The organism is Streptomyces sp. NPDC054783, assembly GCF_053611725.1.
Map to the genome: position 1 here is coordinate 56,658 of NZ_JBSHAY010000010.1, position 55,327 is coordinate 111,984.

The following is a 55,327-nucleotide window of genomic DNA, read 5'->3' on the forward strand; positions in this document are numbered from 1 at the left end:
AGCAGCGTGACCACCGCCGCCACGGCCGGCACCCGCAGTCCCCTCACCTTCCCGCTCACTTCACTGCGCCTTCCGTCAACTCACCTCGGGGGTGGGGGGCCTCGGCGACGACAGCGCCCGGTAGGCCCTCAGCCGTCGGCCCCCCGGCCGCGGTACGGCTTGGCCGCCTGCGCACGGCGATCACCGCGACCGTCCCCACCAGCAGCGCGCCGCTCGTCCCCGCCACCGTCGGCCACGGCACGAACCGGGCCGACGTGGTCGCCGTGTCGTGGGCTCCGCCCGGGGCCGTGACCGTCAGCCGTACGTCGACCGCGTCCAGCGCGGGCCGGTCGGGCCAGGGCTCGGTGAACTGCACGCGGGCGCCGGGGCGCAGGTGGACGGGGAGGGGGCGCGGCGCACGGTCCAGGACCCGGCCGACAACGCCGTCCGCGCGCACCGCGAGCCTCGGAACCAGGACGGTCGTACCGCGGTTGACCAGCTCGTACGTGATGCGGTCGGCGTGCACGGCGAGGTGCTCGACGGTCAGCGCGGCGAGCGCCGGGCCACCGACGCGCAGCCGGACCGGGACGGTCGCCGTACGCCCCCGCGTGTCCCGCGCGACGACGGCACCGGAGCGGTCGCCGGGCGCGGTCCCGGGCGGCACGGTCACCGTGAAGGGCACCTCGGCGCGGGTGCGGGCCGGGACGCGTATCCCGTTCTCGGCCCTCTGCGCGAAGACGGTGCGCAGTCCGGTTCCGGACAGCCGTACGACGACCGGTGCCCGCCCGGGATTGGTGACGGACACCGTGTCCTGCAGGACCGTCCCCGGGGGGCCCTCGGCGTAGAAGGACGGGCGGCCGCCGCCCGCGGGCGCGATGGACCACTGCGCGGATGCGGCGAAGGCTCCGGTTGCGGCGCCCACCACAGCGCCCCATGCGGCGCACAGGCACAGGGCCGCAGGCAGTACGGCGCGAGCCGGAAGCGATGCGTGGGTCCGGGGCGGGCACCGATGGCGGGTCAGGGCGCGGGCGGCGGACGGCATGGGCGGCTCCGGCGGTTGGCCTGGGTTGCGGCGGTGGCTCGGCTTCGGCGGTCGGTCTGGGTTTCAGCGGTCGTCGGTCCGGCTCAGCGCCGTGCGGCCTGGCGGCGGGTCAGCCAGAGCGTGCCGGCCGCGCCGGCGAGGAGCACCGTGCCGCCGAGGGTGCCGAGGGCGACCGCGCTGTCCTCGGGGCCGGTCTGCGGGAGCTGTCCGCCGGCGGGCGAGGAACCGCCGGAGGAGGCCGACGACGAGCCGCCGGCCGCGGTCACGTCCAGCGTGAGCCCCGGCTTCGGGCTGTTGGTCGGCGTGCAGGTCGTCGTCGTACCGAGCGCCTTGATGATCAGCGTGCCCGGCGTGAAGGTGACCTTGCCGGTCTTCTTCGGCGTGTAGGTGCCGCTCAAGTCGCTGATCTTGATGGGGGTGTTGGCGGGGATCGCGGCCGCGTTGGCGGGCCCGCTGACCGGCAGCGTGCCGCTGTCGGCGCCGCCCAGCACGATGCTCGCGCTCGGGGTCATCGCGCCCTTGCCCAGCTCGACGGGGCTGGAGGAGACACCCTTCTGCCAGGACATGGTGATCTTGTAGCCGCTGCCGCTCTTGACGCCCGTCATGTCGATGGGCGAGACGGCGCTCTTGACGCCGATCGGGGTCTGACAGCGGTAGTTCACGTCGACCACGTCGGCATGGGCGGCCGGCGCGGACAGCAGCACCACCGAGCCGGCCAGGGCCGCGGCGGACGCGAGCGCGGCGGTTCGTTTCGGGTACGACACGGTCGGTCCACCCCATTCGTTCCGGATTCATTCGGGCGAGAAGTTCCTGACGGCGTATCAGATTCGGCCGTCAAGGTACGCCCGGCGTCGCGAGGAGGGAAGACGCATCACACGCCGGAGTTTTGGCGATCCGGCGTGTGTCACGCGTGGCTGGAGTGGAGGGTGGGCCCGGGGGCCCGGGATGCACTACGGCCTGCGCAGCACCTCCGGCAGGCCCCAGCGCCGCAGCACCTCGGGCACGGCGACCGTGCCGTCGGCCCGCTGGTGCTGTTCCAGGAGGGCCGGCACCAGACGGCTGGTGGCCAGGCCCGAGGCGTTGAGGGTGTGGACGTACGCCGTCCGGCCGCCCCCGGCCGGACGGTACCGGATGCCGCCGCGCCGGGCCTGGTAGTCGCGGGCGTTCGACACCGAGCTGACCTCGGCGTAGGCGCCGAGGCTGGGCAGCCACACCTCGACGTCGTACGTCCCGGCCTGCGCGGCGCTGGTGTCCCCGGCAGCGAGCCGGGTGACCCGGTAGTGCAGGCCGAGGCCGGCCACCAGCTCCTCCGCCCGGCCGAGGAGTTCTCGCTGGGCCGCGTCCGAGTCGGCGGGCCGGGTGAGCTGGAACATCTCGACCTTGTTGAACTGGTGGCCGCGCAGGGTGCCCCGCTCGGCGGTGCGGTAGGCGCCGGCCTCCTTGCGGTAACAGGGCGTGCAGGCGACGTACTTGAGCGGCAGGTCGCGCTCGTCAAGGGTCTCGCCGTGGTGCAGGGCGGCGAGCGCGGTCTCGGCGGTGGGCAGCAGGAAGCGCTCGGGACGGCCGTCGGCCCCGCGGTCCGTGACGAAGACGTCGTCGGCGAACTTCGGGAACTGGCCCGCGGTGTAGCCGGCCTCCCAGGTGAGCAGGTGGGGCGGCAGCACGAAGGTGTAGCCCGCCCGGCGGTGGCTGTCCAGGAAGTAGCTGAGCAGAGCCCACTCCAGCGCGGCACCCTCGCCCCGGTAGACCCAGTTCCCGCTGCCGGCGAGCGCGGCGCCGCGCCGGTGGTCGACCAGTCCGAGTTCCTCGGTGAGCCGCACGTGGTCGCGGGGCGGGAAACCGAACTCCGGGCGGGTGCCCTCGGTGCGGACGACCTCGTTGTGTTCCTTGCCGCCCGCGGGCACGTCCGGGTCGGGGAGGTTCGGCAGGCCGTCGAGGAACGCGCGGTGCTCGGCGTCCAGCCGGCCGTGCGCGACGGTGGCCTCCGCGACCCGGTCGGCCAGTTCCGCGCCCGTGTCGAGGAGTTCGTCCGCCGGTGTGCCGGCCCGGCGGCGGGCCGCGATGTCCGCCGAGACGCGGCGCCGTTCGCCGCGCAGCCGCTCCAGGGCCGTACGGGCCTCGCGCAGCCGTTCGTCGAGGGCGAGGAAGGCGTCGAGGTCCACGTCCAGGCCGCGTTTGGCGAGGCCTTCGCGGACGCGTCGGGGGTGCTGTCGGATGAGGGTGACGTCAAGCATGGTGCTGCCCAACTGGTCGGCGGGGCGACACGGTCCGCCCCGGGTCGGTTCCCTCGGGGCGTGGGCGAGAGGGTGCTCGCGGTGCCACCACGCCTTCGCCGTCGCACGACGGCCTCTTCGGGCCCGATGACGGGGGCCGGCCGGCGGGGCATGGGGGCCGTCGTGGCGCGGCGGTCCGTTCCTCCCCGCACTCGGGAGGGGATTCACACCGGGGTGCGAGGCCGCCTTCACAGCGGGTGGCGGCTCTCTCGGCTCGCTGAGCCCGGGCTACTCGTCTCCGTCAGCGCGTTGCGCCCAGGGTAGGAAGGGCCGTACCCACAAGAAAGCGAATTTCCGCGCGGGTGCCGCCGAAGCGGAACGCTCACGCCGGAGCGCTCACACGGGAGCACTCACGCCGGAGCACTCACGCGGGGGCGCCCAGCTCCGCCCACACCGTCTTGCCCGGGCGGCCCGCGGTGCGGACGACGCCCCAGTCCAGGCAGAGCCGCTGCACGATGAACATGCCGTGGCCGCCGGGGCGGCCGGCGCGGTGGGGGGTGCGAGGGGCGGGCTGGCCGGTGCCGCGGTCGGAGACCTCGATCCGGATCACCTTGTTGTCGCAGGCCAGGAGCAGCTCGTCGGGGCCCTCGGCGTGCAGGCAGGCGTTGGTGACCAGTTCGGAGACGACGAGCAGCACGTCCTCGGCCGCGGCCCGCTGGTCGGCGCCGGCGGCGGGCAGCCAGCCCCATGCGTACAGCGCCTGGCGGGCGAAGTCGCGGGCGAGCGGGACGACCCCGCTCTCGCCCGCGAGGCCGATTCTGCGGACGTGCGGCCCGCCGGTGCTCTGAGTGCCGCCGGCGGGCCCGGGCGGCACGGACGGCGCGGCTGCCCCCGTGGGCGCGCCTGCCGTCGGCGCACCCCCCTCGGACGCCCCGGAAGCGCCGCTGGGCTCCGGGCCGCGGTCGCCCGGCGAGTAAGGCCGGGTGGTGCTCATCAGCGCTTCACCTCACCGATTCACCAGTTCATGATTCAAAGGGCCGGCACTGCTGCGTGCCGGCCGGTCCGTACGTCGTCCGCCCGCTGCGCGCAGGCCGTCCGGCCGATGTCCGCGCGGGGTGTCCCGCTCGCCCGTCCGTCGCACGTACGTCCCGTCCAGTCGTTTCGCCGGTGCCGGGGCGGTCCGGGACCAGCGTTCGTCAGGGTGTGCCCCGCCTTCTCCTGCCCTCTCCTGCCCGGCCGATCCGGCACAACACCCCTGATTTCGGCGTGCCGGGCGCGGACGCCCGGGGCCGGCGGCATGCGGGAGGGCGGGGACGGCGGACTCAGTCGGCGCCGTCGGCCAGGGCCGCCTCCACGGAGTCGTGCACGGTGAAGACCGCCTCGGCCCCGGTGATCTCGAACACACGGGCGACCACCGGCTGCATCCCCGCCAGATGGACCCCGCCACCGGCGGCCTCCGCCTTCAGCCGGGCGCCGAGCAGGACGTTCAGCCCCGTGGAGTCACAGAACTCCAGGCGGGTGCAGTCCACGACGAGGCGCGAAAAGCCCTTGGCCAGGAGGTCGTCGAGGGGCTCACGCAGCAGATCGGCGGTGTGGTGATCGAGCTCACCCGCCGGTGTCACAACGGCGCTGGAGCCCTCTTCCCGCACCTCCACCAGAAGCCGGCCCGACTGTGCACTGCCGACCGTCCCGTGGTCCATGCCGTCTCTCTCCCGAGGTCGTGGACGCTGACTGCTCTCGAACATTACGCCCTTCATGCGCACTCCGGCACCCGAAGAACCTCACGGAACCGGACATATCACAACAGAACGCACTTGCGATCGCCTCGGTCGAGCAGGTAGGGCTAGTAAGTACACCTACCCCTACACGCCGGCTTCGGAGGCGCCGCACACCGCAGTGCACGCAGGCATCGGCAGCCATATGCCGAGAACGATGGAGGACACCATGTCACCCCGGCTCGACGCATCGCATACCCCGGTCGCGACGTCGACACCCCCACCGGAACAACTGGATCATCCCATCGACGCCCTCGACCCCTTCGAGGGACTCCCGGAGATCCCCCCGTACGACGAGATCGGCCCGGTCGATGCGCGGGCCCTGTCCAAGACCCTCTTCGAGCGCCTTCAGTCGCTGGAGGAGGGGACGCACGAGTACTCGTACGTCCGCAACACCCTCGTCGAGCTCAACCTCGCGCTCGTCAAGTTCGCCGCCTCCCGCTTCCGCTCCCGCAGCGAGCCGATGGAGGACATCATCCAGGTCGGCACCATCGGCCTGATCAAGGCGATCGACCGCTTCGAACTCGCCCGCGGGGTGGAATTCCCCACCTTCGCGATGCCGACGATCATCGGCGAGATCAAGCGTTTCTTCCGTGACACCTCGTGGTCCGTGCGTGTTCCGCGCAGACTGCAGGAGCTGCGCCTGGACCTGGCCAAGGCCGGGGACGAGCTGGCCCAGCGTCTGGACCGGGCCCCGACCGTCCAGGAGCTGGCCGAGAAACTCGGCATCTCCAACGACGAGGTCGTGGAGGGCATGGCCGCCTCGAACGCCTACACCGCCTCCTCGCTGGACGCCCAGCCCGAGGAGGACGAGACCGAGGGCGCGCTCGCGGACCGCATCGGGTACGAGGACCACGGGCTGGAGGGCATCGAGTACGTGGAGTCCCTCAAGCCTCTGATCGCCGAACTGCCGCAACGGGACCGGAAGATCCTCGCCCTGCGGTTCGTGGCGAACATGACCCAGTCGGAGATCGGCGAGGAACTCGGCATCTCCCAGATGCACGTGTCCCGGCTGCTGTCCCGCACGCTGGTACGGCTGCGCAAGGGTCTGACGATCGAGGAGTGACCTCCGCGTCCGCTGCGGTGACGCCTTGACGGCGGCCCGGCCACCGGTGCCGGGCCGCCGCGGCGTCCTCATCACCGGACCCACCCCTCCGGTTGACGCGGGTATCCACGAATCCGCCCGCCATACCGGATTCTTGGCACCCCTTCGGACCAACTGCCCCCGTGGTCCCAACCGTTATGCGGTTACCGGCGGAAACCTCTTTCCCCGGCCGTCCCCCTCGACCACTATGGCCCCCCGAACTGGCTACTGGCCGGTATGTCAGGCCCGGGGCCGCAACGGCGCGGTGCACGGTGGTACGAGGAGGCTGGACACATGGCTCAGGGGGACGGGGCCGGGACGGGCGGAACCGAGGCGGGCGGCACCGGGACGGCCGGGGAGTACGAGGACGCGCCGGACGCCCGGCTGACCGAGCTGCTCCGCTCCCCCACGGCGACGGCGTACCCCGCCCTGCAGGAACTGCGCCGCCGGCACCACCCGGCGGTCCTGGCCTACGCCCGGCTGTGCGCGGCGGGCGAGTCCGCCGCCCGCCGGCTGGCGACCGAGGTCCTCACCACGGCGGCCCGCGAGACGGCCCGGGGCGTCGACCCGGCCGTCCCGATGCGCCACCGGCTGCTGCTGCTCACCGCACGGCTGGCGGCCGGCTGGGCGGGCGACGAGCGCTCCGCCGGCGTCGACCCCGGACTGCTGCTCGTCCTGAACGCCTCCGGCCTGCCCGAGGGCCCCACCCCGGCCCTGCTCCCGGCGTTCCGCTCGCTGCCCTCCCGTACCCAGGGCCTGATCTGGTACGGCGTGCTGGAGGCGGAGCCGCAGGGCCGCACCGCCGCCTTCCTCGGCCTGAGCGGCGTCGACGTGGCCTACGGCACCCCGCAGGCCCTCAAGGCCCTGGCCCAGGCCTGCCTCCGCGACCGTCTCGCCGCCTCCGACGACCCGCGCTGCGCCGACTTCCGCCGGCTGATCGAGGAGGCGGTACGGCCGGACGGCCCGCGCCGCAGCCCCGACCTGGACGCCCACATGGCCCGCTGCCCGCACTGCACGGCCGCGTTCGAGGACCTGCGGTCCTTGCGGGACGCGCCCCGGCAGGCCCTGGCGGAGGGCCTGCTGCCGTGGAGCGGAACGGCGTACATACGGGCCGGGGAGCCCCCGGCCGCCCCCGGCGCTCCTGCCGTACGTCCGTCCTGGCCGCCCCGGCGGCGCCTCCTGCTGATCTCGGCGGCCCTGGGCGTGGCCCTGACCCCGCTGCTGGTGTTCGTCCTCACCCCGGCCCACACCGACGAGCAGCAGCCGACGGCGGCGACGCCCACGCCTCCCCCCGTGACGGTGACGGCCACGGTCTCCGTCACCCCGTCCCCGTCCCCCTCCCCCACGAGTTCCCCCTCACCCGCGTCCTCTTCCCCCACACCCAGTCCGTCGCGCCCGGCCACACACCCGCCGCGCACCCGGAAGCCCACTCCCACGCCGACACCCTCGTTCGCGCCGCCGGGCACCTCCTTCGCCCAGGTGGTGAACCTGGCGACGGGCCGCTGCCTGGACATCCGCGACGGCGATCTGTCGCAGGGCAACGACGTCATCACGGCCCCCTGCTCCTCCGTCGACACCCAGCGCTGGAGGTTCGACACCTACCTGGGCGTACTGCGCTCCGGCGCCGACGACACCTTCTGCCTGGACAGCCGGGGCTCGACCGACCGCGGCCTGGGCATCTGGACCTGCGACTCGGTCTACGGCGGCAACGGCGACAACCTCCGCTTCACCGTCGACCCCGACGGCACGATCCGCCCGAACATCGCCATCGAGACGGCGGTGACCCCGGACGGCAGATACGACGTGTCCCTCCAGCCCCTGGACGGCAACGGGGAGCAGCGGTGGCGGGCGGGGGCGCGGTGACACGTTCCCCGGGGAAGCGTTGTGCCAGGCGCTGCCTGGAAACGCCAGGTGGCCGAGGCGCTCGGCGCACGGCTCCACCTGTTCGACCGGCGCGCGGAGTTCGCCGACCGCTTCGTCGCCCCGGCCGTCGCCGCGCAGGCAGCGCGTGTCGGTGACTGCTGCTCAGACGACCCGCACGCCGCCGCGCCACACCCCGCTGACCAGCGGCACCCCCGGCCGGTATGCCAGGTGGACGTGGCTGGGGGCGTCCAGGAAGGTCAGGTCGGCTCGGGTGCCGGGGATGAGGCGGCCGATGTCGGTGCGGCGCAGGGCCGCCGCGCCGCCCGCCGTGGCAGCCCAGACCGCCTCGTCCGGGGTCATCCGCATGTCGCGGACGGCCAGGGCGATGCAGAAGGGGACCGAGGAGGTGAAGGACGAGCCCGGGTTGCAGTCCGTGGACAGGGCCACCGTCACGCCCGCGTCCAGCAGGCGGCGGGCGTCCGGCCACTCGGCGCGGGTGGAGAACTCGGCGCCGGGCAGCAGCGTGGCCACCGTGTTGCCGCCGGCCAGGGCGTCGACGTCCGCGTCCGTGAGGTGGGTGCAGTGGTCGGCGCTCGCCGCGTCGAGTTCGACGGCCAGCTGGACGCCGGGGCCGTAGGAGAGCTGGTTGGCGTGGACGCGCGGGTGGAGGCCCTTGGCCTTGCCCGCGGTGAGGATCGCGCGGGCCTGGTCGCCGTCGAAGGCGCCCTTCTCGCAGAACACGTCGATCCAGCGGGCGTGCGGCGCGCAGGCGTCCAGCATCTCGCCGGTGACCAGGGCGACATAGGCCGCCGGGTCCTCTGCGTAGTCGGGCGGGACGATGTGCGCGCCCAGGTACGTCACCTCGTCGGTGTGCCGCGCCGCGATGCGCAGCGCGCGGGACTCGTCCTCGACGGTCAGGCCGTAGCCCGACTTGGTCTCGAACGTCGTCGTGCCCTGGCGGAGGGCCTCGTCGAGGTAACGGGTGAGGTTGGCCTCCAGTTCCGCGTCGCTCGCCGCCCGGGTGGCCGCGACCGTGGTGCGGATGCCGCCGGCCGTGTAGGAGCGGCCGGACATGCGGGCGTTGAACTCCTGCGTGCGGTCTCCGGCGAAGACCAGGTGCGAGTGGGAGTCCACGAAGCCCGGCAGCACCGCCCGGCCGCCCGCGTCGACCCGGTTGTCAGCGGCGGGTGCTTTGCTGGATTCACCGGTCCACGCGATGCGGTCGCCTTCGATGACGACGGCCGCGTCCTGGATCAGGCCGAGGGGGGAGCCTCCCCCACTCTCGAATGTGCTCGAGCGGGGGGACCCCCATCCGAGGGAGGGGTCGTTGGTGACCAGCGTGGCGATGTTGGTGATGACGGTGCTGCTGCTCATGGTGTCCTCGTGGGTGGTGGTCAGGAGCGAAGGGCTTCGACTGCCCGCGCGAGGGCCTGTGGCACGTCGGGTACGAGCGTGTGCACCCCGTCCCGTACGACATGCCGTCCGCCGACGACCGTATGCCGTACGTCCGCTGCCGTCGCGGCGAATACGGCCGTCTCGGCGCCCAGCCTGGGCAGCGGGCCCGCTGTCCTGACCGAGTCCAGGGCGATCGTCGTGAAGTCGGCGAGGGCGCCGGGTTCGAGGGTGCCGGCCTGGTCCCAGCCGAGGGCGGTGTGGCCGTCGGCGGTGGCGGCCCGCAGCAGGGCGAGCGCCGTCCAGTGCCCCCGGGTGCGGGAGCGCAGCCGCTCGTTCAGCTCCATCGCGCGCGCCTCTTCGAGCAGGTCGATGACGGCGTGGCTGTCGGAGCCGAGGGAGAGCGGGGAACCGGCCCGCTGCAGGGCGACGGCCGGGCCGATGCCGTCGGCCAGGTCCCGCTCGGTCGTCGGGCACATGCAGGTGCCGGTGCCGGAGCGGCCGAGCAGGGCGATGTCCTCGTCGGTGAGGTGGGTGTTGTGCACGCCGGTGGTGCGCGGCCCGAGCACGCCGTGGTCGGCGAGCAGCCGGGTGGGCGTGCAGCCGTGCGCGGCGAGGCAGGCGTCGTTCTCGGCGGTCTGCTCCGACAGGTGCACGTGCAGCGGGGCCCGCCGCTGCTCGGCCCACCCCGCCACGGTCGCCAACTGCCCGGCCGGCACGGCCCGTACGGAGTGAATCGCCGCCCCGATCCGCGCGTGCTCCCGCTCCTTGAGAACTGCACAGCGTTCGGCCCAGGCCTCCGCGCTGCCGTCGGAGAACCGCAGCTGGTGGGTGCCCGGCGGCGCGCCGAAGCCGGAGGACAGGTAGCAGGTGTCGAGGAGGGTGATCCGGATGCCGGCCTCGGCGGCGGCGTCGACCAGCGCCTCACCCATGGCGTTGGGGTCGGCGTAGGGGGTGCCGCCGGGCGCGTGGTGCACGTAGTGGAACTCGCCGACGCAGGTGATGCCGGCCAGGGCCATCTCGGCGTACACCGCGCGCGCCAGCGCGTGGTAGGTGTCCGGGGTCAGGTGGTCGGCGACGGAGTACATCACCTCGCGCCAGGTCCAGAAGGTGCCGGAGCCGACGTGGACGGTGCCGCGCAGCGCCCGGTGGAAGGCGTGGCTGTGGGCGTTGGCGAGCCCCGGCAGCGTGAGCCCGCGCAGCACCTCGGCGCCGGGCGGCGGAGCGGGCGTCCCGGTGCGGACGGCGCTGATCCGGCCGTCCTCGGTGTCGAGGGCCACGCCCGGCTCGACGTTCGTGCCGAGCCAGGCGTGCTCCAACCAGTAGGTCCGCTTCGTCACCTGCAGACCAGCCCTTCCAGTACGTCGGCGAGCGCGCGTACCCCGGCCATGCAGTCGTCCTCGGCGGCGAACTCGGCCGGGGAGTGCGAGACACCAGTGGGGTTGCGCACGAACAGCATGGCGGTCGGAATGCTGCCGGAGAGGATTCCGGCGTCGTGTCCGGCCCCGGTCCCGAGGACGGGCACCTTCAGGCCGGTGTCCTTGCCCAGGATGCGGGCGAGTTCGTCGCGCAGGGCGTGGTCGAACTCGACGACCGGGGTGAAGGACTCCCGGACGACGTCCAGGTCGATGCCGCGGGCGTCCGCGTACTTCCGGGCCGCCTGCTCGATCCCGCCGACCACCGTGTCCAGGGTGTCCTGGTCGGCGGCGCGGGAGTCGAGCCAGCCACGCACGAGGGAGGGGATCGCGTTGACCCCGTTGGGCTCCACGGCGATCTTGCCGAAGGTGGCGACGGCACCGGCGAGTTCGGCCTCGCGGCGGGCGGCGAGCACGGTCTCGGCGTAGGACAGCATCGGGTCGCGGCGGTCGACCAGCCGGGTGGTGCCGGCGTGGTTGGCCTCGCCGCGGAAGTCGAACCTCCAGCGGCCGTGCGGCCAGATGGCGCTGGCGATGCCGACCCGGTCGCCGGACAGGTCCAGCGCACGCCCTTGTTCGACGTGCAGCTCGACGAAGGCGCCGATCCGGGCCAGCCGCTCCGGGTCGGCCCCGATGCCCTCGGGGTCGTACCCGGCGGCTGCCATGGCCTGCGGGAGGCTGACCCCGTCGGCGTCGGTGAGCCGGTGGGCCTGCTCCACGGTCAGCTGCCCGGCGGTGAGCCGCGACCCGACACAGGCGAGCCCGAACCGGGCCCCTTCCTCGTCCCCGAAGTTGACGATGGCCAGGGGCTTCGCGAACCGCACGTTCCTGCTCCGCAGCTCGTCGAGGGCCGCGAAGGAGGACACCACGCCGAGAGGGCCGTCGAAGGCACCACCGTCGGGCACGGAGTCCAGGTGGGACCCGGTGACGACGGCGTCCCCTGCAGCGGGGTCGCCGAGCCAGGCCCACTGGTTGCCGTTCCGGTCCACCTCGTACGTCAGCCCGCGCGTCTCGGCCTGCTCCTTGAACCAGGCCCGGCAGTCGACATCGGCACCGGTCCAGGCGTAACGCCGGTATCCGCCGGAGTCGGCGTGCCGGCCGATGGGGAGCAACTCGCGCCACATCTCATGAAAGGAACGCGAAGCGGCAGGCCGTCCAGGCTGTGGGCAGTCGTTCCGCGGGGCGGAACGGGTGCCTGCGTCCTGCGTCACGCGTCGTCACCCTCGCGCATGGGAACGCGCACGCCCCGCTCCTGCGCAACGGACTCCGCGATGTCGTAGCCCGCGTCCACGTGCCGGATGACACCCATGCCCGGGTCGTTCGTCAGCACCCGGCGAATCTTCTCGCCGCCCAGCTTCGTACCGTCGGCCACGGTCACCTGCCCGGCGTGAATGGACCGGCCCATGCCCACGCCGCCACCGTGGTGGATGGAAACCCACGACGCACCGGAGGCCACGTTCACCATGGCGTTCAGCAGCGGCCAGTCGGCGATCGCGTCCGACCCGTCGAGCATGGCCTCGGTCTCGCGGTACGGCGAGGCCACCGACCCGCAGTCCAGGTGGTCGCGGCCGATCGCCAGCGGGGCCGCCAGCTCACCGGAGGCGACCATGTCGTTGAAGCGCTCGCCGGCCTTGTCGCGCTCGCCGTAGCCGAGCCAGCAGATGCGCGCGGGCAGACCCTGGAAGTGGACGCGCTCGCCGGCCATCTTCATCCAGCGGGCCAGGGACTCGTTCTCCGGGAACAGCTCCAGGATCGCCTTGTCGGTCTTGGCGATGTCGGCGGGGTCGCCGGACAGGGCGGCCCAGCGGAAGGGGCCCTTGCCCTCGCAGAACAGCGGACGGATGTAGGCGGGGACGAAGCCGGGGAAGGCGAACGCCCGGTCGTAGCCCGCGAGTTGGGCCTCGCCGCGGATGGAGTTGCCGTAGTCGAAGACCTCGGCGCCGGCGTCCATGAAGCCGACCATGGCCTCGACGTGCTTCGCCATGGACTCGCGGGCCCGGGTGGTGAAGCCCGCCGGGTCCTTCGCCGCCTCGGACGCCATGTCCTCGAAGGCCACGCCGACCGGCAGGTAGGACAGCGGGTCGTGGGCGGAGGTCTGGTCGGTGACGATGTCGATGGGAGCGTTCATCGCGAGCAGCTGCGGGACCAGGTCGGCCGCGTTGCCGAGGACGCCGATGGACAGCGGGCGGCGGGCGTCGCGGGCCTCCACCGCCAGCTGGAGGGCGTGGTCCAGGCTGTCGGCCTTCACGTCGAGGTACCGGTGCTCGATGCGGCGCTCGATGGCGCGCGGGTCGCAGTCGATGCAGATGGCGACGCCGTCGTTCATCGTCACGGCGAGCGGCTGGGCGCCGCCCATGCCGCCGAGGCCGGCGGTCAGGGTGATGGTCCCGGCGAGGGTGCCGTTGAACTTCTTCGCGGCGACGGCGGCGAAGGTCTCGTAGGTGCCCTGGAGGATGCCCTGGGTACCGATGTAGATCCAGGAGCCGGCGGTCATCTGGCCGTACATGGTCAGGCCGAGGGCCTCCAGGCGGCGGAACTCCTCCCAGTTGGCCCAGTCGCCGACGAGGTTGGAGTTGGCGATGAGGACGCGCGGGGCCCACTCGTGGGTCTGCATCACGCCGACGGGGCGGCCGGACTGGACCAGCATGGTCTCGTCCTGCTTGAGGGTCTGCAGGGTGCGGACCATGGCGTCGAAGGAGCGCCAGTCACGGGCGGCCTTGCCGGTGCCGCCGTAGACGACGAGCTTGTCGGGGTGCTCCGCGACCTCCGGGTCGAGATTGTTCTGCAGCATGCGCAGGGCGGCTTCCTGCTGCCATCCCAGGGCGCTCAGTTCCGTGCCGCGCGGTGCTCGTACGGGGCGGGGTCCCGACATCGTCTGCCTCCTCCTGTAGCCATGTCTATTCACATCCTGTCGTTCTGAATAGAACTAGTCAATACATCGGGGCGGCCCCGTCCGCGCGCCGTCGGTGTTTGGCTGGATGTACGCGAGACGGACACGAGGGGACCACGAGGGGAGAGGCCGTGGACCGGGACCTCGAAAGGGAGGCGCGGGAGCGCGCCGCGCGGCGGGACGAGGCGGTGCGGGCCGCCGTGGAGCAGGGGCTGCTGGGGCCGGACGCGGCCGTGGCCGGGCTGCTGGACGTGACCGGGATCCGTCAGTCCGCGGCGGCCCTGCGGGCGGCGTTCGACGCGGTCGTGCCGCCCGGTACACCGGTGCTGCACGCGTTCGCGGTGAAGGCGACCCCGCTGGTGCCCGTACTGCGGCTGCTGCGCGAGGCGGGCATCGGCGCGGAGGTGGCGAGCCCGGGCGAGCTGGCCCTGGCACGGGCGGCCGGGGTGCCGGCGGCCCGGACCGTGCTGGACTCGCCCGCCAAGACCCCGGCGGAGCTGCGTGAGGCACTGGCCCTGGGCATCGCGGTGAACGCCGACAACCCGCAGGAGCTGGACCGCCTGGACGCCCTGGTGCGCTCCGCCGCGACCGGGTCCCCGCTCGGCATCCGGGTGAACCCGCAGGTCGGCGGCGGCACGATCGGGGCCACCTCGACGGCGACGGCGACCTCCAAGTTCGGGGTGGCGCTGCGCGACGAGGGGGCGCGCGAGTGGGTCGTACGGGCGTACCTGGACCGGCCGTGGCTGACCCGGCTGCACGCGCACACCGGCTCACAGGGCATCCCGCCGGAGCTGCTGACGCGGGGTGTGGCGGAGACGTACGCGCTCGCGGAGGAGATCAACGAGCGGGCGGGACGGTGGCAGATCGACACGCTCGACATCGGCGGCGGACTGCCGGTGAACTTCGCGGCCGAGGCGACGGCACCCTCGTACACGCGGTACGCCCGGCTGCTGGCCGAGCGGGTGCCGGGGCTGTTCGACGGGCGGTACGGGCTGGTGACCGAGTTCGGCCGGTCGCTGCTGGCCAAGCACGGGACGGTGGTGGCCCGGGTGGAGTACGCCAAGAGCGCGGGCGGGCGGCGGATCGCGGTGACGCACGCCGGCGTGCAGGTGGCCACGCGGACCGTGTACGCGCCGGAGGCGTGGCCGCTGCGGATCGCCGCGTACGACGCCAAGGGGCGGCCGAAGCCGGGGCCGGAGGTGGTGCAGGACGTGGCCGGGCCTGCCTGCTTCTCGGGTGACCTGCTGGCGGAGGGGCGCGCGCTGCCGCTGCTGGAGCAGGGCGACTACGCGGCCGCGCTCGACACGGGCGCGTACTACTTCGCCCACCACTACGCCTACAACTCCCTTGTCCGGCCGGGCATTTACGGCTTCGCGCCGGACGGCTCGTCGGGCGTCGCCTTCGCGACCGTACGGGAGCCGCAGACCGTCGCCGAGGTGGTGGCGGAGTCGGGCGGGGCGCACACGGACGCGCTCACCACCCTCCGGGCACCGGAAAGCCGTTGACGCACACCCGGCACCCCTCGAACGAATGGATCAACTCACACGACACAGTGGCCAGTTGACCCACACTAGTACGCCGGATGCATGTTCCACAGGAAAATGCCAAAGGCCTCACTTCCCGCGCACACGTTGCGTAGTGTCGCTGTCACTCAGCCGGAGAACCAGGCGGGAGGGGAGCCACCGGTGCCCGGAATCGACGAGTGCCTGCTGGAAGCGATGCGATTGCCCGGTGCCCGGGGAGCGGCGCTGGTGGACTGGACGAGCGGACTGGCCCTCGGCACGGTCGGGGAGGCGCCCGGCGGCGATCACGAGACGACCGCCGCCGAGGCCGCCGAGCTGGCCCGGATGGCCGCCGAGCACGGCGCCTTCGCGACCCGGACCGACGACGGCCAACCACCCGTCGAGGACGTGATCGTCAGCAACCACGACAGCTACCACCTGCTGAGGTTCGTGGACACGTCCTTCGACAGCAGCGTCTTCCTGCACCTGTGGCTCAGCCGCGAGGAGGGCAACCTCGCGCTCGCCCGGATACGGCTCGGCGAGATGGCGGCCCGGCTGGTGCTGGGATGACCGTGGCCCACATACCTCCGCCGCCCCTGCCGGTGCGGGACAAGCCGGTCGGCCGGGCACTGTCGCCGATGCTGACCCGGCTCGCCGAGGAGCGGGCCACCGGCGTCCTGGTCCGCGAGCACGGCACCCTGTACCTCGCCGAGGGCCGGGTGGTGCACGCCGAGAGCCCGTTCGCCCCCGGACTCGACGTGCTCCTCACGGCCCACGGCACCCTCGCGGCCACCGCCTGGCAGCAGGCCGCCGAACGGACCGCCGGGCCGCTGCACGCCGCCGAACTCCTGCTGGACTCCGGACTGTTGCCCGCGGGCGCGCTGGAGCTGTGCCACCTCGACGCGCTCTACGACGCCGGGTACTTCGCGCTGGCCCCGAGCAGCGCCCCCGGCCGCTTCCGCTACGACAGCGGTCCCCGCCTCGGCCCGCTGCCCTCGGTCCCGGTGATCGCCCTGGAACGCGAGACGCTGCGCCGCCGGCTGCTGCTGCACCGGCTGTGGCCCGACCCGGCCGCCGACAGCGCCCCGCTGATCCGGGCGGACCCGGCCGCCGGACGCGCCGCCGCCGCGCCGGTCACGCCCCGGCAGCGGGCGGTCCTGGACCGCGTGGACGGCGTCCGCACGGCCACCGAGATCGCCCGGAACCTGGGCCGGCAGGCCTTCCACACGCTGGTCGACGTACGCCGGCTCGTCGCGGCCGGCCACGTCGCACCCCGGCCGGCGGCGCCCGCCCCGCCGCCCCCACCCCCGGTCACCGACCCCGACATCGCGCTGCTGAAGAGGCTCAGGGATGCGCTGGAGGCGCTTTGAACGGCACCGCCCCGCCGAGAGGAGAGAGCTGATGGTGTCCGAGGAGGACCTGGGGGCCGTCCTGGACGAGCTGCACCGGCTGCGCAACCGGGTGCCGCAGCTCACCGGCGCCCTGGCGGCCGGCGTCGACGGTCTCGTCGTCGCCCACGACACGCCCGGAGTCGACCCGGAGGGCCTCGCCGCACTCACCGCCGCCGCGCTCGGCGTCGCCGTGCGCGTCGCCGACGCCACCGGCAACGGCGGCTTCCGGGAACTGCTGGTGCGCGGCGAGCACGGCTATGTCGCCACCTACGCGGCCGGCCGCACGGCCGTACTGACCCTGCTCGCCGAAGGCAGGGTCAACGTCGGCCGACTGCATCTGGAGGGCCGCCGCTCCGGAGCCCGCATCGGGGAGCTGCTCGATGCCGCCGAGGCCGCCGCCCGGGCGGCCGGCCGGACCGGGCGGCCGCTGGGCGCCGTCAGCACCGCACCCCCGGCCCGCACCCGCACGAACCGCACACCCCGCACGCCCCGCGCCACGAGCGCCGACGCGCGCACCGCAACCGACAGTTGAACCGTTCGAGAGGATCCACCATGGCCAACACCGAGACCGCGCTGAAGGAAGCCCTCACCTCCATCGAGGGCGCCACCGGCGTCGCGCTCGTCGACTACACCAGCGGAATGGCGCTGGGCACGATCGGCGGCAGCAAGACCTTCGACCTGAACGTGGCCGCCGCGGGCAACACCGACGTGGTCCGCGCCAAGATGCGCACGATGGAGATGCTGGGCCTCAAGGGCGAGATCGAGGACATCCTGATCACGCTGACGGGCCAGTACCACCTCATCCGCCTGCTCAAGAGTCGCGGCGGCAACGGCCTGTTCCTGTACCTCGTCCTGGACGCCGGCCGGGCCAACCTGGCGATGGCACGGCACCAGCTCAAGAGGATCGAAGGGGAACTGGAGATCTAGACCAGTGCGGCGGTACGGCGGCGGGCCCCGCCCGGGGCCGCGTCGCCGGCCGCGATGCCCGTACCGCGCAGGCCCTTGACGGCCTTGCCCGCCGGGCTCCCGCCGCGCCGGTCGAGCCAGTCGACGCGCACCCACAGCAGCGTGTCCTCGGCGCGTTCGCGGCGCCCTATCCAGGCGGCCTTCAGCCGCAGCCCGGTGCCCAGCCCGGCCAGGAGCAAGCCGCCGGCCGCGGGCACCGCGAAGGCGGAGCGGAGCGCCACGACGAAGGCCGACAGCAGCCACCAGCGGTGACCACGGCGCCAGTTGCGCACGGTCACCGCCCGGTCCTGCAGCACGTCGTACTTGCCCGCGCGGCCCGCACCGCGAGCGAGGGCGCCGTACCGGCCCCTCGGCACCAGTGCCACGGCCGCCGCGCCGACGACGAACAGCGCGGCCCCGGCGAACACCCCGATCCGGCGCCCGGTCAGCCCGGACGGCAGCACCCCGACCCCGGCCGCGCACACCCCGAACCACCACAGCGGAGCGGCCCCCGCCCGTACGACGACGGCCACCCGGGCCAGCCCCTGTCCTCCGCGCGCCACGTGAGCCTCCCGTGTCACGTGTCCGCATGCGCCTGTGTCTCGCCGACGACTTCGGTCGACAACTCCCGGGGAAGTCAGTGGCAGAAGGTGAGACGAATCTGAGAGCCCCGCGAGCACCCGCGTGCGACGGGCTCACTCCACGAACAGGCCCCGCGTCGCCGCCTTGGCGTCGAACTCCTCCAGCCGGGCCTGCGCCTCGGGCAGGTCGTCGCAGACCGCCTCCAGCAGCACCCGTCCGAGCAGCATCGGCGCGCACGCGGTGTCGAAGGCGAGCCCGGTGCCGACGGCGGCGGGCAGTAGCAGGTCGGAGTACTTGGCGACCGGCGCGAACGCGGAGTCGGCGACCGTGACGGTCGTCAGGCCGACGTCCTTTGCGTAGGCGAGGGTGTCGACGACCTCGCGCGGGTGCCGGGGCAGCGCGAAGCACAGCAGCGCGGAGGCGCCGGCGCGGACGGCCGCGTCGATCCGGTCCTGGATCATGGTGCCGCCCTCGTTGAGCAGCCGGACGTCGGGGTGGACCTTGGCGGCGAAGTAGGCGAAGCCGTACGCCTGGGAGGCGGCGGCGCGCAGGCCGAGCACCGGCAGCGGGCGGGAGGCGGCCAGGACCCGGCCGGCCCGCTGCACCGGGCGAGGGTCGGCGAGCAGGTCGGCGAGATGCCTGAGGTTCTCGATCTCGGCCTCGACGGCCTGCTGGTACTCGTTGAAGGCGCCCGCTTCGGCCGCCGGTTCGGCGGGGACGACCTCGCGCAGGTGCTTGCGCAGCGCCGGATAGCCGTCGAAGCCGAGTGCGACGGCGAACCGGGTCACCGACGGCTGGCTGACCCCGGCCAGTTCGGCGAGCTCCACGCTGGACAGGAAGGGCACGTCGGCGGCCCGCCGGACCATGCTGTGCGCGATCCGGCGCTGGGTCGGCGTGAGCCGGTGCCCCTCGAAGAGAGCCTGCAGCCGGTTCGCGGGGCTGTCCGTGGCACCGGACGCCGTGCCGGACGGGACACTCTCCGTCGTTTCAGTACTCCTGTCCACGCTCATGCCGCGCTCCCCCTCCAGATGTCCGTGAACCGGTCGAGCAGTGCGGCCGCCTCCGTCACGTCGTCCGTGAGCGGCCGGTCGGCCGGGTCGGCGTCCAGGACCGACTCGGCGAGCGCGAACGCCCGGCCGACCGGCAGCCCGGGGTCGGGCCGCAAATCGCGCTGGCGCAGCGCGCGGACGGCGGCGACGAGTTCGCAGCCGACCACCAGACGATACGCACCGCACGCGCGCAGGGTCTGCCGCGCGGCGAGCGAGGCGAAGCTCGCCTGTTCCTCGACGCCCCGGGAGAGTACAGCGTGGCCGAGCGAGGCGGGCGCGGAGAAGGCCCGCAGATCGCCGAGGGCCGCTCCGGCCGCGTACTCCAGGATCATCACGCCGGAGGAGGCCGGTTCGGGGTCGGCGAGGAAGGGGCGCAGCCGGGTGTAGGCGGGCTCGTTGAGCGTGGACAGGCGGGACGTGGACAGCCGGGCCACCTGGGTCAGCGCGAGCCTGAAGTGGTCCAGGGCGAGGGCAAGTTGGGCCTGGTAGAAGCCGCCGTGGTGGTAGGCGGCCTGTTCCTCGGGGGCGATGAGCGGGTTCTCGGCGGCCGCGTTGATCTCCACGGTCAGCACCTGCTCCAGGGCGTCGGCCGCGTCGTGCGCGGGGCCGTGGATCTGGGGCAGGCAGCGGAAGCCGTAGGGGTCCTGGATCCGGCCGAGCGGCGGGGTCGGCCGGTCGGCGGCGCCGATCAGCTCCCGCATCCGGCGGGCCACCTCGGTGCTGCCCCGGTGCGGGCGGGCGGCGTGCACGGGGGCGGCGTACGCCTCGTGGGAGCCGTCGACGGCGATGAGGGACAGGGCCGCGACGACCTGGGTGGCGCCGATGAGCCCGCGCAGTTCGTGCAGGGCGAGCGCGGACTGGCCGAGCGTGAGGGCGTTGCTGCTGATCAGGGCGAGGGCGTCGTTGTTGTCGAGGGGCTGGGCGGCGGGGGCGCCGGCGCCGCGCCAGGGGTGCTCCCCGGCGAGCGCGAGCCCGACCTGGGCCAGGGCGGCTATGTCGCCGGTGCCGACGGAGCCGAACTCGTTGACGACCGGGTGGGCGCCGGTCTCCAGGGCCTCGCACAGGGCGGTGACCACGCCGGGCCTGAGGCCCGCGCCGCCGGCCAGCAGCTGGTTGGCGCGGACGGCGAGCATGGCGCGCACCTGGCGGGCGGGGAGTTCCTCGCCGATGGCGCCGGCATGGCTGCGCAGCAGGCGCAGGCCGTGGCCGGCGGCGGCCTCGGTGGGCACGTCCTCGTTCCGGTTGGCGCCGACGCCGGTGGAGCGGCCGTAGACGCGTCCGGTCGCGGCGATCTGCCGGGCGGCGTTCCAGGAGTGCTCCACGCGCCGCATCGCGCCGGCCTCGGGGACGGCATGCGCGGCGCCGTCGGCGAGCCGTACGACGTCCTCGAAGCCGAGTCCGGCCCCGTCCAGGACGACGGCCGCGGACCGCGCGGACGGCACGGACACCGGTGCGTCCACGATGCGAGACGACATCAAGCCCATTCTCCCCTCAATCAGGACATCCGATCTTGCCCCTCGGTCATCCGTTACAGCGGATTGACGCCAAACCGTTGACAACCTATTCACACACCAAGAACTCTGCATGACGTTATGCAGCCGGGCAAGGGACATCTCATGATCCAGTTCGATGCGGTCCACAAGCGCTTCCCCAACGGCACCACAGCAGTCCACGACCTCAGCCTGGAGATGCCGGAAGGCGGTATCACCGTCCTGGTCGGATCCTCCGGTTGCGGCAAGACCACCACCCTGCGGATGATCAACCGGATGGTCGAGCCGACCTCCGGCACCATCCGCGTCGGCGGCAGGGACGTCACCCGGCAGGACGCGGCCGAGCTGCGCCGCTCCACCGGCTACGTCATCCAGCAGGCCGGCCTCTTCCCGCACCGCACGGTGCTCGACAACATCGCCACCGTCCCGCTCCTGCTCGGCTGGAACCGCAGGAAGGCCCGGGCCCGCGCCGCCGAACTCCTGGAGACCGTCGGCCTGGCACCCGAGGCCGGCAAGCGCTACCCGCACCAGCTCTCCGGCGGCCAGCAGCAGCGCGTCGGCGTCGCCCGCGCCCTCGCCGCCGACCCGCCGGTACTGCTCATGGACGAGCCGTTCGGCGCGGTGGACCCCGTCGTCCGCACCCAGCTGCAGGACGAACTGCTCAGGCTGCAGGCCGAGTTGAGCAAGACCATCGTGTTCGTCACGCACGACATCGACGAGGCCGTACGGCTGGGCGACCGGATCGCCGTGTTCCGCACCGGCGGCCACCTCGTCCAGTGCGCCCCGCCCGCCGAACTCCTGGCCCGCCCGGCCGACGACTTCGTGGCCGGCTTCCTCGGCGCCGAACGCGGACTGAAGCTGCTGTCCCTGAAGACCCTCGCGGACGTCCCCCGGGGCCCGGCACCGGAAGGCGGCGCCTGGACCCTCGTGCTCGACGCACGGAACAAGCCCCTCCACTGGGCCTCGAAGGGCACCGAACTCCCCGTCCGCCCGCTCAAGGACACCGACTCCCTCCTCTCCGCCCTCAACGAGTCGCTCGCCTCCCCCACCGGCCTGGTCGCCCGGGTCGACGCCGACGGAGTCCTCACCGGCGTCTCCTCCCGCGACGACATCCACGAGCACGCCGGCCGTGCCCACGCCGAAGTGAGGGTGGCCGCATGACGATCGACTGGTCCTGGATGTCGTCCCACACGGACGACCTCACCACCCTCACGCTCTCCCACCTCCAGGCCGCCCTCACGGCCGTCGCCCTCGGCCTGCTGGTCTCGCTGCCGCTGGCCGTGGTCGCCCACCGCATCCCCCGGCTGCGCGGCTTCCTGCTCGGCGCCTCCAACGTCCTGTTCACGATCCCGTCGATCGCGATCTTCGTGCTGCTGCTGCCGGTCAGCGGCCTGACCCGCACCACCACCGTCACCGGCCTGACCGTCTACACCCTGGTCGTCCTGCTGCGGAACACCGTCGAGGGCCTGGACTCGGTCCCCGTGAAGGTGAAGGAGGCGGCGAAGGCGATGGGCACGCGCCCCCTGCGCACCCTCCTCACGGTCGAGTTCCCGCTCGCGCTCCCCGTGATCATGGCCGGGGTCCGCATCGCCACCGTCATGTCGATCTCCCTGGTCTCCGTCGCGACCTACATCGGCGACGGCGGCCTCGGCCAGCTCTTCACCGACGGCTTCCAGCGCGACTTCCCCACCCCGGTGATCGCCGGAGTGGTCCTCACCCTGCTCCTCGCGGTCGTCGCGGACGCGGCCCTGGTCGCCGTCCAGTACGCCCTCACCCCCTGGACCAGGAGGCGAGCCTGAGATGTACGAGCTCTTCAAGAACCTCGGCACCTGGCTGACCAGCGGCTCCCAGTGGACCGGCCCGGACGGCATCGCCCACCGCCTCGCCGAACACCTCCAGTACTCCCTGCTGGCCACGCTCATCGCCGCTGCCATCGGCCTGCCGCTCGGGCTGCTCATCGGCCACACGGGCAAGGGCGCGTTCCTCGCCATCAACCTCGCCTCCTTCGGCCGCGCCCTGCCGACCGTCGGACTGGTCGTCCTGGTCTTCCTGGCGGGCGGCCTGTCGATGCTGCCGGTCTACGTCGCCCTGGTCGCCCTCGCGGTCCCGGCGATCGTCACCAACACCTACGCCGGCATGACGGCCGTCGACCCGGAGGTGAAGGACGCGGCACGCGGCCAGGGCATGCGCGGTCACCAGGTCCTGTTCCAGGTCGAGCTCCCGCTCGCGCTGCCGCTGATCATGACCGGCCTGCGGCTGGCCCTGATCCAGGTCGTGGCCACGGCGACCATCGCCGCGTACGTCTCCTTCGGCGGCCTGGGCCGCTACGTCTTCGACGGCCTCGCCCAGCGCGACCTGGTCCAGGTGCTCGGCGGCGCGGTGCTGGTCGCCGTCGTCGCCGTCGTCCTGGACGTGGCCCTCGCCTCCCTCCAGCGCTTCCTCTTCCGCCACCGCACCGCGTAGGGAACCCTGACATGAACCGACGTACTGTCCTCGGCGGCCTGTTCGCGGTCGCCTCCGTCCCCGCCCTCTCCGCCTGCGCGGGCGGCATCACCTCCCTCAACGGCTCCGGCGCCGCCGCCGGCGGCGCCGGCTCCAGCAAGGGCGGAGTCACCATCGGCACGGCCAACTTCACCGAGAACCAGGTCCTCGGCTACCTCTACGCGGCCGTCCTGCAGGGCGCCGGTGTGAAGACGACCGTCCGCCCCAACCTCGGCACCCGCGAGATCGTCATCCCGGCGCTCAGGGGCGGCGACATCGACCTGCTGCCCGAGTACCAGGGCGCCCTCCTCAACTACCTCGCCCCGAAGGTCACGGCCACCGAGTCCGGCGAGATGCAGAACGCCCTAACCCAGGCCCTCCCGGCCGGCCTGCAGGTGCTGCCGTACGGCATGGCGGAGGACTCCGACGCCTTCGTCGTCACCCGCGAGACGGCGAGGAAGTACGGGCTGACGTCCCTCGCCGACCTGAAGAAGCAGAACGGCAGGCTGGTCATCGGCGCCGCGCCCGAGGTGAAGAAGCGCCAGGTCGGCGCGGTCGGCCTGAAGGACGTGTACGGAGCGGAGTTCAAGGAGTTCAAGTCGCTCGACTCCGACGGGCCGCTGGTCAAGGGCGCCCTGAAGAAGGGCGACGTGGACGTGGCGAACCTCTTCACCACCGACACCGACATCAGGGCCAACGACTGGGTGGTGCTCACCGACCCCGAGCACCTGATCCCCAGCCAGCACATCGTCCCGCTCATCGCCGACCGCAAGGCCGACGACACCGTCCGCAAGGCCCTCGCCCGGCTCGGCAACCTGCTGACCACGGCCCAGCTCACCGAGCTCAACCGGCAGGTGGACAAGGACAAGAAGGACCCCGAGGACGTGGCGAACGCCTACGCCAGGCAGCACGGCCTGGTGAGGTAGCCGGGCGTTCGAAGAGGGGGGCTTTCCCCAGTGCGCGGGGTGTGAGCGCTCCTTAGGGTGGAGTGCATGAGCGCACTGGACTCGCGGAACGGCGACCTGAAGAAGGATCCGGACCTGCGGAAGGAACTCGACGCCACCGTGCGGGCCCGCACGGACCTGGGCGCCGACTACGACTCCGCGCTGGTCGACTCCTTCCTGGAGAAGGTCGAGCAGCGGATCGACGACGCGGTGGACCGCCGGGTGCGGCGGCACCTGGCCGAGCAGCGAATGGAGAGCGCGCGCGGCGCGCGGCGCCCGAAGAGCGCCGACACCTGGGCGGAGCGCTTCGGGCTCGCGGTCATCTCGCTGGTCCTGGCGATCCCGCTGACCGCCGTGGCCGGCGGCGTCGCCGGGACGGCCGGGACGGTGGCCGCCTGGGTGGGCATCGTCGGTGTCAACTTCGCCCAGGCGGTACGGCTCAACCCGGAGCTGCTCACCGGCCGCCGCGACCGGTCCGACCGGCAGGACTGAGCCGGGCTCACGCCTGCCGGGTCGGCAGGACCACGATCTGGCGGAGGTTGACGTGCCGGGGCCGGCTGGTGACGTAGGCGACTGTGTCGGCGACCTCGGCCGCCGACAGGCTGCCGATCGCGTCGAGGACTTCCGCCGGCTGTGGGCCGACCACGAGGTCAGTAAGTGCGCGTACGGCGTGAAGAAGGTACGGCACCCGGTGGCGGGCCTGCTGACCCTGCCGTACGAGACCCTCGCGATGCCGGCCGCCCCTGACCAGACGATCGTGGTGTACACCCCGGAACCGGGGTCGGAGACGGCCGAACGCCTTGCCCTGCCGGGGAGTCGGGAGTCCAGCACAGCCCGCTGAGCTCCCTGGAAAAGCATTGCGCGGGGACCGCCGCACCCCCGTTGCCGGGGGGCGGGACGACGGCGGTCCCCGCGAGGGACGCGGGCCGGGTCAGGGCCGGGCTTGCGCGTCCGTGGCGCCCATGGAGGTCCGGGAGCCGCTCCGGAGGTCCTTGGCGCCGTTCGGCGCCGGCCGGGGCGGGGAGCCTCCCCAGTGCTCAACGCCTGGGAGGTACCCCCGTCGCCCTGCCGACACCCACTAATCTGCCGGACCCGTGTTAAGCGGGTGCTGCGCGCACGTGACACGCTCGTACCACTTCCGCGAACCCCGCACCGACTCAAGCGGCCCCCGTAAACCCCCAGTTCACCGGAGGTTGGCTACTGCTTTCCGCCCTTGGCGAGGAAGGCCAGCAGGTCCTGCCGGCTGACCACGCCGGTGGGCTTGCCCTCGACCAGGACGATCGCCGCGTCGGCCGAGCCGAGCACGCTCATCAGGTCTCCGACCGGCTCGCCGGAGCCGACCTGGGGCAGCGGGGCGGACATGTGCTTCTCCAGCGGGTCCTCGAGGGAGGCGCGCTTGGAGAACAGGGCGTCCAGCAGCTCCCGTTCCACCACGGACCCGACGACCTCGGCGGCCATCACGTCCGGGTGACCGGCGCCCGGCTTGACGACCGGCATCTGCGAGACGCCGTACTCGCGCAGCACCTCGATGGCCTGGCCGACGGTCTCCTCCGGGTGCATGTGCACCAGGGAGGGGATGGTGCCGCCCGCCTTGTCGTTCAGGACGTCGCCGACGCGGGCGCTCGGGCCCTCGTCCTCCAGGAAGCCGTAGTCGGCCATCCACTCGTCGTTGAAGATCTTGCTGAGGTAGCCGCGGCCGCTGTCCGGAAGCAGCACGACCACGACATCGTCGGGCCCGAGCCGCTCGGCGACCCGCAGCGCCGCGACGACGGCCATACCGCAGGATCCGCCCACCAGCAGGCCCTCCTCCTTGGCCAGTCGGCGGGTCATCTGGAAGGAGTCCTTGTCGGACACGGCGACGATCTCGTCCGCGACGGTGCGGTCGTAGGCGGTCGGCCAGAAGTCCTCACCCACGCCCTCGACCAGGTACGGCCGCCCGGACCCGCCGGAGTACACCGAACCCTCGGGGTCGGCGCCGACGACCTTGACGCGACCGTCACTTACATCCTTCAGATACCGGCCGGTGCCGGAGATGGTGCCTCCCGTGCCCACGCCCGCCACGAAGTGGGTGATCTTCCCCTCGGTCTGCTCCCACAGCTCGGGACCGGTCGAGTGATAGTGCGAGAGCGGGTTGTTGGGGTTGGAGTACTGGTCGGGCTTCCAGGCACCCGGGGTCTCGCGGACCAGCCGGTCGGAGACGTTGTAGTAGGAGTCCGGGTGTTCCGGAGCGACGGCGGTCGGGCACACGACGACCTCGGCGCCGTAGGCCCGCAGCACGTTGATCTTGTCGGTGGAGACCTTGTCGGGGCACACGAAGATGCACTTGTACCCCTTCTGCTGGGCCACGATGGCCAGCCCCACACCGGTGTTGCCGCTGGTCGGCTCGACGATCGTCCCGCCCGGCTTGAGCTCACCGCTCTGCTCGGCGGCCTCGATCATGCGCAGGGCGATGCGGTCCTTCACGGAGCCGCCCGGGTTGAAGTACTCCACCTTGGCCAGAACGGTGGCCTGGATGCCCTCGGTCACGTTGTTGAGCCGCACCAGCGGGGTGTTGCCGACGAGGCTGATCATCGAGTCGTGGAATTGCACCGTTGTCTCCGGTTGCTGCAAAAGATGTGGTCTTAGTGGTGCCGCCAGCCTAAGGCCAGCCGTGTGGCCGGCGCGGCCGTTCACTCCCCGTTGAGATTGACGCACGGTCTGTACGGGGCAAGGAGTGGGTGAACGGCTACGAGGAGGTGGCGGCGACGCATGACGAGCATGTCGAGGGCGAGGGTGGCCCGGCGCATCGCGGCCGGAGCGGCGTACGGCGGTGGCGGGGTCGGGCTGGTCGGCGCGGCCGCGGTCGGTCTGCTGCTCGCGGAGGTACGGCTGGCCCGGCGCCATGTGGGCAACCACAGCGGCGGCCGCGTTCCCGTCGCGGACGGCATCTACGGCCACACCTACGACGTCCCCGGCGAACCGCCCCTGCGCCTGACCATGCTCGGCGACTCCACGGCGGCCGGGCAGGGCGTGCACCGGTCGGGCCAGACCCCGGGCGCACTGCTGGCGTCAGGGCTGGCGGCGGTGGCGGAGCGCCCGGTGGAGCTGCGGAACGTGGCGCAGCCGGGGGCCCGGTCCGACGACCTGGACCGCCAGGTGGCGCTGGTGCTGTCGGGGGGGTCGCCCGTGCCGGACATCTGCGTGATCATGGTCGGTGCGAACGACGTGACCCACCGGATGCCGCCGACCCGTTCGGTACGGCATCTGTCGGCGGCGGTACGGCGGCTGCGCACGGCCGGTGCGGAGGTGGTGGTCGGCACCTGCCCCGACCTCGGCACCATCGAGCCGGTGCAGCAGCCGCTGCGCTGGCTGGCCCGGCGGGCCTCGCGGCAGCTGGCAGCGGCGCAGACGATCGGGGTGGTGGAGCAGGGGGGCCGGACCGTGTCCCTCGGTGATCTGCTGGGCCCTGAGTTCGAGGCGAACCCACGGGAGCTGTTCGGGCCGGACAACTACCACCCCTCGGCGGAGGGGTACGCGACGGCGGCCATGGCTGTCCTGCCCACGGTCTGCGCGGCGCTGGGCCTGTGGCCGGCGGAGGAGGAACGGCCGGACGTGTCCCGGCGCGAGGGCTTCCTTCCGGTGGCTCGCGCCGCGGCCGAGGCGGCGTCGGAGGCGGGCACGGAGGTCACGGCGGCGATGCCGACGGGCCCGCGGGGACCGTGGGCGTTGCTGAAGCGCCGGCGCAGGCGCCGCGTACCGGAGGCCGAGCCCGCCCGCCCGTCCCTGTGACCCACCAGCTCCCTCCCGGTCGGCCGGGAGGCGAGGGCCGGGCGGTCGCCTTTCTGCCAACCGAACCACCGGAGACAAAAGCAAGCGCTTAGTAAACTGCGGTCAGAGTCACACCCCGACACCGGTGACCTGGACCATACGTAGCGGTAACTTCCCAACCGGCCCTGCCCAAACAAAATCCCGTTCACTGGAGCCGTGATGCCCGAAGCCGTCATCGTCTCGACCGCCCGCTCCCCCATCGGCCGCGCCGTCAAGGGCTCCCTGAAGGACCTGCGCCCCGACGACCTGACCGCCACGATCATCCAGGCCGCGCTCGCCAAGGTCCCCGAGCTGGACCCCAGGGACATCGACGACCTGATGCTCGGCTGCGGCCTCCCCGGCGGCGAGCAGGGCCACAACCTCGGTCGCGTCGTCGCCGTACAGATGGGCATGGACCACCTGCCGGGCTGCACGATCACCCGCTACTGCTCCTCGTCCCTGCAGACCTCCCGCATGGCCCTGCACGCCATCAAGGCCGGCGAGGGCGACGTCTTCATCTCGGCCGGTGTCGAGACGGTCTCCCGCTACGCCCACGGCAGCTCCGACATGCCCGGCACCCACAACCCGCTGTTCGCCGAGGCCGAGGCCCGCACCGTGGCCACCGCCGAGTCGACCGGCTCCACCTGGCACGACCCGCGCGAGGACGGCCTGCTGCCCGACCCCTACATCACGATGGGCCAGACCGCCGAGAACCTGGCCCGCGCCAAGGGCATCACCCGCGAGGAGATGGACGAGTTCGGCGTCCGCTCGCAGAACCTGGCCGAGCAGGCCATCAAGAACGGCTTCTGGGAGCGCGAGATCACCCCGGTGACCCTCCCCGACGGCACGGTCGTCAGCAAGGACGACGGCCCGCGCCCGGGCGTCACCCTGGAGGGCGTCGCGGGCCTGAAGCCGGTCTTCCGCCCGGACGGACTCGTCACCGCAGGCAACTGCTGCCCGCTCAACGACGGCGCCGCGGCCGTCGTCATCATGAGCGACACCAAGGCCCGCGAACTGGGCCTGACCCCGCTCGCCCGGATCGTGTCCACCGGCGTCTCCGGCCTGTCCCCCGAGATCATGGGTCTCGGCCCGGTCGAGGCGAGCAAGCAGGCACTGCGGCGCGCCGGCCTCACCATCGACGACATCGACCTGGTCGAGATCAACGAGGCCTTCGCCGCCCAGGTGATCCCCTCCTACCGCGAGCTCGGCATCGACATCGACAGGCTGAACGTCAACGGCGGCGCCATCGCCGTCGGCCACCCCTTCGGCATGACCGGCGCCCGGATCACCGGCACGCTCATCAACTCCCTGCAGTGGCACGACAAGCAGTTCGGCCTGGAGACGATGTGCGTCGGCGGCGGCCAGGGCATGGCGATGGTCATCGAGCGCCTCAGCTGAGCTGATGGACCGTCCGTAGCGGGACGGGCACGTCACGTCAGGAAACGGCCCGGAACCAGGGAAACCCCAAGGTTCTGGGCCTTTTCGTGATCCAATTTCCCCCAGGATGTGACCTATCTCGCTCCCCGGACACATCGGTGCAGGTCAGCGCAGGTCAACGTGGAGCGCGACGGCACCACGAACCCAAAGTCCTGTCCGTTTCGTGACGTTACGCACTGACAGCTGGATAGTCCGCCCTTCAAGCTGATGTAGGAAGTCGGGGGTCGACTTTGAACCGGGAGTACGTCAGTGAGCGCCATGCCGATCGCCCTGCTGCTCACCACGGCCGCCACCGGCGCCGTGGGCGTCGCCGTCCTGCGCACCGTGCTGAAGCTGCGCCGCCAGCTGGCGGAGCTTCAGACCCAGCTCGCCGAGAACCAGTCGGCCGCCATGCGCGCACTGCTGCCGAACGCCCGCAGCGGCACCGACGCCGACCAGATACGCGCCGCCGTGGCCGAGGCGCTCGCCGAGGAGCGGGAGCGGGAGCTGGCGGAGGCGCGCGCCTTCTGGGCCGCGCAGGAGGCCCGTGACGCCTCTGACGCCCCGACCCTGCTCGGCCTGCCCGACACCGAGGTGTTCCTGCCCCGGCAGACCGACTTCGCCGGCCTGGAGCCGGTGTCCGAGCCGAGCGCCGACGCCGACGAGTTCGCCGGGGAGTCCCCGGAACTGGCCGCGGCCCGCCGCCGTCACCCCTCGCACCCCGACTTCGTCCCGGTGCAGTCGCCGGCGGTGAACGACCACGAGCGCACCGTCACCACGCTGGAGCAGCTGGCCGCCGAACGCGTCGAGCTCTCCGACGTCCGCCCGGGCCCGCTCGGCACCCTCGACGTCTACGTCTTCGCCGACGGCACCACCCTGTGCATGACCCCGGGCCACCGCGAGACCGCCGAACGCCTGGCGGCAGCGGTGGAGGCGGGCGAGGCCCCGTACCTGCTGGGGGGCTCCGGCATCTCCGGCGCCTACACCCTCACCTTCGCCTACGGCGAGGACGACGGGAACATGGTCTACATCCTGGCGGACCGGGTCATCGCGTCACTCTGAGGGCCTGGACGGGGCGGGGGACAGCGCCCGTCGGGCGCCTCAGACCCCCGCCCTCTGATGTGCCTCCTCAACCACCCGCACCGCTTCGGCGACTTCGTCGTCACTGCTCAGCACAACCGCCAAGTCGTGCGCGGCCACGAGAATCTGATCAGCCACGGCGAACATCCCGGCGTCCGGCACCTGCCGGGGCTCACTCCCGGGCTCCTCCACGGCCTGGGCCCGCCGGGCCAACTCCCTGGCCAGCTCGAGAGCCTCGGCCGCGGCACCCCGTTGGAGCCGGCTCTGCGGCGCCGCGCGCAACCGGTCGGCGAAGTGATCCACTGCTCGGGTCAAGGGCGTCGTATCAACCACGCGCCGAGCGTAACGTGCCGCACTGTTGCCAATACGCGAACGCTCAGGCACCGTGACGTGAAGGACCGGCTTACATCCCCTTTGCGTTCGGAGGCGCCGATGTCCCAGCTCTTCTCGGAGGAGACCCACCGCAATCTGCTCGCCCGCATTCCCCATTGCACCGGCCGCGAGGTTTCCGACTGGCTGCGCACCGTTGAAGAAGGCCCCGCCCTGTTCCGCTTCGAGGAGAAGGTCAGCTGGCTCCGGCACGAGTACGACCTCGCGTACGGCCACGCGAAGGCGATCGTCCACGAGTACGACCTGAGGAGGGCAGCGCGCAAGCTGCTCTAGCCGCCGCACACGGCGAAGGGCCCCGGGTCGGAACCCGGGGCCCTCCTCATGACCGGCGCAGGCGCTAGTCGTTGTTGGTGAAGATCGCCACCAGCCGCAGCATCTCCAGGTAGATCCACACCAGGGTCACGGTGAGGCCGAACGCGGCGAGCCAGGACTCGTTGCGCGGGGCGCCGTAGGCGATGCCGTCCTCGATCTGCTTGAAGTCGAGGGTCAGGAAGAACGCGCCGAGCACGATGGCGACGATGCCGACGAGCGCGCCGAGCGGGCCGAAGCTGCGCAGACCGCCGTCCTCGGCGACGCCGAACGCGACCAGCAGCAGGTTGACCGCCATGACCACCAGGAACGCCATGGCGATGGCCATGCCGATGCGGGCGTAGCGGGCGGTGACGCGGATCCAGCCGGCCTTGTAGACGAGCAGGGTCGCGGCCGAGACCGCCATGGTGCCGAGCACCGCCTGGAAGGGGGCGCCGCTCCAGCGGCTGTTGTACATCTCGCTGATGACACCCAGGAAGACGCCCTCGAAGGCGGCGTACCCGAGGATCAGCGCGGGCGACGGCGTGCGCTTGAAGTTCTGGACCATCGCCAGGACGAACGCGACGATCGCCGAGCCGATGGCCAGGCCGTAGCTGGTCGCCGTGACCGGCAGCAGCGCCCAGGCGAGGACGGCGCCGACGGCGACGGTGCCGAGCGTGATGGCCGAGCGGACGACGACGTCGTCCATGGTCATCCGGTCGGTGGTGGCGGGGGCCTGCGGCGGGGCGCCGTACTGGAGGTCCGCCTGCGCGTACGGGTTCTGGGCGTAGGGGTTCTGCGCGTACGGGTTGCCCTGTGCGTACCCGGCCTGCGGTGCGGTGTTGAAGCCGGCGTAGCCGTTGTCGCGGCTGAACCCCCGTCGCGAGAAGACCGGGTTACTGCTCCTCATTTCACTCCTCCATGGCTGCCGTGCGCAGCCTTGGCTCAAGAGTAATGGATTGGCAAAGGACCGACCATGATACCTGAGGAGGATCTTTCCCCTGCCGTGCTGACCAACACGCTACGCGTACCGGTGATTCCCGGCCATGGGTGATCGCGTTCCATGACGAACCTGCTACCTCGCCGAGACGCGCCGCTAACCCAGCGGGAACCCGGTGTACGCCTCGGCCAGGTCGGTCTCGGCCGCGCGGGAGGAGGCGATCCGCTCCAGCCGGGCCAGTTGGAGGCGGGCGTCGAAGGGCGTGGCGTCCGGGGCCGGATGGAGCATCGTCGTCATGTCACAGGAGAACCGCTCGGCCTGCCAGACGCGGCGCAGGCAGGTCGCGGAGTAGGCGTCGAGGAGGTCCGCCGAGCCGGTTTCCCTCTCGTGGGTGAGGGCGCGGGCGAGGGTGACGACGTCCCCGACGGCGAGGTTCAGTCCCTTGGCCCCGGTCGGCGGCACGATGTGGGCTGCGTCACCGGCGAGGAAGAGCCTGCCGTGGCGCATCGGCTCGTGCACGAAGGAGCGCATCGGCGTGACCGACTTGTGGGTGATGGGGCCGCGTTCCAACCGCCAGCCGTCCGCGGTCTCGCAACGGCGCTCCAGCTCCGACCAGATCTCGCCGTCCGTCCACTCGTCGGCGTCCGTGCCGGCGGGCACCTGGAGGTAGAGGCGGGAGACGAAGGATTCGATGGGGAGCGAAGCGACTTCCCTGGAAGGGTGGTGGCGGGTGACGGGCGGGCGCATGGACAGGAGGGCGAAGCCGCGGTCGTGGCGGGCGTAGACGAGTTCGTCGTGGGAGGGCGCGACGTCGGCGAGGATGCCCAGCCAGGCGTAGGGATACGTCCGTTCGAAGACGCGGGACAGGGCGGCCGGGAAGGCCCTGCGGGCCACGCCCCAGAAGCCGTCGCAGCCGACGGCGTAGTCGCACTCCAGCACGTCCTCGCGCCCCTGGCACCGGAACCGGATGCGCGGCCGGTCGCCTTCGGCGCCCTCCACCGCCAGCACCTCGGCCTCGAACAGCAGCGGCCCGCCGTCCTTCAGCTGAAGGGCGATCAGGTCCTTGCAGACCTCCGTCTGGGCGTACACCATCACCGACCGGCCGCCGGTCAGGCCGGGGAGGTCGACGCGGTGGCGGCGCCGGTCGAAGCGCAGCTCGATGCCGTCGTGCCGCAGGCCCTCCCGGTCCATCCGCTCCCCGGCGCCGGCCGCGCGCAGCACGTCCACCGTGCCCTGCTCCAGGATTCCGGCGCGCTGCCGATGTTCGACGTAAGGGCGGTCGCGGCTCTCCAGGACGACCGAGTCGATGCCGGCACGGTGCAGCAGCCGCGCGAGCAGCAGTCCGGCCGGTCCGGCTCCGATGATCCCGACGGAGGTGCGCATCGGTTCTGTCCCTTCCCGTGGCGCCCTTGCCCCAGGCGGCGATGAGTGCCAGATGTTCGCCTGGTGAAGTTTTCTTCACTGATGGTGGGCGTGAGTCTGCGCCGGGAGGCAAGCGATGTCAATGGGGATGCACGGTCGCGACGCCCGCCCCTGCGGCAGGGGTGCGGTTGGTGCCCGGAGCCGGACTTGAACCGGCACGCCCGCGAAGGGGCAGCGAGGTTTAAGCTCGCCGTGTCTGCATTCCACCATCCGGGCAGGCCATGGGCTCCGCTTCGAGGTTCGAGCCTATCGGGACGCATCCCCCGAACAGCGGACGGGCGGACCGATGTTGTCTTATTTTATTGACGTCTGAGGGTGCATCAGCCCGCGGAACGGGCCATCCGCACTTGCCAACAGCGTGGCGTGACGGGGGTACGGCCGTACGTGGAATGACGGAATTTCACCGTCCGAACGAGGGTGTTCCACCCGTTCTCGACAACGGTTGGACAGCGGTTCGACGGTGATCCCGCGGCGGCCGCTCTCGGGGTCCGCCGTCCTCCCCAGGTATGACGCGGCGCGCTCCCGTCCGACCCCAGTCGGCCTCCGGAACCGGAACAGCGGCTGACTACACGCGCGCTCGGCGCCGGGACGATGGAACGGTCCCCATGGAACACACGTCGTCCCGACAGGAGCACCTTCCCGTGACCACCACACCCACCGCCGGCCGGACCACCGCCGTGGCCGCACGCGCCACGGAGCTGTCGAAGATCTACGGGCAGGGTGAGACCCGGGTGGTCGCCCTGGACCGGGTCTCCGTCGACTTCCGGCAGGCCGAGTTCACCGCGATCATGGGCCCGTCCGGCTCCGGCAAGTCCACGCTGATGCACTGCGTGGCCGGACTCGACGCCTTCTCCTCCGGGTCCGTGCGCATCGGTGACACCGAGCTGGGCTCCCTGAAGGACAAGCAGCTCACCAAGCTCCGCAGGGACAAGATCGGCTTCATCTTCCAGGCCTTCAACCTGCTGCCGACGCTGACCGCCCTGGAGAACATCACCCTGCCGATGGACATCGCCGGGCGCAAGCCGGACAAGGCCTGGCTGGACCAGGTGATCGCGATGATCGGCCTGTCCGGGCGGCTCAGCCACCGGCCCGCGCAGCTCTCCGGCGGCCAGCAGCAGCGCGTGGCCGTCGCCCGTGCCCTCGCCTCCAAGCCCGAGATCATCTTCGGTGACGAGCCGACCGGAAACCTCGACTCGCGCTCCGGCGCCGAAGTCCTCGGCTTCCTGCGCAACTCCGTGCGCGAGCTCGGCCAGACCGTCGTCATGGTGACCCACGACCCGGTCGCGGCCGCCTACGCCGACCGCGTGGTCTTCCTCGCGGACGGCCGGATCGTCGACGAGATGTACGGCCCCACGGCCGACTCCGTCCTCGACCTCATGAAGCAGTTCGACGCGAAGGGCCGTACCAGCTGATGTTCCGCACCGCCCTGCGCAACGTCCTCGCGCACAAGGCCCGACTGCTGATGACCGTGCTCGCCGTGATGCTCGGCGTGGCCTTCGTCGCCGGGACGCTCGTCTTCACCAACACCATTTCCGACGCCTACCAGAAGAGCTCCGCCAAGGGCTTCGACCAGGTCGACGTCGCCGTACGGCCCAAGTACCAGGAGTCCAGGGGCGACCAGGTCGGCAAGCTCTCCGACCTGACCCAGGCCACGCTGGACAAGGCCGCGAAGGTCCCGGGCGCCGCCTCGGCGACCGGTGTCGTCAGCGGCTTCACCGCCGTCGCCGACAAGGACGGCAAGCTGGCCGGCGGCGACTGGCAGTCCAACGGCGGAAACTACTGGGGCACCAAGGACGCCCGGTACCCGCTGGTCAGCGGCCACGCCCCGCACGGCGCGGGCGAGGTGCTGCTCGATTCCAAGACCGCCGAGCGCGCCGGCTACCGGGTCGGCGACACCGTGCGCCTGTCCGTGAACGGCCCGGTCCTCACCCCGACCCTCGCCGGCATCTTCACCACCGACGACGGCAACGTCTCCGCCGGCGGCAGCCTCGCCCTGTTCGACACGCCGACCGCGCAGAAGCTGTTCGGCAAGAAGGGCACGTACGACGAGATCGACGTCAAGGCCGCGGCCGGCACCAGCCAGACCGCGCTGAAGGCCGGGCTGGACAAGGCCCTGCCCGCGCACCTGGCGGAGACCACCACCGGCAAGCAGCTCGCCGACGACCAGGCCAAGCAGATCGCCGACTCGATGAGCGGCCTGAAGCAGGCCCTGCTGGTGTTCGCCGGTATCGCGCTGTTCGTCGGCACGTTCATCATCGCCAACACCTTCACCATGCTGGTCGCCCAGCGCACCCGCGAACTGGCCCTGCTGCGCGCGGTCGGCGCCTCCCGCCGCCAGGTGACCCGCTCGGTGCTCATCGAGGCGTTCGCGGTCGGCGCGGTCGCCGGTGTGGCGGGGCTCGCCGCCGGCGTCGGCATCGGCGCGGGCCTGCGCTCGCTGCTGGGCTCCTTCGGCGCGAGCGTGCCCGACGGGCCGCTGGTGATCAGCCCCGGCACCGTGGTGGCCGCCCTCGCGGTCGGCATCCTCATCACCATGCTGGCCGCCTGGCTGCCCGGCCGCCGGGCCGCGAAGATCCCGCCGGTGGCGGCGATGAGCAGCGTGCACGCCAAGGCCACCACCAAGTCGCTGGTGCTGCGCAACACGCTCGGCGCGCTGTTCGCTGCGGCCGGCGTCGCGGTGGTCCTCGCGGCCACCTCGATGGACACCGACTCCGCCCAGGGCCCCATGGGCATCGGCGCGGTCCTGCTCATCATCGGCGTGTTCATCCTGACCCCGCTGCTGTCCCGCCCGCTGATCGCGGCCGCCGACCCGGTGCTGCGCGCCTTCGGTGTCTCGGGCAAGCTGGCCCGCCAGAACTCGGTGCGCAACCCGCGCCGTACGGCGGCCACCGCCTCCGCGCTGATGATCGGCCTGACCCTGATCACCGGCATGACGGTGATGGCGGGCAGCCTGCAGACCGCGATCGACAAGATGGCCTCCTCGGCGATCCGCGCGGACTACGTCGTCTCGATGGCCAACCGCTCGCCGCTCTCCCCGGACGTGGCGACCAGGCTCGCCGCCGCCGACGGCGTCACCGCCAGCAGCCCGCTGCGCAACGCCGAGTCCCGCATCGACGGCAGTACCGAGTTCCTGACCGGCGTCAACGGCTCGGCCATCGGGAAGCTGACCGACCTGAAGGTGGACGAGGGCACGTTCAAGGTGGGCGGCTCGCAGATCGTCGTGGACAAGGACCGGGCCAAGGAGCACGGCTGGGCGCCCGGTTCACGTGTCACGGCACACTTCGAGGACGGCCGGGCACGGCAGCTGACCGTCGCCGGCGTCTACGAGGGCAACGACATGATCAACGGCATCATGCTCGACAACAAGGTCCTCACCCCGCACCTGAAGGACCCGGCCGACATGCAGGTCATGGTCAAGACGGCGGGCGGCGCCTCCGAGGCGACCAAGACCCGGCTGACGAAGGTCCTCGGCACCAACCCGGCCATCAAGATCCAGGACAAGCAGGACATCTCCAACAGCATCGCGCAGATCTTCACGACGATGCTGAACATGCTCTACGGCCTGCTCGGCATGGCGGTGATCGTCGCGGTCCTCGGGGTCATCAACACCCTGGCCATGTCGGTCTTCGAGCGCGCCCAGGAGATCGGCATGCTCCGCGCGATCGGCCTGGACCGCAAGGCGGTCAAGCGGATGGTCCGCCTGGAGTCCCTGGTGATCTCCCTGTTCGGCGGGGTGCTCGGCATCGGCCTGGGCGTGTTCTTCGGCTGGGCCGCCGGTGAGCTGCTGGGCACCAAGATGCCGACGTACGAACTGGTCCTGCCCTGGGGCCGGATGGCGGTCTTCCTGCTCCTGGCGGGCACGGTCGGCGTCCTCGCCGCACTGTGGCCGGCCCGGCGCGCGGCCAGGCTGAACATGCTGGCGGCGATCAAGGCCGAGTAGCGGTGGTACGACGGTGAAGGGGGGCCCGGGAAAGGGCCCCCCTTCTGCCGTACCCGGGGTCAGGTGTTCCAGGTGCGGGTGCGCAGCGGCACCCCGGACGCGCCCGACTCCGGGCTGCGGACCGCCAGGACCTGGTTGACGCCGATCCGGTTGCGTTCGAAGGCGAGCGCCGAGGCGGCCATGTACAGCCGCCAGACGCGGGCCCGGCCGGGGCTGGTGAGGCGGACCGCGCGGCCCCACTCCCCCTCCAGGTTGGCGACCCAACGGCGCAGGGTGCGGGCGTAGTGCTCGCGCAGGGACTCCACGTCCCGCACCTCGAACCCGGCGCGCTCCAGCTGGGTGACGGTGCTGCCGATGGGGGCGAGTTCGCCGTCCGGGAAGACGTAGGCGTCGATGAACTCGTCCACGGAGTACGCCGTTTCGTCGCGCTGCGGGCGGCGGGCGATCTGGTGGTTGAGCAGCCGCCCGCCGGGCCCCAGCAGGTCGTACAACCGGCGTGCGTACTCCAGATAGCGTGCGGCGCCGACGTGCTCCGCCATGCCGATGGAGGAGATGGCGTCGAAGGGGCCGTCCGACACGTCCCGGTAGTCCTGGACCCTGATCTCCACCCGGTCGGTCAGCCCCTCGTCGGCGACGCGCTTGCGGGCGTACGCCGCCTGCTCCTGCGACAGGGTGACCCCGACGACGCTCACGCCGTGCTCACGGGCCGCGTGGACGGCCATCGAGCCCCAGCCGCAGCCGACGTCCAGCAGCCGCTTCCCGGGTGTCAGCCCGAGCTTGGCGCAGACGAGTTCGAGCTTGTCGCGCTGGGCGGTCTCCAGAGTTCCGCCGTCCTCCCAGTAGGCGCAGGAGTACACCATCGACGGGCCGAGGACGATCTCGTAGAAGTCGTTGCCGACGTCGTAGTGATGGCTGATGGCCTGCCTGTCGGTGCGCCGGGTGTGCAGATGCCGGCCCGGCCTGCGGACCTCCTCGCGCGGCGGGGCGGGCGGGACCGGGGGCCCGGCCAGCTTCAGCAGCTCGCGGGCGGCGGCCCGGACGACGGGGTCGCGCAGGGCCTGCAGAACGCCGGGGGCGTCCTCGCCGCGCTCCCACACCAGTCCGGCCAGGGCCTCGAGCGCGGTGTACAGGTCGCCCTCGATGCCCAGGTCGCCGGCGACCCAGGCGCGGACGAGGCCCAGCTCGCCCGGTTTGAACAGCATGCGGCGCAGGGCCCGCCGGTTGCGTACGACGAGCGCCGGCGCACCCGGCGGCCCGGCCTGCGACCCGTCCCAGGCACGGATCCGTAGCGGGAGCGGGGTTCCCAGCAGCTGCTCGGCAAGACTCCTCAGCCGCGACGCGGCGTCGGCCATGGCGCACACCTCCAAGACGAGATCCCGGATGCCGGTAACCACGTAAACACCGTTGGCCGTTCGGCGCAGTCCCGCAAAGGAGTTACAACTGGCCAAAATAGCTGCATATGCCACACAGATGGGGTGCGGAGTGTGCGGGAAGCACCGCCCGCCGGTCAAGTCACGACTTGCAGGGGCATGACGCGCCTTCGGGAACCGGGCCGTAATGGATGACGTACCCGGCTTCCCCTTCTCCTCAACGGATGTGCATTGCCATGGTTCGTCTTTCCAAGTTCCAGCGCCTGACCCTGCTCGCCGCCTCGACGACGGTGATCACCGCAGTTGTGCTGTCGGCCGGCAGCGCGTTCGCCGCCCCGGCGGCTCCGCACACCGCCGCAGGCCACCCCGATGCCGCCCCGCGGTGGAAGCAGATCACCGACAGCCCGAGCGGCATCACCGTCCGGCTCCCGGGAAAACCCGTGGTGCAGAAGTACAGCGCGCTAGGAGTCAACAGCCGTACCTATCTGGCGCCGACCGGATACGGAGTCATGGGCTTCTCGGTCTTCGACGGGCCCGGCAAGGCCCCGGCCAAGCCGTGGGACCTGAAGGCGGGTCTCAAGGGCGCGGTGGACGGCTACAACAGCGGCGATACCGGCGCCAGGCTGCACAGCACCGACGTCCATGACGGCACCAAGGACGGCGACCGCTATCTGGAGGCCAAGCTCGTCGGCGCCGACGGCAGGACGGGACACATCCGCATGGTCGACCACGGCGAGCAGGCGATGATGGTCTTGATCGTCGGCACCGACGACCAGCGGCACGCCGTCGACCGGGACTACCGGCAGGTGCTCGACAGCATCAAGACCCCGGAGCACGGCCCCCGGCAGGCCGAGGGCTCCGCCGTGTCCACCTGACCGGAGTACGTCACCGGCCCCTGCGGACCGGTGACGCACACGCCGAAGGGGCCGCCCGCACCACGGATGGCAGGCGGCCCCTTCGGCGTGTTCAGCCGGCCCGGGTCAGGAGGCCTTGGCCTTCTCCTCGGTCTTGGCGGCGGCGACCGGCGCGGGCTTCGCGGCCTCGTAGAACTCCTCGCGCGGGTTCTCCATGGCGCCCAGGGAGACGACCTCGCGCTTGAGGAACATGCCGAGCGTCCAGTCGGCGAAGATGCGGATCTTGCGGTTCCAGGTCGGCATCGCCATGCCGTGGTAGCCACGGTGCATGTACCAGGCGAGGCGGCCCTTGAGCTTGATCTTCATCTTGCCCATGACGATCATCGCCACGCCCTTGTGCAGGCCGAGACCGGCCACCGCACCCTTGTTGGCGTGCTCGTACTCCTTCTGCGGGAAGCCCCGCATGCCGGAGACCACGTTGTCGCCGAGCACCTTGGCCTGGCGCAGCGCGTGCTGGGCGTTGGGCGGGCACCAGGCGTTCTCGTTGCCCGCCTTGCGGCCGACGAGGTCCGGGACCTGCGCGTTGTCACCGGCGGCCCAGATGTAGTCCGTGCCCTTGACCTGGAGCGTGGGCTCGCAGTCGACGTGGCCGCGCGGGCCGAGGGGCAGACCGTAGCGGGACAGGGCCGGGTTCGGCTTGACGCCGGCGGTCCACACGATCGTGTTGGAGTCGACCTCGAGGCCGTTCTTCAGCACCACGTGGCCGTCGACGCAGGAGTCCATGGAGGTGGAGAGGTAGATCTCCACGCCGCGGCCCTCGAGGTGCTCCTTGCCGTACTGGCCGAGCTTGGGGCCGACCTCGGGGAGGATCTTGTCGGCGGCGTCGACGAGGACGAAGCGCATGTCCTCGCGAGACACGTTCTTGTAGTACTTGGCCGCGTCCCGGGCCATGTCCTCGACCTCGCCGATGGTCTCCGCACCCGCGAAGCCACCGCCGATGAAGACGAAGGTGAGCGCCTTGCGGCGGATCTCCTCGTCGGTCGTGGAGTCGGCCTTGTCCAGCTGCTCCAGCACGTGGTTGCGCAGGCCGATGGACTCCTCGATGCCCTTCATGCCGATGCCCTGCTCGGCGAGGCCGGGGATCGGGAAGGTGCGGGAGACGGCGCCGAGCGCGATGACGAGGTAGTCGAAGGGCAGCTCGTACGCCTCGCCGACCAGCGGGGCGATCGTGGCGACCTTGCGGTCCTGGTCGATGGTGGTGACCCGACCGGTGAGGACCTCCGCCTTCGGCAGCACGCGCCGCAGCGGGACGACGACGTGACGAGGGGAGATGTTGCCGGCGGCGGCTTCGGGGAGGAAGGGCTGGTAGGTCATGTACGACCGGGGGTCGACGACCGTGACGGTCGCCTCGCCGTAGCGCATCTTCTTGAGAATGCGCCGAGCTGCGTACAGGCCTACGTACCCACCGCCTACTACGAGGATCCTGGGACGCTCCGTGGTGCTCATGCCATCGAGTATCCACCCGCGCATGGGGGGTCGCTCGTGCGCCCCTTCACAAGCTCCGACAGGGCCTGTGCTACACTGCGCGGCCCGCGTGACGCAGATCATGACCGGCGAGGGGAACCGCAGCACCCTTTGAGCCGTTGTCAAGGCCGCGTGAGCTGCCTCTCTCGGTGACGGACGGGGGCGTGAGCCGCCCGAAAAACCTCCGTCGACACGCGATCCGAAGGTGCCGTACACCATCGATCTGAACATGTTCAAGGGCCTCTTGGCGCCCTGAAAGGGGCAACGGGCCACCTTCCGTGCATCGACCTGGCCGAAATCCTTGTGAAGAACTTCACGAAGGTTTCCGGCGCGACGTCATCGCGAGGCACGAAGGATGCCCGACGGGCGGCCCGGAAGCCGCTCAAACGTTATCCGACCTGCTCAGCAGTTGGCTACCCATCGGTAACAAATGAGAGCCGGGTAACAGGGCTTCACCCGGCCGGACCGTTGGACGGGCCCGTGTTCACCCGGTCGGTCACACACCGCGCGATGTCGGGCAGAGTGGCCCATAGCGTGCCTGCATGAGCACTTCACAGACGGCCTTCAAGAGGGCCTTTTCGCGAATAGGCGCGGTCGGCGCGGTCCTGGGTGTCGTTCTCGCGGCGGGAACGGCCACGGCCGCGTCCGCCGTCGCCGCGGCCCCCGCCACGCACCTCACCGCCAAGGCCGCCGCCCCCGCAGGCGGCCATGACGAGCACCGGGGCTCCGGCGGCCATGACGAGCACCGGGGCTCCGGCGGACACCACGACTCCGATGACGACGACGGGGGGTGCGAAGGCCTCATCGTCCTGCTCTGCAACTGACGGCGCGCCCGCTCGGGCTCAGGCGACGGGCCCCGTTCCTCCCCAGGAGGACCGGGGCCGCTCCACGTCATCGCAGGCCGGCGGCCTCCCTGCCCGATGCCGCCGCTTCGGCCGCGCTGAAGGCGATGCCGTCGAGAATGTCGTGCTCGCTCACCACGACCTCCTCGGCGCCGATCCGCTCCATGATCGCGAGCAGCACGAGGGCGCCCGCGCCGATGACGTCGACCCGGCCCGGGTGCATGGACGCGATCGCGGCGCGCTCGGCGTGCGTGGAGCGCAGCAGCCACGCGCTGATCTCGCGGACCCGGTCGCGGGAGACGCGGGAGTGGTGGATGCGCTCGGAGTCGTACTCGGGCAGCTCCTGCGCGATGGCCGAGACGGTGGTGACGGACCCGGCGAGGCCCACCAGGGTGTGCGCCTCGCGCAGCGGGACCGTCTCCTCGGCGAGGTCCAGGGCCGCCTCGATGTCGGCCCTCATGGCAACGACCTGCTCCTCGGTGGGCGGGTCGCAGACCTTGCCGTCCCGCACCAGGTGACGTTCCGTCATCCGTACGCAGCCGACGTCCACGGACCGCGCCGCCCGCACACGGTCTTCGCCGACGACGAACTCGGTGGAGCCGCCGCCGATGTCCACCACCAGGTACGGCCTGGTGAGGTCTTCGCGCCCCTTGAGTTCCTTGGTGGCACCGGTGAAGGAGAACTCGGCCTCCTGGTCGCCGCTGATCACCTCCGGCTCGACGCCGAGGATGTCCAGCACCCCGCGCACGAAGTCGTCCCGGTTCTCGGCGTCGCGGGAGGCGGAGGTGGCGACGAAACGCACCCGGGCGGCGCCGAGTTCACGGATCACCCCGGCGTACTCGCGGCAGGCGGCGAAGGTCCGCTCCAGCGCCTCCGGCGCCAGCCGGCCGGTGCGGTCCACGTCCTGGCCGAGCCGCACGATCGTCATGCGTCGGTCCAGCTCCAGCAGCTCACCGGTGGCCGGGTTGACGTCGGCGACGAGCAGCCGGATGGAGTTCGTGCCGCAGTCGACGGCGGCGACCCTGAAGAAGCCCTCCGGAACCATCGGCCGGTACGCGAAGAAGCCGCTGCGGACCTCGGCGGGGTCGAGGACGGCACCCTCCTCACCGGGGTGCTCGTCCGCCGGGTCGGGCGCCTGGAGCGGCTGCACGCACGGCCCCTTGCGCCACCACTCCGGCAGCATCGCGATCGCCTCGTCGCCCAGCGGGTTGACCCCCGGGCCGGCGGCCAGCGAGTGCGCGACCAGCACGTGCAGGCACTTCACACGGTCCGGCATGCCTCCGGCGCTGGGGAACCCCTCCAGGACCTCGATGGCGTCCCGGCGCGCGATGTAGTCCTCGTGGGCGGCACGGTAGGCCGCGGCCAACTCGGGGTCGTTCTGAAGGCGTTCCGTCATTTCCTTCATGACGCCGTCCGCCTCCAGCGTGCCGATCGCCGAGGCGGCACGCGGGCACGTCAGGTAGTACGTCGTCGGGAAGGGCGTGCCGTCGGGCAGCCGGGGGGCGGTCTCCACGACGTCCGGCTGCCCGCACGGGCAGCGGTGCGCGATGGCCCGCAGGCCCCGCGGCGGGCGGCCCAGCTGCTGCTTGAAGGCCTCGACGTCCGCGTCGGTGGGCTCGGTGCGCGGCGTGGCGGGCGGGGGCGTTTCCATGACTGCTTCAGGTCGGCTTTCTATCGATTACTGGTCGGAGGCGTCGGACTTGTCGACGCCGTCCCAGACGTTCGCGTACCAGGGCCGGCGGGCGGCCCTGAGGTCGGTGCGGGACTGCTTGGCCGCACCGGGGTCGATGACGACGTACCCGGTCTCGCCGGGCATCACATAGTGCAGCCGGCGCCGGATCTGCTGCTCGGCGTAGGAGTCGTCCTGCCAGCGCGCCTTGAGGTCGCGCAGTTGCTCGACCCGCTTGCGGGCCTGCTCCTGCTGCCGCTGGAGGTCGGAGATCTGCGCGCGCTGGGAGACGTACTGCCGCATCGGATAGGCGAGGGCGACGATCAGCGAGCACAGCACCAGCGCGAGCAGCGCCGCGCGGCCGGTGAGCCGGGAGCGGCGGGCCTGGCGCCTGGTCTGTGAGCGGTAGACCCGGGCCGCCGTCTGCTCGCCGAGCTGCCGCAGCCTGGTTGCGGTGGAGAAACGGTCCCGGTCCCTCACGGCCATCGGTCCTCCGCTCCCCTTGTGTCCGAGTCTCACACGTGCGTACGTCCCCGGACACGGTACGGGACCGGGTACGGGGACGTACGTATGACTGGCTAAGACTTAGCCCGGGTCGGCTCAGCCCTTGAAGCGGGGGAACGCGCTGCGGCCGGCGTACACCGCGGCGTCGTCGAGGATCTCCTCGATGCGCAGCAGCTGGTTGTACTTGGCGACGCGCTCGGAGCGGGCCGGGGCGCCGGTCTTGATCTGGCCGCAGTTGGTGGCGACGGCGAGGTCGGCGATGGTGACGTCCTCGGTCTCGCCGGAGCGGTGGGACATCATGCACTTGTAGCCGTTGCGCTGGGCCAGCTCGACGGCGTCCAGGGTCTCGGTCAGCGAGCCGATCTGGTTCACCTTCACGAGCAGGGCGTTGGCGGTGCCCTCCTCGATGCCGCGGGCGAGGCGCTCGGGGTTGGTGACGAACAGGTCGTCGCCGACCAGCTGGACCTTGTCGCCGATACGGTCGGTGATGACCTTCCAGCCGGCCCAGTCGTCCTCGAACAGCGGGTCCTCGATGGAGACGAGCGGGTAGGCCGCGACGAGCTCCTCGTAGTACTCCGTCATCTCGGCGGCGGAGCGCTCCTTGCCCTCGAAGAGGTACTTGCCGTCCTTGTAGAACTCGGAGGCGGCCACGTCGAGCGCGAGGGCGATCTGCTGGCCGGGGGCGTAGCCGGCCTCCTTGACGGCCTCGATGATGAGGTCGAGGGCCTCGCGGTTGGAGCCGAGGTTCGGGGCGAAGCCGCCCTCGTCGCCGAGGCCGGTGGACAGGCCCTTGCTCTTCAGGACCTTCTTCAGCGTGTGGTAGACCTCGGCGCCCCAGCGCAGGGCCTCGGAGAAGGACTCCGCGCCGATCGGGGCGATCATGAACTCCTGGATGTCCACGTTGGAGTCCGCGTGCGAGCCGCCGTTGAGGATGTTCATCATCGGCACCGGCAGCAGGTGCGCGTTGGGGCCGCCCAGGTAGCGGAAGAGGGGGAGGTCGGACGCCTCGGAGGCGGCGTGGGCGACGGCGAGGGAGACGCCGAGGATGGCGTTGGCGCCGAGGGAGCCCTTGTTGTCGGTGGCGTCCAGGTCGAACATGGCCTGGTCGATCAGGCGCTGCTCGGTGGCGTCGTAGCCGACCAGCTCCGGGCCGATCTGCTCGATGACGGCGAGGACGGCCTTCTCGACGCCCTTGCCCTGGTAACGGTTGGGGTCACCGTCGCGCAGCTCGATGGCCTCGAAGGCGCCCGTCGAGGCGCCGGACGGGACGGCGGCACGACCCGTGCTGCCGTCGTCGAGGCCGACCTCGACCTCGACCGTGGGGTTGCCTCGGGAGTCCAGGATTTCCCGGGCTACGACGACGTCGATGGACGGCACGAGCATCTCCTTCTTGGGATGTGACGCTGGAAGTGCGGGGCGTGTGCCTGACGGCCGCGCCTTGCGACTAGAGCCTAACCGTCCCCGGGCCGTCAGCCACCGACCGACCGTCCCGTGGACGGGGAGGACACGCAGACGGTACCCATTGTTCACCGACGGAACAAAGGGGCCTCCGGATGAGGCCGAGGTGAAGAGTGGGGAAAGTGGGCAGAAAAAACCCCGCCCCGGCGCGTACGGGGGAACACGCGCCGGGGCGGGGAGCCCATGGGGACGGGGGTGGCCCTCACGAGGCCTTCAGTGTGCGGGCCGGGGATGTGAGGGCACTGTGGGTCCGCTCGGGGCCAGGCGTCACTTCAGGTGCAGCTGCTGGCCCGGGTAGATGAGGTTGGCGTCCTGGACGATGTCCTTGTTCAGCTCGAACAGCTTCTGCCAGCCGCCCTTCACGCCGTGCTTCTCGGCGATGGCGCTGAGGCTGTCGCCCTTGACGACCTTGTACTCGCCGTCGCCCTTCTTGACCTTCGTCCCGGTCGGGGTGGTGACGGTCTTGCTCGCCGACGGGGCCGTGCGCGTGGCGGAGCGGGTGGCGGCCTGCTGGTCGGTGGAGCGGGTGGTGGTGCTCTTGGTGGTGGCGCTCTTGGTGGTGGCGCTCTTGGTGGTCGCCGCCGGGGCCGAGCCGCCGTACGGGGTGCCCGACAGGCCCGTGCCGCAGACCGGCCAGGCGCCCTTGCCCTGGCCCGCGAGGACCTTCTCTGCGACGGCTATCTGCTGCGCCTTGGTGGCGAGGTCGGCACGCGCGGCGTAGGCGGTACCGCCGTACGCGGCCCAGGTGGAGTTGGTGAACTGCAGACCGCCGTAGAAGCCGTTGCCGGTGTTGATCGACCAGTTGCCGCCCGACTCGCACTGGGCGACCGCGTCCCACTCGGAGGCGGTGGCGGCGGAGGCGTTGCCGGCCGCCATCAGCGGGGCGGCGACGGCGGCGCCGGTGACACCGGCGAGCGTGATGGCGCGGACGGCCTTGGACGGGCGACGGTGCTTGCCCTTGCCGGAAAACAGCATGGATCGATCCCCTCACCGACGCCTGCGAGGTGAGCTGTCGGGTTCGGGCCGGTTGAGTTGCCCGGCCGCGCACTCGCTCTTGCGAGGCGCGGCTTCACCCCAAGCCGGTCCAGCGTCAACCGCTGGGCCCGGCGCTTACCTTGGGTCCCCCGCTCCTGCCTACGGCGCTTGACGCGACGACTGTTCCCGGGCAACCGCTGGCAGGATTCGGCGTTGCGGCTGCCGGGGCTCGTGGTGACGAGCGGTCCTGACCGTAGACATGCGATCGACGGAATTTCAAAGACGATCAGGGCTTCTGAGACTCATCCCACACTTTCACCAAACCGGACATCAGTCGCGAAGTGGGGCGCCAACTGCCGCTAGTCGTCGCCCTTTTCGGCAGGGACTTTCAGGGTCTGACCGGCGGCGATGTGGTCCGGGTCGGCACCGATGACCTTCTCGTTGCCGACATAGAGGGCATGCCACCCGCCGTCGACGCCAAGCGAGTCGGCGATGGAGGCGAGGGAGTCGCCCTCACGGACCGTGTAGCTACCCGGTTCGCGGCTGGCGTGACGGCCCGAAGGTGTGGCGTTCTGACCGTTTGTCACGTTTTCGTCCGCGCTTTCGCCGCGGTGGCGTCCGCCGTTGCCGAGCGCGCCGGTGTCGACCAGGCTCCAAGAACCGGCACTCTGCTGGTAATTGTCCGAGTTGTCGGTACCTGGTGTCGCCGCGGGAGAGCTGTCGGATCCCTGCGGGTTTCCGCCGTCGTGCGAGCCTGACTTGTCTGCCTTGTCGGACTTGGGGGCGCTGGTTCCGGCGGAGCCGTCGGCCGCACCGGGAGTACCGGTGGTGTCCTTGCTCCGACTCGGGGTCGGCGTGGCGCTCGAGTTTGAGGCGGAGCCGGAGGAGTCCGAACCCGGGGCGGAGTGGCTGCCGGAGTCCGAACCCGAGCCCGAATCGGAGCCGGAGCCCGGTGAGGACGAATCAGGCAGACCGGACGAGTCGGAGCCCTGGGCCGAGCCGGACGCGCCGTTCGACCCGTCACTGCCGCCGGAGCCGCCGACGCCGGTGTCGACGTCGACCGAGGCGGAGTCGGAGGTCAGCCCGGAGAGCAGGGCACAGGTGGCCCACGGCTTGGTGCCCTGGTCGGCGAGGACCTTCTCGGCGACGGCTATCTGCTGGGAGCGGCTGGCCTGGTCGGCGGTCTCGGCGTACTGCGTGCCGCCGTACTTGGCCCAGTCGCCCTGCGAGATCTGCAGACCGCCGTAGTAGCCGTTTCCGGTGTCCGCACTCCAGGAACCGCCGCTCTCGCATTCGGCGACCTTGTCCCACGTGGTGCCGTCGGCCGCGTTCGCACTGGCGGCGCCGAGCAGCGGGATGGCAATCGCTGAGCCGGTCACGCCGGCCGCGACGAGGAGGGCCGGAGCCTGACGGGGGCGACGGTGACGACCGTTCCCGGAGAGCATGCGGAAGCCTTTCGTGCGACAGCAGAACCGGCGCGGCGGCCGAAGCCTGGCCGCCACACTGATGGGTGAACGTAGCGGCAGACGATCACTTGTCACAAGTTCATGCCGCGCAGATCACGTGAAGATCACAGAGTTGAAAGTTTGTCATCTCGACCTGCGCGGCGGCCGATTGTCCCCTGCCGTCCCCTTTGTCACCCGTCGGGAACGGCGACGCCTCACGCCCGGCGCGCGATCGGGCCGGAACCATGGACTCGACCCGATCCGGGGGGCTTCCCACCCAGGAGGACACGATGCTGCGGCACACCCGGTTGCCCGGAGAGTCCGCGGACTACCTCGCCGCCCGCGAGGAGCTGTGCAGCGCCGAGATCGAACTCATGCGTCACCGCGAGAAGGTCGCGGCCCTGCGCAGAGCGCTTCCGCAGGGCGCCGAGGTCGACGACTACGTCTTCCTCGAGGGCCCCGCCGAGCTCGACGCCGGCGACACGCCCGTCCGCGAGGTGCGGCTGAGCGAGCTGTTCACCGGCCCGGACCGCTCGTTGATCGTCTACCACTTCATGTACGGCAAACGGCAGACCGACCCGTGCCCGATGTGCACCCTGTGGATCGACGGCTTCAACGGCGTCGCCCACCACATCGCCCGGAACGCCGACCTCGTGGTCGCCGCGGCCGCCGACCTGCCCACGCTGCGCCGGCACGCCCGGGGCCGCGGCTGGTCGCGGCTGCGCCTGCTGAGCGCCGGGGACAGCACCTTCAAGTACGACCTGGGCAGCGAGGACGAGAACGGCGTGCAGGACTCCACCGTCTCCGTCTTCACCCGGGACGCGGACGGCACGGTCCGCCATTTCTACTCCGCTCGTCCCCGCATGGCCGAGGACATCGACCAGCGCGGCATCGACCTCCTCAACCCGGTCTGGCACCTCCTCGACCTGACGCCGGGCGGCCGTGGCGACTGGTTCGCGGGACTGGACTACTGAGCGCCGGTGCCTGCCCGGAGCGGCGTGAACTCCACGGGCAGGGTGCGCAGGCCCCGCATGATGAGCCCGCCACGCCATCTCAGGTCGGCCGGATCGACGGCGAGCCGCAGGTCGGGCAGGCGGGTGAGCAGGGTGGCGAGCGCGGTCCGGCCCTCCAGCCGGGCGAGCGGCGCGCCGAGGCAGTAGTGGACGCCGTGGCCGTATCCGAGGTGCTGGTTGTCGCGGCGGGCGAGGTCCAGCACGTCCGGGTCGGCGAACCGCTGCGGGTCCCGGTCCGCCGCCGCGAGCACCACGAGCACCGGGTCCCCCGGCGCGATGTCCTGTCCGCCGATGGCGAGCGGCTCGGTGGCGAACCGCCAGGTGGCCAGCTCCACCGGGCCGTCGTAGCGCAGGAGTTCCTCCACTCCGGTCTCCAGGAGGTCCGTTTCCCTCCTGGCCAGGGAGTCCTGGAGGCGCTCGCGCTGGGCGGGGTGGGTGAGCAGGGCGTAGGTGCCGTTGCCGATGAGGTTGACGGTCGTCTCGAAGCCGGCGAACAGCAGGATGAAGGCCATCGCGGCGGCCTCGTTCTCGGTGAGGTGCTCGCCGTGGTCCGAGGCTCGGATGAGGCCGGAGATGAGGTCCTCGCCGGGCGCGGGCTCGGCGGGCAGCGCTTCGCGCTTCTTGTGGATGAGCTCGGCGAGGTAGCCGCGCATCTTCTTCACCGACCGTGCGACCCCGCCCCGCGGCCCTCCGCCGTGCCGGATCATCATCCCGGCCCAGTCCCGGAAGTCGTCCTGGTCCTCGCGCGGGACGCCGAGCATGTCGCAGATGGCGTAGATGGGCAGCGGGAAGGCGAACTCGTGGATGAGGTCGGCGGAGCCCTTCGCCGCGAACCGGTCGATGAGGTGATCGGTCAGCTCCTGCACCCGGGGCGCGAACTCGGCGACGCGGCGCGGGGTGAACGCCTTGCTGACCAGCCGGCGCAGCCGGGTGTGGTCCGGCGGGTCGATGTTCAGCAGATGGGTCATCAGCTCGGCCTTGCGCTCGCCGGGAATGCCGGTCTTGCCCTTGGCGTGCGCGGGCTCGTCGTGATGCGCCGGGTTCTTGCTCAGCCGCTGGTCGGCGAGGGCCTGCTTGGCATCGGCGTACCGGGTGACCAGCCAGGCCTCGACACCGCTGGGCAGCCGCGTCCGGTGCACCGGCGCGTGCTCGCGCAGCCAGGCGTAGGCGGGGTAGGGGTCGGTGGCGAACTCCCAGGTGAACAGGGCGGGAGCGGAGGCCGGGGCCGGGCCGGGGGCGGTCTGGGGGTGGGGCTGGTCGGTCACTCCTCGACGGTATCCGCATCCCGGCGGACCTCCGCGTCCCGATGGCCGCCAGGAGCCACGGTCATCGTCCGGGGGTGCCTCCATCAGCGGGTTCCCGGTGGGCCTCCGCGTCCCTGTGGTCGTCGGGGGCTGTGGGTATTGCCCCGGGGGGTACTCCCTCCGCCTCACGGATGGCGTCACGGTACGCACGTGCCGCCGCGCGCAGGGCCGCCTCCGGGTCCACGCCCTCCGTCTCGGCGCGGGCCGCGAGGGCCAGCAGCTGGTAGCCGATGCCCTCGCCCTGCGGGAGTGGCACGTCGAGGCCCGCCGTGCGCGCACGGGAGGCGAGCTTGGCGGCGAGGGCCAGGCCGGGCTGGCCGAGCGGGACGCCCTCCGTGACCGAGGTGCGCCGCTTCTCCTCGGCCTTGGTGCGCAGCCAGTGCGCCTTGACGTCCTCCGGCGTCTCGGCCTTCTCGTCGCCGAAGACATGCGGGTGCCGGTGGACGAGCTTGGCGACGATGCCGCCGGCCACGTCGTCGACGGAGAACGGCGCGTCGGGGTGCTCCTCGGCGATCCGGGAGTGGAAGACGACCTGGAGCAGGACGTCCCCCAGCTCCTCGCGCAGCTCCTCGCGGTCGCCGGCCTCGATCGCCTCGACCAGCTCGTACGCCTCCTCGATGCCGTACTTCGCCAGCCCCTGGTGCGTCTGCTGGGACGACCAGGGGCACTCGGCGCGAATGCGGTCCATGACCTGCACGAGGTCCAGCAGACGGGCGCCGGGCAGGTCGTAGGAGGCCGGCAGCAGCTCCAGCTCCGGCATGGCGACACGGCCGGAGCCGGCCAGCCGGGCCAGGCCGTCGGTGAGCGCGGGCTCGCCCTCACCGGTGGCCACGACCACCACCGTCCGCCCGCCCGCGCAGGCGTCGACCAGCTCCTGCGCGGTGGGGGACGCCTCCCCCACCGCTATGCCGGCCTCCCGCAGGTACGGCAACTGCGGATGCGCTCCGTCCGCGCACAGTACGGCGTCGGCGCCGCGCAGGGCCTGCCAGGCGGGCCAGGACAGCAGGCCGGGCGCGACACGGTGGCTGGTGGTGAGCAGGACGATGCGACCGGGGTCGACGGCGGCGAGGTCGGGGTTGGATGCGTTCACGCTCCGAACGTAACCCACGGCGGCAGAGAGCGGATTCGGTTGTCCACAGGGCGGGGACGATCATGTGAACGTATGACCGGTCGCCCTATGCCGTAACCGGCTGCCCGCCCGAGGCCGTCGTGACCTCCCGCACCCACGGCGTCTTCGCGTCCACGCGGCTGCTCTTCTGCACGTCCCAGGCGCCGTAGCGCGGATTGACGTCGATGCGCAGTTCCTGGGAGGCCTTGGACAGCGCCTTCCAGAAGGCGGGCTGGGTGGTGTCGGTGCCGAGCCGCAGGGCCAGCTTCTGCGCCTCCAGCTGGAGCCGGAGGTTGTCGTCGAGGTGCGCGGGGGCGATGCCGTACTTCTGCAGCCAGGCGGTCTGCAGCCCCTTGGCGCCGCCGGCCTGCTGCTCCAGCCCGGCGCGCATCTGCTCGACCTCCTTGCGGCTGACCGTGATGCCCGCGTCCTGTGCGGCGCGGTGCAGCACCCGGTCGAGGACCATGTTGTGCAGGGTGTCCCGGGTGAGACTGCTGGTGGAGGCGAGGACCTGCTGGTACTGGGCCTCGTCCGGAACCGCGGCCCGCTGTGCCCTGCGGACCTCGTCGACCCGGCTCTCCAGCTGGGCGACGGTGATCCGCTGCCCGCCGACGACGGCCGCGGCACCCGCGTGCGCATCGTTTCCGCAGGCGGTCAGCAGGGGTGCCGCGGCGGCGATCGCGGCGGTGAGGACGAGCGCGGTGCGACGGCGGCGGTGCAAGGAAACCTCCCGAGGAGATTGTGCGACGGTGCACAAAGTCTTGCAGTGATCGATGGTAGGCAGTGGGCAGGCCGCGGCCAACCCATTCGACCAACGATTCGCTCGCGCTTCGGGCACCGCCGCGCCCGCGGCCCGCGGATCAGCCGGTGATCGCCACCGGCGCGTCCCACGCGTCACGGTCGACGGTGAGCGTGATCCCGCCGTGCGACTCCTTGCTGTCGACCATGTACTGATGGCCGCGGCTGTGGTTGGTGAACCGGGTGGAGCCCCACGGCCAGTCCGCCGTCGTCGTGTTGTTCTTGTCCCACAGCGCGTACCAGAGGTTGCCCGGCAGGTCCGTCCTGTCCGTGGCGGTGGCGATGGCCTTCGCGCTGGAACTGCTGAAGCCGTAGTAGCCGGCCCGGTACGTCTTGGCGTGCAGCCCCTTGTCGAAGGCGCGCACATACGTCAGCACGGCGTCGTTGCACGACGTGTTCGTGGTGTCGTACGCCTCCATGTCGAGGTAGATCGCGCTGCCCGCCTTCATGCCCAGGGCGGAGGCCTTGGCCACGGCGTCGGCGGCGTCCGTCACCCCGAGGGAGGCGGCGGTGGCGGAGGTCAGCTTCTCCGGGTTGGAACCGGACCGGCAGGGCGGCTGCGCGCCGACGTAGATCGGGACGAGCTGCCAGCCGAGGGAGCTGACCGACTTCACCCAGGAGGCGGTGAGGTTGGGCTGGGCGCAGCCCCGGTTCCTGCCGCCCACGTAGACGGCGGCGGCACCGTAGAAGCCGGTGTGCCAGGCCTTCATCGTGGACAGCGAGGGCGCGGTGCAGGTGTCGAACGCACGCCCGGTGAAGGTCTTCTGCGCGGGCCAAACGGTGGCGGCCGTGGAGGTCTGGGCGGCGATACCGGCGCCCGCGACGACGGCCGCCCCGGCCACCGCCCACGTGATGTATCTGCGCTTCTTCGACTGCCGATGGCCGGCCATGAATCCCACCCCTGGTGCGTGTGTGTCGTACGTCGATGCCGTGCCACGGGAGTTCGCAGGAACCTCCCGGGCGACGGCATATTCAACCGCGCACCTGTCCGAGCCACTGCAGGGTGCGCCGGATCTCCATGGCCATCGGATAACCGGGGCCGTGCAGCCGCTCCACGTCCATCAGCAGCCGGGCGAGGGTGTCGTGGGCGGACGGCCGGTCGCCGAGGGCGAGCAGCAGATGGCCGATGCGCCGGCGGACGTCGTGGGCGAGCTGCGGGTCGCCGGAGACGTACTGGTTCTCGTAGTACGGCAGCAGCGCGCGGTACTCGGCGAGCGCGGCGGCCGGCTGGCCCAGCTGCTCCAGGCACTGCGCGGCCTCGTAGCGGTAGCGCAGGGACTGCGGGTCGGCCTGGCCGGCCTCGGCAGCGCGTTCGTCGGCGAGGCGGCGCAGTTCGGGCAGCGCGCGCCGGTACTGGCCGTCGTCCATGAGCGTGGCCGCGTACTGCTTGCGCAGGGTGCGCACGACCGGGGAGTGCTCGCCGTGCTGCTCGGCGGCGGCGGGCAGGATCGCGCCCAGGATGTCCACGGCCTGGGTGATGCGCCCCTCCCCCAGCAGCCGCTTGACCTCGTCCACGGCGGCGGCGACGTCGGGCTTCTCGGCCACCGGCGGCGCCGGCGCGACGGGGGCGGGCTGGGGCGCGGGAGTCCGCGCGCGGTCCGGCCAGGGGGCGTGCGGGCGCAGGAAGGGGCGCGTGGGGTCCAGGGGCGCCCCGGTGGGCGTCCCGCGCGCGGGCAGGAGCGCCGCCAGATCCTCGTACACCTCCTGCGCGGACGCCGGCCGGTGCTGCGGGTCCTTGGCGAGCAGCCGCAGCACCAGCCGCTCCAGCGCCTCGGGGACCTCGGGGCGGATGCGGCGTACGGGCAGCGGCGGCTCGTACAGGTGCCGGTGCAGCACCCCGAGCGCCGTCGAGCCCGCGAACGGCACGTCACCGCTGAGCAGTTCGTGCATCAGCACCCCGAGCGCGTACAGGTCGGTGTACGGGCCGACCGCGCCGCCCATCGCCTGTTCCGGCGCCATGTAGGCGGGCGAGCCGATCGGGGAACCGGTGTGGGTCAGGCGGGTGGTGTCGGTGTCCATCACCGAGGCCACGCCCAGGTCGAGCACGGTGACCGTGCCGTCCTGCTTCACCATCACGTTGCGCGGCTTGAGGTCGCGGTGAACGATCGGCACGGCGTGCACGGCGCTCAGCACGGCGCACAGTTGCGCGGCCACCGCGACCGCCCACTGCCACGGGTACGGATCGTGTTCGGCGAGATGGTCGGACAGGTCGGCACCGTCGACGTACTGCATGACGAGGAACAACTCCTCGCCCTCGCTGCCCGCGTCGTGCACCGTCACCAGGCCGGGGTGGTCCACCTGCGCGGTCACCCGGCACTCGCGCATGAACCGGCGGCGCAGCTCGTCCGCCTCCTGGCCCGCCACCTTGTCGGGGCGCAGCAGCTTCACGGCCACGCGCCGGTCCAGCCGCCGGTCGTACGCCGTCCACACCTGGCCCATGCCGCCCTGTCCGATGAGTGTGGACAGTTCGTACCGGCCGGCGACGACACGTCCTGTCGCCACGCTCACCTTCCGCCCTCGTGACCGTCGTGCCGGCCGTCGTGTTGGCCGTCGTGCCGGCCGTCGTGCTGGCGCAGGTAGTCGCTCAGCTCGTCCAGTTCGGCGCGGACCTGCTCGATGTGGGTGGGCGCCGGGCGCTGGGGCGGTGCGGGGACGTGCGGCTGGGGCGCGGGGATGTGGGGCATCGGGGCCGGGACGTACGGGGGTTGCGGCGTGCTCGGCCCGCTCGGCGCGGTCGTCGCGGTGAACGGCGAGACGGGCTGGCGGTATCCGTAGCCCGGCCCCGACGGCACCTGCCCGGCGTGGGCCTGGCGGAGTCGCTGGAAGTGGCGTATGTCCGCGTAGAGGTAGTAGGCGACGCAGGCGACGGCGTTCAGCAGCAGCATGCTCATGCCCAGACTACCGTTCGCCGAGCTGAAGTCGTCGGTGTGGTCGGTGCTGAAGAGTGCGAAGCAGATGCCGAGGACGGTCACGGATCCGCCGAAGAACCACCACTCGGCGGGCCTGCGGGTCACGATCGCCGCGCGCAGCGGCGCCGCCCACGCCAGGAATCCGATGCTGAGGAGCGCCATCGCCACGAAGATCACGCGCAACAGGACCAGCACCGCGGTCGAGGGTGGCTGCGGCGGAGGCGGCGCGTAGCCGTGGCCTTGCATGGCTGCTCC

51 protein-coding genes, 1 tRNA gene, 3 pseudogenes and 1 riboswitch (1 of these 56 running past the window's edge) are annotated in these 55,327 nt (G+C 71.9%); of the genes and pseudogenes, 22 read left to right on the forward strand and 33 right to left on the reverse strand.

Going from position 1 to position 55,327, the window contains the following annotated elements; genetic code table 11:
* The 6 genes from ACWGJ5_RS19305 to ACWGJ5_RS19330 form a co-directional block, all read right to left on the reverse strand.
* On the reverse strand, positions 1 to 59 hold the start of the coding sequence (locus tag ACWGJ5_RS19305) for a hypothetical protein (RefSeq protein WP_453310875.1). It extends 1,051 nt beyond the left edge of the window; the window shows 59 of its 1,110 coding nt (coding positions 1-59); the start codon lies at positions 57 to 59; its stop codon lies beyond the left edge, outside the window.
* The gene (locus ACWGJ5_RS19310) at positions 56 to 901 is read right to left on the reverse strand and encodes a COG1470 family protein (RefSeq protein ID WP_453310876.1); all 846 of its coding nucleotides are present in this window, start codon (positions 899 to 901) and stop codon (positions 56 to 58) included. The genes ACWGJ5_RS19305 and ACWGJ5_RS19310 overlap by 4 nt, the downstream gene beginning before the upstream one ends.
* A gap of 203 nt (positions 902 to 1,104) precedes the next feature.
* Positions 1,105 to 1,785, reverse strand: a complete 681-nt coding sequence (locus ACWGJ5_RS19315) for an LPXTG cell wall anchor domain-containing protein (protein WP_453310877.1) — start codon at positions 1,783 to 1,785, stop codon at positions 1,105 to 1,107.
* Positions 1,786 to 1,971: 186 nt separating this feature from the next.
* The gene (serS, locus tag ACWGJ5_RS19320) at positions 1,972 to 3,255 is read right to left on the reverse strand and encodes a serine--tRNA ligase (RefSeq protein ID WP_453310878.1); all 1,284 of its coding nucleotides are present in this window, start codon (positions 3,253 to 3,255) and stop codon (positions 1,972 to 1,974) included.
* Positions 3,256 to 3,658: 403 nt separating this feature from the next.
* Complete coding sequence (locus ACWGJ5_RS19325; protein WP_453310879.1) at positions 3,659 to 4,228, reverse strand: ATP-binding protein; 570 nt, start codon at positions 4,226 to 4,228, stop codon at positions 3,659 to 3,661.
* A 328-nt stretch (positions 4,229 to 4,556) separates the two neighbouring features.
* Positions 4,557 to 4,934 (reverse strand): STAS domain-containing protein, encoded by a 378-nt coding sequence (locus ACWGJ5_RS19330; RefSeq protein ID WP_225822271.1) that lies wholly within the window; start codon positions 4,932 to 4,934, stop codon positions 4,557 to 4,559.
* Positions 4,935 to 5,178: 244 nt separating this feature from the next.
* On the opposite strand from ACWGJ5_RS19330, the gene ACWGJ5_RS19335 reads away from it, so the two are divergent.
* Entirely contained in the window at positions 5,179 to 6,075 is an 897-nt protein-coding gene (locus ACWGJ5_RS19335) for an RNA polymerase sigma factor SigF (RefSeq protein ID WP_453311051.1), read from the forward strand.
* A gap of 312 nt (positions 6,076 to 6,387) precedes the next feature.
* Positions 6,388 to 7,956 (forward strand): RICIN domain-containing protein, encoded by a 1,569-nt coding sequence (locus ACWGJ5_RS19340; protein WP_453310880.1) that lies wholly within the window; start codon positions 6,388 to 6,390, stop codon positions 7,954 to 7,956.
* A 162-nt stretch (positions 7,957 to 8,118) separates the two neighbouring features.
* Here ACWGJ5_RS19340 and hutI read toward each other — a convergent pair whose 3' ends face one another.
* From hutI to hutU, 4 genes are all read right to left on the reverse strand, one after another.
* Positions 8,119 to 9,330 (reverse strand): imidazolonepropionase, encoded by a 1,212-nt coding sequence (gene hutI, locus ACWGJ5_RS19345; RefSeq protein WP_453310881.1) that lies wholly within the window; start codon positions 9,328 to 9,330, stop codon positions 8,119 to 8,121.
* 20 nt (positions 9,331 to 9,350) lie between these two features.
* A complete protein-coding gene (locus ACWGJ5_RS19350; protein WP_453310882.1) occupies positions 9,351 to 10,688 on the reverse strand; it encodes a formimidoylglutamate deiminase in 1,338 nt (445 codons plus the stop codon).
* The gene (locus ACWGJ5_RS19355) at positions 10,685 to 11,887 is read right to left on the reverse strand and encodes an allantoate amidohydrolase (protein ID WP_453310883.1); all 1,203 of its coding nucleotides are present in this window, start codon (positions 11,885 to 11,887) and stop codon (positions 10,685 to 10,687) included. The genes ACWGJ5_RS19350 and ACWGJ5_RS19355 overlap by 4 nt, the downstream gene beginning before the upstream one ends.
* Positions 11,888 to 11,970: 83 nt before the next feature.
* The gene (gene hutU / locus ACWGJ5_RS19360; protein ID WP_453310884.1) at positions 11,971 to 13,635 is read right to left on the reverse strand and encodes a urocanate hydratase; all 1,665 of its coding nucleotides are present in this window, start codon (positions 13,633 to 13,635) and stop codon (positions 11,971 to 11,973) included.
* 149 nt (positions 13,636 to 13,784) lie between these two features.
* Between hutU and ACWGJ5_RS19365 the strand changes: the two genes are divergently transcribed.
* The 5 genes from ACWGJ5_RS19365 (at position 13,785) to ACWGJ5_RS19385 (ending at position 17,473) form a co-directional block, all read left to right on the forward strand.
* Entirely contained in the window at positions 13,785 to 15,158 is a 1,374-nt protein-coding gene (locus ACWGJ5_RS19365; RefSeq protein WP_453310885.1) for a diaminopimelate decarboxylase, read from the forward strand.
* A 180-nt stretch (positions 15,159 to 15,338) separates the two neighbouring features.
* A complete protein-coding gene (locus ACWGJ5_RS19370; protein ID WP_453310886.1) occupies positions 15,339 to 15,725 on the forward strand; it encodes a hypothetical protein in 387 nt (128 codons plus the stop codon).
* The gene (locus ACWGJ5_RS19375; RefSeq protein WP_453310887.1) at positions 15,722 to 16,525 is read left to right on the forward strand and encodes a transcriptional regulator; all 804 of its coding nucleotides are present in this window, start codon (positions 15,722 to 15,724) and stop codon (positions 16,523 to 16,525) included. Before ACWGJ5_RS19370 ends, ACWGJ5_RS19375 begins: the two co-directional genes overlap by 4 nt.
* 31 nt (positions 16,526 to 16,556) lie before the next feature.
* Entirely contained in the window at positions 16,557 to 17,078 is a 522-nt protein-coding gene (locus tag ACWGJ5_RS19380; protein ID WP_453310888.1) for a roadblock/LC7 domain-containing protein, read from the forward strand.
* A 20-nt stretch (positions 17,079 to 17,098) separates the two neighbouring features.
* Positions 17,099 to 17,473: a hypothetical protein gene (locus ACWGJ5_RS19385; protein WP_453310889.1), complete on the forward strand. Its 375-nt coding sequence runs from the start codon at positions 17,099 to 17,101 to the stop codon at positions 17,471 to 17,473.
* Here the strand turns inward: ACWGJ5_RS19385 and ACWGJ5_RS19390 are convergent.
* The 3 genes from ACWGJ5_RS19390 to ACWGJ5_RS19400 all read right to left on the reverse strand — a co-directional run bounded on the left by ACWGJ5_RS19390 (position 17,470) and on the right by ACWGJ5_RS19400 (position 20,597).
* Entirely contained in the window at positions 17,470 to 18,054 is a 585-nt protein-coding gene (locus ACWGJ5_RS19390; RefSeq protein ID WP_453310890.1) for a hypothetical protein, read from the reverse strand. The genes ACWGJ5_RS19385 and ACWGJ5_RS19390 overlap by 4 nt on opposite strands.
* Positions 18,055 to 18,186: 132 nt before the next feature.
* Complete coding sequence (locus ACWGJ5_RS19395; RefSeq protein WP_453310891.1) at positions 18,187 to 19,083, reverse strand: MurR/RpiR family transcriptional regulator; 897 nt, start codon at positions 19,081 to 19,083, stop codon at positions 18,187 to 18,189.
* Positions 19,080 to 20,597, reverse strand: a complete 1,518-nt coding sequence (locus ACWGJ5_RS19400) for an aromatic amino acid ammonia-lyase (protein WP_453310892.1) — start codon at positions 20,595 to 20,597, stop codon at positions 19,080 to 19,082. The genes ACWGJ5_RS19395 and ACWGJ5_RS19400 overlap by 4 nt, the downstream gene beginning before the upstream one ends.
* A 141-nt stretch (positions 20,598 to 20,738) precedes the next feature.
* Between ACWGJ5_RS19400 and ACWGJ5_RS19405 the strand changes: the two genes are divergently transcribed.
* From ACWGJ5_RS19405 to ACWGJ5_RS19425, 5 genes are all read left to right on the forward strand, one after another.
* Positions 20,739 to 21,773, forward strand: a complete 1,035-nt coding sequence (locus tag ACWGJ5_RS19405) for an ABC transporter ATP-binding protein (RefSeq protein WP_453310893.1) — start codon at positions 20,739 to 20,741, stop codon at positions 21,771 to 21,773.
* On the forward strand, positions 21,770 to 22,411 hold the full coding sequence (locus ACWGJ5_RS19410; protein WP_453310894.1) for an ABC transporter permease: 642 nt from the start codon (positions 21,770 to 21,772) through the stop codon (positions 22,409 to 22,411). The genes ACWGJ5_RS19405 and ACWGJ5_RS19410 overlap by 4 nt, the downstream gene beginning before the upstream one ends.
* A gap of 1 nt (position 22,412) precedes the next feature.
* Entirely contained in the window at positions 22,413 to 23,075 is a 663-nt protein-coding gene (locus tag ACWGJ5_RS19415) for an ABC transporter permease (protein WP_453310895.1), read from the forward strand.
* Positions 23,076 to 23,086: 11 nt separating this feature from the next.
* Complete coding sequence (locus ACWGJ5_RS19420) at positions 23,087 to 24,019, forward strand: ABC transporter substrate-binding protein (protein WP_453310896.1); 933 nt, start codon at positions 23,087 to 23,089, stop codon at positions 24,017 to 24,019.
* A gap of 66 nt (positions 24,020 to 24,085) precedes the next feature.
* Positions 24,086 to 24,529 carry a hypothetical protein gene (locus ACWGJ5_RS19425; RefSeq protein ID WP_453310897.1) on the forward strand — a complete coding sequence of 148 codons (444 nt, stop codon included), beginning with the start codon at positions 24,086 to 24,088 and terminating at the stop codon, positions 24,527 to 24,529.
* Between the two features lie 7 nt (positions 24,530 to 24,536).
* Here ACWGJ5_RS19425 and ACWGJ5_RS19430 read toward each other — a convergent pair.
* Positions 24,537 to 24,656, reverse strand: a pseudogene (locus tag ACWGJ5_RS19430) (short-chain dehydrogenase); the annotation flags it as partial.
* Here ACWGJ5_RS19430 and ACWGJ5_RS19435 point away from each other — a divergent pair.
* A pseudogene (locus tag ACWGJ5_RS19435) lies at positions 24,648 to 24,878 on the forward strand (MmyB family transcriptional regulator); the annotation flags it as partial. The pseudogenes ACWGJ5_RS19430 and ACWGJ5_RS19435 sit on opposite strands and share 9 nt — an antisense overlap.
* 356 nt (positions 24,879 to 25,234) lie before the next feature.
* Here the strand turns inward: ACWGJ5_RS19435 and ACWGJ5_RS19440 are convergent.
* Positions 25,235 to 26,626, reverse strand: a complete 1,392-nt coding sequence (locus ACWGJ5_RS19440; protein ID WP_453310898.1) for a cystathionine beta-synthase — start codon at positions 26,624 to 26,626, stop codon at positions 25,235 to 25,237.
* A gap of 159 nt (positions 26,627 to 26,785) precedes the next feature.
* On the opposite strand from ACWGJ5_RS19440, the gene ACWGJ5_RS19445 reads away from it, so the two are divergent.
* The 3 genes from ACWGJ5_RS19445 to ACWGJ5_RS19455 all read left to right on the forward strand — a co-directional run bounded on the left by ACWGJ5_RS19445 (position 26,786) and on the right by ACWGJ5_RS19455 (position 30,301).
* A complete protein-coding gene (locus ACWGJ5_RS19445) occupies positions 26,786 to 27,805 on the forward strand; it encodes an SGNH/GDSL hydrolase family protein (RefSeq protein WP_228624607.1) in 1,020 nt (339 codons plus the stop codon).
* Positions 27,806 to 28,003: 198 nt separating this feature from the next.
* A complete protein-coding gene (locus tag ACWGJ5_RS19450; RefSeq protein WP_453310899.1) occupies positions 28,004 to 29,221 on the forward strand; it encodes an acetyl-CoA C-acetyltransferase in 1,218 nt (405 codons plus the stop codon).
* A gap of 288 nt (positions 29,222 to 29,509) precedes the next feature.
* Entirely contained in the window at positions 29,510 to 30,301 is a 792-nt protein-coding gene (locus tag ACWGJ5_RS19455) for a hypothetical protein (protein WP_453310900.1), read from the forward strand.
* Between the two features lie 39 nt (positions 30,302 to 30,340).
* Here the strand turns inward: ACWGJ5_RS19455 and ACWGJ5_RS19460 are convergent, their stop codons facing one another.
* Complete coding sequence (locus ACWGJ5_RS19460; RefSeq protein ID WP_453310901.1) at positions 30,341 to 30,652, reverse strand: hypothetical protein; 312 nt, start codon at positions 30,650 to 30,652, stop codon at positions 30,341 to 30,343.
* Positions 30,653 to 30,751: 99 nt separating this feature from the next.
* Here ACWGJ5_RS19460 and ACWGJ5_RS19465 point away from each other — a divergent pair, with 99 nt between their 5' ends.
* Positions 30,752 to 30,982: a DUF4287 domain-containing protein gene (locus ACWGJ5_RS19465; RefSeq protein WP_020940491.1), complete on the forward strand. Its 231-nt coding sequence runs from the start codon at positions 30,752 to 30,754 to the stop codon at positions 30,980 to 30,982.
* Positions 30,983 to 31,046: 64 nt separating this feature from the next.
* Here the strand turns inward: ACWGJ5_RS19465 and ACWGJ5_RS19470 are convergent, their stop codons facing one another.
* The 3 genes from ACWGJ5_RS19470 to ACWGJ5_RS19480 form a co-directional block, all read right to left on the reverse strand.
* Positions 31,047 to 31,907 carry a Bax inhibitor-1/YccA family protein gene (locus ACWGJ5_RS19470; RefSeq protein ID WP_453310902.1) on the reverse strand — a complete coding sequence of 287 codons (861 nt, stop codon included), beginning with the start codon at positions 31,905 to 31,907 and terminating at the stop codon, positions 31,047 to 31,049.
* Positions 31,908 to 32,093: 186 nt separating this feature from the next.
* A complete protein-coding gene (locus tag ACWGJ5_RS19475) occupies positions 32,094 to 33,320 on the reverse strand; it encodes a 4-hydroxybenzoate 3-monooxygenase (RefSeq protein WP_453310903.1) in 1,227 nt (408 codons plus the stop codon).
* A 168-nt stretch (positions 33,321 to 33,488) separates the two neighbouring features.
* Positions 33,489 to 33,575 (reverse strand) — tRNA-Leu (locus ACWGJ5_RS19480).
* Positions 33,576 to 34,000: 425 nt separating this feature from the next.
* Here ACWGJ5_RS19480 and ACWGJ5_RS19485 point away from each other — a divergent pair.
* A complete protein-coding gene (locus ACWGJ5_RS19485) occupies positions 34,001 to 34,771 on the forward strand; it encodes an ABC transporter ATP-binding protein (RefSeq protein WP_453310904.1) in 771 nt (256 codons plus the stop codon).
* On the forward strand, positions 34,771 to 37,299 hold the full coding sequence (locus ACWGJ5_RS19490; RefSeq protein ID WP_453310905.1) for an ABC transporter permease: 2,529 nt from the start codon (positions 34,771 to 34,773) through the stop codon (positions 37,297 to 37,299). The genes ACWGJ5_RS19485 and ACWGJ5_RS19490 overlap by 1 nt, the downstream gene beginning before the upstream one ends.
* 59 nt (positions 37,300 to 37,358) lie before the next feature.
* Here ACWGJ5_RS19490 and ACWGJ5_RS19495 read toward each other — a convergent pair whose 3' ends face one another.
* The gene (locus ACWGJ5_RS19495) at positions 37,359 to 38,651 is read right to left on the reverse strand and encodes a class I SAM-dependent methyltransferase (protein ID WP_453311052.1); all 1,293 of its coding nucleotides are present in this window, start codon (positions 38,649 to 38,651) and stop codon (positions 37,359 to 37,361) included.
* A gap of 254 nt (positions 38,652 to 38,905) precedes the next feature.
* Between ACWGJ5_RS19495 and ACWGJ5_RS19500 the strand changes: the two genes are divergently transcribed.
* Positions 38,906 to 39,544, forward strand: coding sequence for a hypothetical protein (locus ACWGJ5_RS19500; RefSeq protein ID WP_453310906.1), 639 nt, complete (start codon positions 38,906 to 38,908; stop codon positions 39,542 to 39,544).
* A gap of 105 nt (positions 39,545 to 39,649) precedes the next feature.
* Here the strand turns inward: ACWGJ5_RS19500 and ACWGJ5_RS19505 are convergent, their stop codons facing one another.
* Entirely contained in the window at positions 39,650 to 41,029 is a 1,380-nt protein-coding gene (locus ACWGJ5_RS19505) for an NAD(P)/FAD-dependent oxidoreductase (protein WP_453310907.1), read from the reverse strand.
* Positions 41,030 to 41,589: 560 nt separating this feature from the next.
* Here ACWGJ5_RS19505 and ACWGJ5_RS19510 point away from each other — a divergent pair.
* The gene (locus tag ACWGJ5_RS19510) at positions 41,590 to 41,871 is read left to right on the forward strand and encodes a hypothetical protein (protein WP_453310908.1); all 282 of its coding nucleotides are present in this window, start codon (positions 41,590 to 41,592) and stop codon (positions 41,869 to 41,871) included.
* A gap of 67 nt (positions 41,872 to 41,938) precedes the next feature.
* Here ACWGJ5_RS19510 and ACWGJ5_RS19515 read toward each other — a convergent pair whose 3' ends face one another.
* The 6 genes and pseudogenes from ACWGJ5_RS19515 to ACWGJ5_RS19540 all read right to left on the reverse strand — a co-directional run bounded on the left by ACWGJ5_RS19515 (position 41,939) and on the right by ACWGJ5_RS19540 (position 47,940).
* Positions 41,939 to 42,934 (reverse strand): Ppx/GppA phosphatase family protein, encoded by a 996-nt coding sequence (locus ACWGJ5_RS19515; protein ID WP_453311053.1) that lies wholly within the window; start codon positions 42,932 to 42,934, stop codon positions 41,939 to 41,941.
* Between the two features lie 204 nt (positions 42,935 to 43,138).
* A pseudogene (locus ACWGJ5_RS19520) lies at positions 43,139 to 43,540 on the reverse strand (DUF501 domain-containing protein); the annotation flags it as partial.
* Between the two features lie 27 nt (positions 43,541 to 43,567).
* Positions 43,568 to 44,044, reverse strand: coding sequence for an FtsB family cell division protein (locus ACWGJ5_RS19525; protein WP_453310909.1), 477 nt, complete (start codon positions 44,042 to 44,044; stop codon positions 43,568 to 43,570).
* Positions 44,045 to 44,158: 114 nt separating this feature from the next.
* Positions 44,159 to 45,445, reverse strand: a complete 1,287-nt coding sequence (gene eno, locus ACWGJ5_RS19530; RefSeq protein WP_453310910.1) for a phosphopyruvate hydratase — start codon at positions 45,443 to 45,445, stop codon at positions 44,159 to 44,161.
* Positions 45,446 to 45,787: 342 nt separating this feature from the next.
* A complete protein-coding gene (locus ACWGJ5_RS19535; RefSeq protein ID WP_453310911.1) occupies positions 45,788 to 46,495 on the reverse strand; it encodes a transglycosylase family protein in 708 nt (235 codons plus the stop codon).
* 4 nt (positions 46,496 to 46,499) lie between these two features.
* Positions 46,500 to 46,672: riboswitch (cyclic di-AMP (ydaO/yuaA leader) on the reverse strand.
* Between the two features lie 182 nt (positions 46,673 to 46,854).
* The gene (locus ACWGJ5_RS19540; protein ID WP_453310912.1) at positions 46,855 to 47,940 is read right to left on the reverse strand and encodes a transglycosylase family protein; all 1,086 of its coding nucleotides are present in this window, start codon (positions 47,938 to 47,940) and stop codon (positions 46,855 to 46,857) included.
* 290 nt (positions 47,941 to 48,230) lie between these two features.
* On the opposite strand from ACWGJ5_RS19540, the gene ACWGJ5_RS19545 reads away from it, so the two are divergent.
* Complete coding sequence (locus tag ACWGJ5_RS19545; RefSeq protein ID WP_453310913.1) at positions 48,231 to 48,914, forward strand: DUF899 family protein; 684 nt, start codon at positions 48,231 to 48,233, stop codon at positions 48,912 to 48,914.
* Here ACWGJ5_RS19545 and ACWGJ5_RS19550 read toward each other — a convergent pair.
* The 6 genes from ACWGJ5_RS19550 to ACWGJ5_RS19575 form a co-directional block, all read right to left on the reverse strand.
* Positions 48,908 to 50,218, reverse strand: a complete 1,311-nt coding sequence (locus ACWGJ5_RS19550; RefSeq protein ID WP_453310914.1) for a cytochrome P450 family protein — start codon at positions 50,216 to 50,218, stop codon at positions 48,908 to 48,910. The genes ACWGJ5_RS19545 and ACWGJ5_RS19550 overlap by 7 nt on opposite strands.
* Before the next feature lie 61 nt (positions 50,219 to 50,279).
* A complete protein-coding gene (locus tag ACWGJ5_RS19555; protein WP_453310915.1) occupies positions 50,280 to 51,365 on the reverse strand; it encodes a nucleoside triphosphate pyrophosphohydrolase in 1,086 nt (361 codons plus the stop codon).
* Between the two features lie 67 nt (positions 51,366 to 51,432).
* Entirely contained in the window at positions 51,433 to 52,086 is a 654-nt protein-coding gene (locus ACWGJ5_RS19560; RefSeq protein ID WP_453310916.1) for a SurA N-terminal domain-containing protein, read from the reverse strand.
* Positions 52,087 to 52,225: 139 nt separating this feature from the next.
* On the reverse strand, positions 52,226 to 53,053 hold the full coding sequence (locus tag ACWGJ5_RS19565) for a glycoside hydrolase domain-containing protein (RefSeq protein ID WP_453310917.1): 828 nt from the start codon (positions 53,051 to 53,053) through the stop codon (positions 52,226 to 52,228).
* 82 nt (positions 53,054 to 53,135) lie between these two features.
* Complete coding sequence (locus ACWGJ5_RS19570) at positions 53,136 to 54,629, reverse strand: protein kinase domain-containing protein (protein ID WP_453311054.1); 1,494 nt, start codon at positions 54,627 to 54,629, stop codon at positions 53,136 to 53,138.
* Positions 54,630 to 54,667: 38 nt separating this feature from the next.
* Positions 54,668 to 55,318 carry a hypothetical protein gene (locus tag ACWGJ5_RS19575; RefSeq protein ID WP_453310918.1) on the reverse strand — a complete coding sequence of 217 codons (651 nt, stop codon included), beginning with the start codon at positions 55,316 to 55,318 and terminating at the stop codon, positions 54,668 to 54,670.
* Between the last annotated feature and the right edge of the window lie 9 nt (positions 55,319 to 55,327).

Excerpts from the sequence above, each read along its gene's own strand:
- serS (WP_453310878.1), bottom strand. The coding sequence starts at position 3,255 with ATGCTTGACGTCACCCTCATCCGACAGCACCCCCGACGCGTCCGCGAA.
- ACWGJ5_RS19325 (WP_453310879.1), bottom strand. The coding sequence starts at position 4,228 with ATGAGCACCACCCGGCCTTACTCGCCGGGCGACCGCGGCCCGGAGCCC.
- ACWGJ5_RS19330 (WP_225822271.1), bottom strand. The coding sequence starts at position 4,934 with ATGGACCACGGGACGGTCGGCAGTGCACAGTCGGGCCGGCTTCTGGTG.
- ACWGJ5_RS19335 (WP_453311051.1), top strand. The coding sequence starts at position 5,179 with ATGTCACCCCGGCTCGACGCATCGCATACCCCGGTCGCGACGTCGACA.
- ACWGJ5_RS19340 (WP_453310880.1), top strand. The coding sequence starts at position 6,388 with ATGGCTCAGGGGGACGGGGCCGGGACGGGCGGAACCGAGGCGGGCGGC.
- hutI (WP_453310881.1), bottom strand. The coding sequence starts at position 9,330 with ATGAGCAGCAGCACCGTCATCACCAACATCGCCACGCTGGTCACCAAC.
- ACWGJ5_RS19355 (WP_453310883.1), bottom strand. The coding sequence starts at position 11,887 with ATGTGGCGCGAGTTGCTCCCCATCGGCCGGCACGCCGACTCCGGCGGA.
- hutU (WP_453310884.1), bottom strand. The coding sequence starts at position 13,635 with ATGTCGGGACCCCGCCCCGTACGAGCACCGCGCGGCACGGAACTGAGC.
- ACWGJ5_RS19375 (WP_453310887.1), top strand. The coding sequence starts at position 15,722 with ATGACCGTGGCCCACATACCTCCGCCGCCCCTGCCGGTGCGGGACAAG.
- ACWGJ5_RS19380 (WP_453310888.1), top strand. The coding sequence starts at position 16,557 with ATGGTGTCCGAGGAGGACCTGGGGGCCGTCCTGGACGAGCTGCACCGG.
- ACWGJ5_RS19385 (WP_453310889.1), top strand. The coding sequence starts at position 17,099 with ATGGCCAACACCGAGACCGCGCTGAAGGAAGCCCTCACCTCCATCGAG.
- ACWGJ5_RS19395 (WP_453310891.1), bottom strand. The coding sequence starts at position 19,083 with ATGAGCGTGGACAGGAGTACTGAAACGACGGAGAGTGTCCCGTCCGGC.
- ACWGJ5_RS19400 (WP_453310892.1), bottom strand. The coding sequence starts at position 20,597 with ATGTCGTCTCGCATCGTGGACGCACCGGTGTCCGTGCCGTCCGCGCGG.
- ACWGJ5_RS19405 (WP_453310893.1), top strand. The coding sequence starts at position 20,739 with ATGATCCAGTTCGATGCGGTCCACAAGCGCTTCCCCAACGGCACCACA.
- ACWGJ5_RS19410 (WP_453310894.1), top strand. The coding sequence starts at position 21,770 with ATGACGATCGACTGGTCCTGGATGTCGTCCCACACGGACGACCTCACC.
- ACWGJ5_RS19415 (WP_453310895.1), top strand. The coding sequence starts at position 22,413 with ATGTACGAGCTCTTCAAGAACCTCGGCACCTGGCTGACCAGCGGCTCC.
- ACWGJ5_RS19420 (WP_453310896.1), top strand. The coding sequence starts at position 23,087 with ATGAACCGACGTACTGTCCTCGGCGGCCTGTTCGCGGTCGCCTCCGTC.
- ACWGJ5_RS19425 (WP_453310897.1), top strand. The coding sequence starts at position 24,086 with ATGAGCGCACTGGACTCGCGGAACGGCGACCTGAAGAAGGATCCGGAC.
- ACWGJ5_RS19445 (WP_228624607.1), top strand. The coding sequence starts at position 26,786 with ATGACGAGCATGTCGAGGGCGAGGGTGGCCCGGCGCATCGCGGCCGGA.
- ACWGJ5_RS19450 (WP_453310899.1), top strand. The coding sequence starts at position 28,004 with ATGCCCGAAGCCGTCATCGTCTCGACCGCCCGCTCCCCCATCGGCCGC.
- ACWGJ5_RS19465 (WP_020940491.1), top strand. The coding sequence starts at position 30,752 with ATGTCCCAGCTCTTCTCGGAGGAGACCCACCGCAATCTGCTCGCCCGC.
- ACWGJ5_RS19470 (WP_453310902.1), bottom strand. The coding sequence starts at position 31,907 with ATGAGGAGCAGTAACCCGGTCTTCTCGCGACGGGGGTTCAGCCGCGAC.
- ACWGJ5_RS19475 (WP_453310903.1), bottom strand. The coding sequence starts at position 33,320 with ATGCGCACCTCCGTCGGGATCATCGGAGCCGGACCGGCCGGACTGCTG.
- ACWGJ5_RS19490 (WP_453310905.1), top strand. The coding sequence starts at position 34,771 with ATGTTCCGCACCGCCCTGCGCAACGTCCTCGCGCACAAGGCCCGACTG.
- ACWGJ5_RS19495 (WP_453311052.1), bottom strand. The coding sequence starts at position 38,651 with ATGGCCGACGCCGCGTCGCGGCTGAGGAGTCTTGCCGAGCAGCTGCTG.
- ACWGJ5_RS19500 (WP_453310906.1), top strand. The coding sequence starts at position 38,906 with ATGGTTCGTCTTTCCAAGTTCCAGCGCCTGACCCTGCTCGCCGCCTCG.
- ACWGJ5_RS19505 (WP_453310907.1), bottom strand. The coding sequence starts at position 41,029 with ATGAGCACCACGGAGCGTCCCAGGATCCTCGTAGTAGGCGGTGGGTAC.
- ACWGJ5_RS19510 (WP_453310908.1), top strand. The coding sequence starts at position 41,590 with ATGAGCACTTCACAGACGGCCTTCAAGAGGGCCTTTTCGCGAATAGGC.
- ACWGJ5_RS19515 (WP_453311053.1), bottom strand. The coding sequence starts at position 42,934 with ATGGTTCCGGAGGGCTTCTTCAGGGTCGCCGCCGTCGACTGCGGCACG.
- ACWGJ5_RS19525 (WP_453310909.1), bottom strand. The coding sequence starts at position 44,044 with ATGGCCGTGAGGGACCGGGACCGTTTCTCCACCGCAACCAGGCTGCGG.
- eno (WP_453310910.1), bottom strand. The coding sequence starts at position 45,445 with ATGCTCGTGCCGTCCATCGACGTCGTCGTAGCCCGGGAAATCCTGGAC.
- ACWGJ5_RS19535 (WP_453310911.1), bottom strand. The coding sequence starts at position 46,495 with ATGCTGTTTTCCGGCAAGGGCAAGCACCGTCGCCCGTCCAAGGCCGTC.
- ACWGJ5_RS19540 (WP_453310912.1), bottom strand. The coding sequence starts at position 47,940 with ATGCTCTCCGGGAACGGTCGTCACCGTCGCCCCCGTCAGGCTCCGGCC.
- ACWGJ5_RS19545 (WP_453310913.1), top strand. The coding sequence starts at position 48,231 with ATGCTGCGGCACACCCGGTTGCCCGGAGAGTCCGCGGACTACCTCGCC.
- ACWGJ5_RS19565 (WP_453310917.1), bottom strand. The coding sequence starts at position 53,053 with ATGGCCGGCCATCGGCAGTCGAAGAAGCGCAGATACATCACGTGGGCG.
- ACWGJ5_RS19575 (WP_453310918.1), bottom strand. The coding sequence starts at position 55,318 with ATGCAAGGCCACGGCTACGCGCCGCCTCCGCCGCAGCCACCCTCGACC.